General features: G+C 63.4%; 54 protein-coding genes, 3 tRNA genes and 1 other RNA gene (2 of these 58 only partly in view). 35 read left to right on the forward strand and 23 right to left on the reverse strand.

Annotated elements, in window-relative coordinates; translation table 11 throughout:
* The 4 genes from AX756_RS07220 to AX756_RS07235 all read right to left on the reverse strand — a co-directional run.
* Window positions 1-205, reverse strand: the beginning of a protein-coding gene (locus AX756_RS07220) for a glycosyltransferase family 8 protein (RefSeq protein ID WP_163887133.1). The gene continues 767 nt to the left of window position 1, outside the view; 205 of the gene's 972 nt are visible here — the first part of the coding sequence; its start codon is at window positions 203-205; its stop codon lies beyond the left edge, outside the window.
* Between the two features lie 4 nt (window positions 206-209).
* Window positions 210-485 carry a putative quinol monooxygenase gene (locus AX756_RS07225; RefSeq protein ID WP_068309779.1) on the reverse strand — a complete coding sequence of 92 codons (276 nt, stop codon included), beginning with the start codon at window positions 483-485 and terminating at the stop codon, window positions 210-212.
* Complete coding sequence (gene guaA, locus AX756_RS07230) at window positions 476-2,038, reverse strand: glutamine-hydrolyzing GMP synthase (protein WP_068309780.1); 1,563 nt, start codon at window positions 2,036-2,038, stop codon at window positions 476-478. Before guaA ends, AX756_RS07225 begins: the two co-directional genes overlap by 10 nt.
* A gap of 138 nt (window positions 2,039-2,176) precedes the next feature.
* On the reverse strand, window positions 2,177-3,067 hold the full coding sequence (locus AX756_RS07235) for a LysR family transcriptional regulator (protein ID WP_194247540.1): 891 nt from the start codon (window positions 3,065-3,067) through the stop codon (window positions 2,177-2,179).
* Between the two features lie 91 nt (window positions 3,068-3,158).
* Here AX756_RS07235 and AX756_RS07240 point away from each other — a divergent pair, with 91 nt between their 5' ends.
* Together AX756_RS07240 and AX756_RS07245 are read left to right on the forward strand one after the other, a co-directional pair.
* Window positions 3,159-4,130: an NAD(P)-dependent alcohol dehydrogenase gene (locus AX756_RS07240; RefSeq protein WP_231701003.1), complete on the forward strand. Its 972-nt coding sequence runs from the start codon at window positions 3,159-3,161 to the stop codon at window positions 4,128-4,130.
* 105 nt (window positions 4,131-4,235) lie between these two features.
* The gene (locus AX756_RS07245) at window positions 4,236-5,774 is read left to right on the forward strand and encodes a trimethylamine methyltransferase family protein (protein WP_068309783.1); all 1,539 of its coding nucleotides are present in this window, start codon (window positions 4,236-4,238) and stop codon (window positions 5,772-5,774) included.
* 6 nt (window positions 5,775-5,780) lie between these two features.
* Here the strand turns inward: AX756_RS07245 and AX756_RS07250 are convergent, their stop codons facing one another.
* Both AX756_RS07250 and AX756_RS07255 read right to left on the reverse strand, forming a co-directional pair.
* The gene (locus AX756_RS07250; RefSeq protein ID WP_068309784.1) at window positions 5,781-6,572 is read right to left on the reverse strand and encodes a helical backbone metal receptor; all 792 of its coding nucleotides are present in this window, start codon (window positions 6,570-6,572) and stop codon (window positions 5,781-5,783) included.
* Between the two features lie 157 nt (window positions 6,573-6,729).
* The gene (locus tag AX756_RS07255; RefSeq protein ID WP_068309785.1) at window positions 6,730-7,026 is read right to left on the reverse strand and encodes a DUF6477 family protein; all 297 of its coding nucleotides are present in this window, start codon (window positions 7,024-7,026) and stop codon (window positions 6,730-6,732) included.
* Window positions 7,027-7,234: 208 nt separating this feature from the next.
* On the opposite strand from AX756_RS07255, the gene AX756_RS07260 reads away from it, so the two are divergent.
* Entirely contained in the window at window positions 7,235-8,383 is a 1,149-nt protein-coding gene (locus AX756_RS07260) for a DUF6456 domain-containing protein (RefSeq protein ID WP_068309786.1), read from the forward strand.
* Between the two features lie 249 nt (window positions 8,384-8,632).
* A complete protein-coding gene (locus AX756_RS07265; RefSeq protein WP_068309787.1) occupies window positions 8,633-9,136 on the forward strand; it encodes a hypothetical protein in 504 nt (167 codons plus the stop codon).
* 104 nt (window positions 9,137-9,240) lie between these two features.
* Here AX756_RS07265 and AX756_RS07270 read toward each other — a convergent pair whose 3' ends face one another.
* The gene (locus AX756_RS07270) at window positions 9,241-9,786 is read right to left on the reverse strand and encodes a peroxiredoxin (RefSeq protein WP_068309788.1); all 546 of its coding nucleotides are present in this window, start codon (window positions 9,784-9,786) and stop codon (window positions 9,241-9,243) included.
* A gap of 256 nt (window positions 9,787-10,042) precedes the next feature.
* On the opposite strand from AX756_RS07270, the gene lipA reads away from it, so the two are divergent.
* The gene (gene lipA, locus AX756_RS07275; RefSeq protein WP_068309789.1) at window positions 10,043-10,993 is read left to right on the forward strand and encodes a lipoyl synthase; all 951 of its coding nucleotides are present in this window, start codon (window positions 10,043-10,045) and stop codon (window positions 10,991-10,993) included.
* A gap of 60 nt (window positions 10,994-11,053) precedes the next feature.
* Here lipA and AX756_RS07280 read toward each other — a convergent pair whose 3' ends face one another.
* The 3 genes from AX756_RS07280 to hpt form a co-directional block, all read right to left on the reverse strand.
* The gene (locus AX756_RS07280; RefSeq protein WP_068309790.1) at window positions 11,054-11,941 is read right to left on the reverse strand and encodes a c-type cytochrome; all 888 of its coding nucleotides are present in this window, start codon (window positions 11,939-11,941) and stop codon (window positions 11,054-11,056) included.
* 156 nt (window positions 11,942-12,097) lie between these two features.
* Window positions 12,098-12,289 (reverse strand): hypothetical protein, encoded by a 192-nt coding sequence (locus tag AX756_RS07285; RefSeq protein WP_068309791.1) that lies wholly within the window; start codon window positions 12,287-12,289, stop codon window positions 12,098-12,100.
* A 32-nt stretch (window positions 12,290-12,321) separates the two neighbouring features.
* Complete coding sequence (gene hpt / locus AX756_RS07290) at window positions 12,322-12,888, reverse strand: hypoxanthine phosphoribosyltransferase (protein WP_068309792.1); 567 nt, start codon at window positions 12,886-12,888, stop codon at window positions 12,322-12,324.
* 82 nt (window positions 12,889-12,970) lie between these two features.
* On the opposite strand from hpt, the gene AX756_RS07295 reads away from it, so the two are divergent.
* Window positions 12,971-13,414 (forward strand): type II toxin-antitoxin system RatA family toxin, encoded by a 444-nt coding sequence (locus tag AX756_RS07295; protein ID WP_068309793.1) that lies wholly within the window; start codon window positions 12,971-12,973, stop codon window positions 13,412-13,414.
* Between the two features lie 174 nt (window positions 13,415-13,588).
* On the opposite strand, the gene AX756_RS07300 is transcribed toward AX756_RS07295, so the two are convergent.
* From AX756_RS07300 to AX756_RS07320, 5 genes are all read right to left on the reverse strand, one after another.
* Window positions 13,589-14,770 (reverse strand): ammonium transporter, encoded by a 1,182-nt coding sequence (locus AX756_RS07300; protein WP_068309794.1) that lies wholly within the window; start codon window positions 14,768-14,770, stop codon window positions 13,589-13,591.
* A 232-nt stretch (window positions 14,771-15,002) separates the two neighbouring features.
* Entirely contained in the window at window positions 15,003-15,506 is a 504-nt protein-coding gene (locus tag AX756_RS07305; RefSeq protein WP_068309795.1) for a CinA family protein, read from the reverse strand.
* Window positions 15,503-15,997 (reverse strand): phosphatidylglycerophosphatase A, encoded by a 495-nt coding sequence (locus tag AX756_RS07310; RefSeq protein WP_068309796.1) that lies wholly within the window; start codon window positions 15,995-15,997, stop codon window positions 15,503-15,505. Before AX756_RS07310 ends, AX756_RS07305 begins: the two co-directional genes overlap by 4 nt.
* Window positions 15,998-16,001: 4 nt before the next feature.
* A complete protein-coding gene (locus AX756_RS07315; protein WP_068309797.1) occupies window positions 16,002-16,502 on the reverse strand; it encodes a phosphatidylglycerophosphatase A family protein in 501 nt (166 codons plus the stop codon).
* Window positions 16,499-17,680 (reverse strand): bifunctional 2-C-methyl-D-erythritol 4-phosphate cytidylyltransferase/2-C-methyl-D-erythritol 2,4-cyclodiphosphate synthase, encoded by a 1,182-nt coding sequence (locus tag AX756_RS07320; protein ID WP_068309798.1) that lies wholly within the window; start codon window positions 17,678-17,680, stop codon window positions 16,499-16,501. Before AX756_RS07320 ends, AX756_RS07315 begins: the two co-directional genes overlap by 4 nt.
* Window positions 17,681-17,851: 171 nt before the next feature.
* On the opposite strand from AX756_RS07320, the gene dusB reads away from it, so the two are divergent.
* The 9 genes from dusB to hflX all read left to right on the forward strand — a co-directional run bounded on the left by dusB (window position 17,852) and on the right by hflX (window position 29,827).
* The gene (gene dusB, locus AX756_RS07325) at window positions 17,852-18,847 is read left to right on the forward strand and encodes a tRNA dihydrouridine synthase DusB (protein WP_068309799.1); all 996 of its coding nucleotides are present in this window, start codon (window positions 17,852-17,854) and stop codon (window positions 18,845-18,847) included.
* A complete protein-coding gene (locus AX756_RS07330; protein ID WP_068309800.1) occupies window positions 18,847-19,935 on the forward strand; it encodes a two-component system sensor histidine kinase NtrB in 1,089 nt (362 codons plus the stop codon). Before dusB ends, AX756_RS07330 begins: the two co-directional genes overlap by 1 nt.
* 5 nt (window positions 19,936-19,940) lie before the next feature.
* The gene (locus AX756_RS07335) at window positions 19,941-21,314 is read left to right on the forward strand and encodes a response regulator (RefSeq protein WP_068309801.1); all 1,374 of its coding nucleotides are present in this window, start codon (window positions 19,941-19,943) and stop codon (window positions 21,312-21,314) included.
* 160 nt (window positions 21,315-21,474) lie between these two features.
* The gene (locus tag AX756_RS07340; protein ID WP_068309802.1) at window positions 21,475-23,676 is read left to right on the forward strand and encodes a sensor histidine kinase NtrY-like; all 2,202 of its coding nucleotides are present in this window, start codon (window positions 21,475-21,477) and stop codon (window positions 23,674-23,676) included.
* Window positions 23,677-23,699: 23 nt separating this feature from the next.
* On the forward strand, window positions 23,700-25,112 hold the full coding sequence (ntrX, locus tag AX756_RS07345) for a nitrogen assimilation response regulator NtrX (RefSeq protein ID WP_068309803.1): 1,413 nt from the start codon (window positions 23,700-23,702) through the stop codon (window positions 25,110-25,112).
* A 117-nt stretch (window positions 25,113-25,229) separates the two neighbouring features.
* On the forward strand, window positions 25,230-26,606 hold the full coding sequence (trkA, locus tag AX756_RS07350) for a Trk system potassium transporter TrkA (RefSeq protein ID WP_068309804.1): 1,377 nt from the start codon (window positions 25,230-25,232) through the stop codon (window positions 26,604-26,606).
* A gap of 15 nt (window positions 26,607-26,621) precedes the next feature.
* Window positions 26,622-28,142: a TrkH family potassium uptake protein gene (locus tag AX756_RS07355; RefSeq protein ID WP_068309805.1), complete on the forward strand. Its 1,521-nt coding sequence runs from the start codon at window positions 26,622-26,624 to the stop codon at window positions 28,140-28,142.
* A 159-nt stretch (window positions 28,143-28,301) separates the two neighbouring features.
* A complete protein-coding gene (gene hfq / locus AX756_RS07360) occupies window positions 28,302-28,535 on the forward strand; it encodes an RNA chaperone Hfq (protein WP_042461931.1) in 234 nt (77 codons plus the stop codon).
* Window positions 28,536-28,558: 23 nt separating this feature from the next.
* Window positions 28,559-29,827 (forward strand): GTPase HflX, encoded by a 1,269-nt coding sequence (gene hflX, locus AX756_RS07365; protein ID WP_156461414.1) that lies wholly within the window; start codon window positions 28,559-28,561, stop codon window positions 29,825-29,827.
* 263 nt (window positions 29,828-30,090) lie between these two features.
* On the opposite strand, the gene AX756_RS07370 is transcribed toward hflX, so the two are convergent.
* Window positions 30,091-32,550 (reverse strand): penicillin acylase family protein, encoded by a 2,460-nt coding sequence (locus AX756_RS07370; RefSeq protein ID WP_068309806.1) that lies wholly within the window; start codon window positions 32,548-32,550, stop codon window positions 30,091-30,093.
* Between the two features lie 81 nt (window positions 32,551-32,631).
* Between AX756_RS07370 and AX756_RS07375 the strand changes: the two genes are divergently transcribed.
* The 3 genes from AX756_RS07375 to AX756_RS07385 all read left to right on the forward strand — a co-directional run bounded on the left by AX756_RS07375 (window position 32,632) and on the right by AX756_RS07385 (window position 36,421).
* On the forward strand, window positions 32,632-33,504 hold the full coding sequence (locus AX756_RS07375) for an NAD(P)-dependent oxidoreductase (protein WP_068309807.1): 873 nt from the start codon (window positions 32,632-32,634) through the stop codon (window positions 33,502-33,504).
* A 297-nt stretch (window positions 33,505-33,801) separates the two neighbouring features.
* Window positions 33,802-35,040, forward strand: coding sequence for an alpha/beta hydrolase family protein (locus tag AX756_RS07380; RefSeq protein ID WP_068309808.1), 1,239 nt, complete (start codon window positions 33,802-33,804; stop codon window positions 35,038-35,040).
* The gene (locus AX756_RS07385; protein ID WP_068309809.1) at window positions 35,033-36,421 is read left to right on the forward strand and encodes a cytochrome P450; all 1,389 of its coding nucleotides are present in this window, start codon (window positions 35,033-35,035) and stop codon (window positions 36,419-36,421) included. Before AX756_RS07380 ends, AX756_RS07385 begins: the two co-directional genes overlap by 8 nt.
* Here AX756_RS07385 and AX756_RS07390 read toward each other — a convergent pair.
* The 5 genes from AX756_RS07390 to AX756_RS07410 form a co-directional block, all read right to left on the reverse strand.
* A complete protein-coding gene (locus AX756_RS07390; RefSeq protein WP_068309810.1) occupies window positions 36,397-36,624 on the reverse strand; it encodes a ribbon-helix-helix domain-containing protein in 228 nt (75 codons plus the stop codon). The genes AX756_RS07385 and AX756_RS07390 overlap by 25 nt on opposite strands.
* Window positions 36,621-37,313 carry a Hint domain-containing protein gene (locus tag AX756_RS07395; RefSeq protein WP_068309811.1) on the reverse strand — a complete coding sequence of 231 codons (693 nt, stop codon included), beginning with the start codon at window positions 37,311-37,313 and terminating at the stop codon, window positions 36,621-36,623. The genes AX756_RS07390 and AX756_RS07395 overlap by 4 nt, the downstream gene beginning before the upstream one ends.
* A 147-nt stretch (window positions 37,314-37,460) precedes the next feature.
* Window positions 37,461-37,655, reverse strand: a complete 195-nt coding sequence (locus AX756_RS07400) for a DUF4169 family protein (protein WP_068309812.1) — start codon at window positions 37,653-37,655, stop codon at window positions 37,461-37,463.
* Window positions 37,656-37,657: 2 nt separating this feature from the next.
* A complete protein-coding gene (fumC, locus tag AX756_RS07405; protein ID WP_068309813.1) occupies window positions 37,658-39,058 on the reverse strand; it encodes a class II fumarate hydratase in 1,401 nt (466 codons plus the stop codon).
* A gap of 270 nt (window positions 39,059-39,328) precedes the next feature.
* Window positions 39,329-39,826 carry an SspB family protein gene (locus AX756_RS07410; protein WP_068309814.1) on the reverse strand — a complete coding sequence of 166 codons (498 nt, stop codon included), beginning with the start codon at window positions 39,824-39,826 and terminating at the stop codon, window positions 39,329-39,331.
* Between the two features lie 331 nt (window positions 39,827-40,157).
* Here AX756_RS07410 and AX756_RS07415 point away from each other — a divergent pair, with 331 nt between their 5' ends.
* Window positions 40,158-40,313 carry a hypothetical protein gene (locus AX756_RS07415; RefSeq protein WP_156461415.1) on the forward strand — a complete coding sequence of 52 codons (156 nt, stop codon included), beginning with the start codon at window positions 40,158-40,160 and terminating at the stop codon, window positions 40,311-40,313.
* 135 nt (window positions 40,314-40,448) lie between these two features.
* On the opposite strand, the gene AX756_RS07420 is transcribed toward AX756_RS07415, so the two are convergent.
* Window positions 40,449-40,865 carry an ester cyclase gene (locus AX756_RS07420; protein ID WP_068309816.1) on the reverse strand — a complete coding sequence of 139 codons (417 nt, stop codon included), beginning with the start codon at window positions 40,863-40,865 and terminating at the stop codon, window positions 40,449-40,451.
* 89 nt (window positions 40,866-40,954) lie between these two features.
* Window positions 40,955-41,306, reverse strand: a transfer-messenger RNA (tmRNA) gene (ssrA, locus tag AX756_RS07425).
* Window positions 41,307-41,380: 74 nt separating this feature from the next.
* Between ssrA and mbfA the strand changes: the two genes are divergently transcribed.
* The 16 genes from mbfA to AX756_RS07505 form a co-directional block, all read left to right on the forward strand.
* Window positions 41,381-42,358, forward strand: coding sequence for an iron exporter MbfA (gene mbfA, locus AX756_RS07430; protein ID WP_068309817.1), 978 nt, complete (start codon window positions 41,381-41,383; stop codon window positions 42,356-42,358).
* Window positions 42,359-42,441: 83 nt separating this feature from the next.
* Window positions 42,442-42,948 carry a DinB family protein gene (locus AX756_RS07435; protein WP_068309818.1) on the forward strand — a complete coding sequence of 169 codons (507 nt, stop codon included), beginning with the start codon at window positions 42,442-42,444 and terminating at the stop codon, window positions 42,946-42,948.
* A gap of 45 nt (window positions 42,949-42,993) precedes the next feature.
* Window positions 42,994-43,980 carry an acrylyl-CoA reductase (NADPH) gene (gene acuI / locus AX756_RS07440; RefSeq protein WP_068309819.1) on the forward strand — a complete coding sequence of 329 codons (987 nt, stop codon included), beginning with the start codon at window positions 42,994-42,996 and terminating at the stop codon, window positions 43,978-43,980.
* Between the two features lie 293 nt (window positions 43,981-44,273).
* A tRNA-Gly gene (locus tag AX756_RS07445) sits at window positions 44,274-44,348 on the forward strand.
* Between the two features lie 37 nt (window positions 44,349-44,385).
* Window positions 44,386-44,460 (forward strand) — tRNA-Gly (locus AX756_RS07450).
* A gap of 117 nt (window positions 44,461-44,577) precedes the next feature.
* Window positions 44,578-45,165, forward strand: a complete 588-nt coding sequence (gene hisB / locus AX756_RS07455; RefSeq protein WP_068309820.1) for an imidazoleglycerol-phosphate dehydratase HisB — start codon at window positions 44,578-44,580, stop codon at window positions 45,163-45,165.
* A gap of 1 nt (window position 45,166) precedes the next feature.
* Window positions 45,167-45,808, forward strand: coding sequence for an imidazole glycerol phosphate synthase subunit HisH (gene hisH / locus AX756_RS07460; protein WP_068309821.1), 642 nt, complete (start codon window positions 45,167-45,169; stop codon window positions 45,806-45,808).
* Window positions 45,809-45,941: 133 nt separating this feature from the next.
* Window positions 45,942-47,162, forward strand: coding sequence for an aminotransferase class V-fold PLP-dependent enzyme (locus AX756_RS07465; RefSeq protein WP_068309859.1), 1,221 nt, complete (start codon window positions 45,942-45,944; stop codon window positions 47,160-47,162).
* A 48-nt stretch (window positions 47,163-47,210) separates the two neighbouring features.
* Window positions 47,211-48,647, forward strand: a complete 1,437-nt coding sequence (locus AX756_RS07470) for a cryptochrome/photolyase family protein (protein ID WP_068309822.1) — start codon at window positions 47,211-47,213, stop codon at window positions 48,645-48,647.
* A 175-nt stretch (window positions 48,648-48,822) separates the two neighbouring features.
* Window positions 48,823-49,266 carry a TrgA family protein gene (locus tag AX756_RS07475; RefSeq protein WP_068309823.1) on the forward strand — a complete coding sequence of 148 codons (444 nt, stop codon included), beginning with the start codon at window positions 48,823-48,825 and terminating at the stop codon, window positions 49,264-49,266.
* 28 nt (window positions 49,267-49,294) lie between these two features.
* Window positions 49,295-50,428 carry an NUDIX domain-containing protein gene (locus tag AX756_RS07480; RefSeq protein WP_068309824.1) on the forward strand — a complete coding sequence of 378 codons (1,134 nt, stop codon included), beginning with the start codon at window positions 49,295-49,297 and terminating at the stop codon, window positions 50,426-50,428.
* Between the two features lie 63 nt (window positions 50,429-50,491).
* The gene (locus AX756_RS07485) at window positions 50,492-51,529 is read left to right on the forward strand and encodes a cysteine synthase A (RefSeq protein WP_068309825.1); all 1,038 of its coding nucleotides are present in this window, start codon (window positions 50,492-50,494) and stop codon (window positions 51,527-51,529) included.
* Window positions 51,530-51,533: 4 nt separating this feature from the next.
* Window positions 51,534-54,008 (forward strand): DUF3772 domain-containing protein, encoded by a 2,475-nt coding sequence (locus AX756_RS07490; protein WP_068309826.1) that lies wholly within the window; start codon window positions 51,534-51,536, stop codon window positions 54,006-54,008.
* Entirely contained in the window at window positions 54,005-54,724 is a 720-nt protein-coding gene (locus AX756_RS07495; protein WP_068309827.1) for an alanyl-tRNA editing protein, read from the forward strand. The genes AX756_RS07490 and AX756_RS07495 overlap by 4 nt, the downstream gene beginning before the upstream one ends.
* Window positions 54,725-54,863: 139 nt before the next feature.
* Window positions 54,864-54,953 (forward strand) — tRNA-Ser (locus tag AX756_RS07500).
* A gap of 81 nt (window positions 54,954-55,034) precedes the next feature.
* On the forward strand, window positions 55,035-56,245 hold the 5' portion of the coding sequence (locus tag AX756_RS07505) for a site-specific integrase (RefSeq protein WP_068309828.1). The gene runs 589 nt beyond the window's last position; 1,211 of the gene's 1,800 nt are visible here — the first part of the coding sequence; its start codon is at window positions 55,035-55,037; the stop codon falls past the right edge of the window.

Consider the following 56,245-nt stretch of genomic DNA (forward strand, 5'->3'; position numbering starts at 1 on the left):
CCGAGAGCGCGGCCACATCCGGCGCGAGCCACTTGCTCTCGAAGGTCGGATGCAGGGTGAGCCGGACAGGCCCCGGCGTTCTGGCCAGCACGGAATGGATGGAAACCATCGAGCAGGGCGCGAAACCCTCATCGAAGAAATAGACGAAATGCGGGTTGCCGAGCCCAACGCTCTTTTCGGAGGACAACCTGGGATCGGCGGGCACGGGGTCAGTCTTCCACGAACTCGAGGTTGCGCGGCAGGCCTTCGCTGATGCGCGCCCAGTCGGACGCGGCAGCGCGGGCCTTGTGGGCTTCGAGGGCGTCGGAATCCGCGTAGCGCTCACTGACATGGAAGCGACCGGGCACGTCGCTGTCCTGGCGCAGCTCGAACATTTCGCAGCCGGGCTCCAGCAGGCTCAGGCGCATATGCTCTTCAAATGCGGGCGCGACAACGGCGCGGCGGTCTTCCGGCACGTCGATGTAACCTGTGACTGTTATTCCCATTCGATGGTCCCCGGAGGTTTGGAGGTGATGTCATACGTGACGCGGTTGATGCCCGGCACCTCGTTGATGATCCGTGTGGCGGTCTCGCCGAGGAATTCGTGGCTGAACGGATAGTAATCAGCGGTCATGCCGTCGACGCTCGTCACCGCGCGCAACGCACAGGCATAGTCATAGGTGCGCCCGTCGCCCATGACGCCGACGGTGCGGACCGGAAGGATGGCGACAAAGGCCTGCCAGATCTCGTCATAGAGCCCGTGCTTGCGGATCTGGTCGATATAGACGGCATCGGCTTCGCGCAGGATGTCGAGCTTGGGCCGGGTGATCTCGCCGGGGCAGCGGATGGCGAGGCCCGGTCCGGGGAAGGGGTGGCGGCCGATAAAGCTTTGCGGCAGGCCAAGCTCGCGGCCAAGGGCGCGGACCTCGTCCTTGAACAGTTCGCGAAGCGGCTCGACGAGCTTCAGCCCCATCTTCTCGGGCAGGCCGCCGACATTGTGGTGGCTCTTGATGGTAACCGAGGGGCCGCCGGAGAAGCTCACCGACTCGATCACGTCCGGGTAGAGGGTTCCTTGCGCGAGGAACTCCGCGCCCTCGATCGTGTCGGCATGTTTCTGGAACACGTCGATGAAGAGCTTGCCGATGATCTTGCGCTTGGTCTCCGGGTCGGACTGGCCGTCCAGCTCACCGAGGAAGAGCTCGCTCTCGTCGGCGTGGATGAGCTGGATATTATAGTTGTCGCGGAACATGGCCACGACCTCTTCGGACTCGTTCTTGCGCAGCAGGCCGTGATCGACAAAGACGCAGGTGAGCTGGTCGCCGATGGCCTCGTGCAGCAGGATCGCGGTGACGGAGCTGTCCACGCCGCCGGACAGGCCGCAGATGACCTTCTTGTCGCCGACCTGTTCGCGGATGCGCGCGATCGCTTCCTCGCGATAGGCGCCCATGGTCCAGTCGCCCTGGAAACCGGCCAGCTTCACGAAATTCTCGTAGAGTTTCGCGCCGTTGGGGGTGTGGTGGACTTCCGGGTGGAACTGCACGGCATAGAAACGACGCGATGCATCGGCGGTGATGGCGAAGGGGGCGTTGGGCGAGGTGCCATAGACCTCGAAGCCGGGTGCGATCTGGCTTACATGGTCGCCATGGGACATCCAGACCTGCTCGCGCCCTTGCGTGAACCAGCCCTTGAGAATGTCGAGCTTGGCCTCTGTCGGGGTGACATAGGCGCGGCCGAACTCGGCTGTGCCATGGCCGCTTTCCACCTTTCCACCGAGTTGGTGCATCATCACCTGCTGGCCGTAGCAGATGCCGAGGATGGGCAGGCCCATCTCGAAGAGCTCCTGGGGTGCGCGGGGCGAGCCGTCGCGGGTGACGCTGTCCGGTCCGCCGGAGAGGATCACGGCCTTGGGGGCCATCTCGCGGATGAAGACGGCGTCCACCTTCTGGTAGGGGTGGATCTCGCAATAGACGTTCAACTCGCGCAGGCGACGGGCGATGAGCTGCGTTACCTGGCTGCCGAAGTCGATAATCAGGAGGCGGTCATGAATCTGGCTGGTCATGGCGCCTGAGTAGATTTCTCCGCGGCCGGGCGCAAGGGTTGTGAGCGGTCGGGGGGCTGTCTGCCCCCCGCCTGCCAGGGGCAGGCTCCCCCCGAGGATAATTTGGGAAAGATGACGGGGCGTTGGCTGCGCGGAATGTCAGGCGTGGGAGAGGGATTCGGCGAGGAGGTCGAAGACGGTGCGGATGCGGCGCGATGTGGCGAGGTCGCGATGTGAGGCGAGCCAGATCGGGAAGGTTATGGGGGGCATGTCGGGCAGGACGCGTTGTACGCTCGGGTCGGAATCGCCGAGGGCGCTCGGGACGATGCCGATGGCAAGGCCCTGTTTGACGAGTTGCCATTGCACGACATGGTCGGCGGTGATGAGGGGGAAATTCTCCGCCTCGAGGTGAAGTCCGATATGGGCCAGTTGTTCGCGGTAGGTCGGGCCGTGGTCCCAGCCGACGAACTTGGCCTGTTTCAGTGTTTCCTCTGTCAGCGGCGTGGGGAGCGTGGCGAGGTAGCCGGGGGTTGCGTAGAGTCGGGCGGTGTCGTCGCGGAGCTTGCGGGCGATGAGCGCCGGGTCCTCGGGGCGGGTGTTGCGAATGGCAATATCGGCTTCGCGACGGCGCAAATCGGCGAGATCGTTGGTGGCGCGGATTTCGACGCGGATGCCGGGATGGGCGCGGCGGATGCGGGCGATGATGGGCGGCAACAGGTAGGCGGCGTAGATGTCGGAGGCGGTGAGGCAGATATCCCCTTCGATCTGTTGCGACTGGCCGGCGGCGGCGAGGGAGACCCGGGTGGCGGCATCTCCCATCCTGCGGACATGCTCCAGCAGATCCAGCCCGGCCGGGGTGAGCGTGAGGCCGCGCCGGTTGCGTTCGAACAGAGCCAGGCCAAGTTCGTCTTCGAGTGCCGAGACCTGCCGGCCAAGCGTTGGCTGGGCCTGGCCGAGCGCACGGGCGGCCGCCGAGAGTGAGCCCTCCTCGGCGGTGACGAGGAAGGCTCGGGCCCGGTTCCAGTCGAATTTCACAGAACGCCAGTCCATGCAAATATGCATAACAGAGAGGCGGGTTTGGTCAATTCATTGCATGGAATGTTATCGCTAGGGTTCGGGCAACAGGAAACGTGGAGTGAAGATGATGAGAGCGGCGGTGTATCGGCGATATGGCGGGCCAGAGGTGGTCACGGTGGAAGAGATGGCGCGGCCGGAGCCCGGTCCGGGGCAGGTTCTAGTGCAGGTCGAGGCGGCAGCAGTCACGAGCGCGGATTGGCGGTTGCGGGCGGCGGCTTTCCCATCCTTTACCGCATTGCCAGGGCGGCTGATGTTCGGGATCTTCCGGCCACGCAAACCGGTTCTGGGCGGTGGTTTCGCCGGACGGGTCGTTGCACGCGGGAAAGGGAGCGAGCGGTTTGCGATCGGGCAGGCGGTGGTCGGGTTCTCCGTCACCGGGGCCCATGCGGAATATGTCGCCATGTCGGAGGATGGCGCGATCCTTGAGCGTCCGGATGCGCTTTCGCCGGAAGCAGCGGCGAGCCTGCCCTTTGGCGGCCTGTCTGCGCTGGTGTTCCTGCGGGATTTCGCCCGGTTGCAGCCGGGAGAGCGCGTGCTGGTGGTCGGCGCCTCGGGTGCAGTCGGGGTCCATGCGGTGCAAATCGCCCGCGTACTGGGAGCAGAGGTCGATGCCGTCTGCCGTTCCGATCACGCCTCTCTGATGCGGGAACTGGGCGCGGGGCGGGTCTTTGACTATCGCCATGAGGACTTCGCGGAATCCGGGCAGACCTGGGATGTTGTGATCGATTGCGTCGGGGCGAGTTCGCTCAAGGCCAGTCGCCGGGCCTTGTCGGAGCAGGGACGATTCGTGGCGCTCAACATGAACTGGACGGTGCTGTTTGAGGCGTTGACCAACCGGCTGCGGCGCGGACCGAAAATGGTGACGGGCGTGAGCCTGGACAAGCGCGAGGATCTGGACAGCTTGCTGGGCTGGATTGGCGAAGGGAAATTGCGGCCGGTGGTCGAACAGGTCTTTCAACTGGACGAGATCCGCGCGGCCCATACCGCGCTCGACTCGCGGCACCGCGCCGGCACCTTGGTGGTGACCATGGGTTAATGGCTCACAATGTCGCTTTCGCACCCGAGGTGCCGCAAAACGCGTCGGAATGGCGCAGCTCTCCGGGCTAAACCATCAGGACGAAGACCGGACGAGGAGTGTGAGATGACGGAAGCGGCGACACGGAGGCGGGGACGCGGAGGCGGCGGTGCCGCGCGGCGAGCCGAGCGCACGGCAGTCAGGATCGAATGCGCCCGTTTCATCGAACGCAATATTCCCGACCTGGAGATGCTGACCGAAGAAGCGCTTCAGATCATCGAGCACAATGCCGAGACCGTTCTGGAAGAGATCGGCGTCGCCTTCGTCGAGAACCCGGCGGCGCTGGAGCGCTGGAAGGCGGCTGGCGCGGATGTTTCGGGCGAGCGGGTGCGCATTCCGCGCGGGCTGGCACGCAAGCTTTGCGAAACCGCGCCGGGCATGTTCACGCAACACGCCCGCAACCCGGAACGAAACGTGGAAATAGGCGGGCGCAGCCTCGTGCTGGCGCCTGTCTACGGCCCGCCCTTCGTGCGCGATGCCGATGGCGGGCGGCGCTATGCGACCATCGAAGATTTCCGCAATTTTGTGAAGCTCGGCTACATGTCGAAATGGCTGCACCATTCAGGCGGCACGGTTTGCGAGCCGACGGATGTCGCGGTGAACAAGCGCCATCTGGATATGCTGCATGCGCATATGACGCTGTCGGACAAGCCCTTCATGGGGTCGGTGACCGAGCCGAGCCGGGCGCGCGACTCGGTCGAGATGTGCGAGATCCTGTTCGGCGGGCTGGATGACCGCACGGTGATGACCTCGCTTATCAATATCAACTCGCCGCTCACCTTCGACGCCACGATGATGGGGGCGCTCGAAGTCTATGCCGCTGCGAATCAGGCCTGCATCATTTCTCCCTTCATCGTCGGCGGTGCGATGGCGCCGGTTTCGGCGGTGGGCACGCTGACGCAGGTTCTGGCCGAGGTTTTGGCTGGCGTCGCCTATTCTCAGCTCATCCGCCCCGGCGCTCCGGTGATCATGGGCGCCTTCGTCACCTCGATCGACATGAATTCGGGCGCACCCACCTTTGGCACGCCGGAAGCGGCGCAGATCACCTATGGCGCGGGGCAGCTGGCGCGGCGTCTTGGCCTGCCATACCGCTCGGCGGGGTCGTTCAACGGCTCCAAGCTGCCCGATGCGCAAGCCGCCTACGAGACGGCGAACTCGCTCAATACCGGACTTCTGTCGGGTGTGAACTTCATGCTGCATGCCTGTGGCTGGCTGGAGGGCGGGCTTGTTTCCTCCTACGAGAAATTCGTGATGGATGCCGACCAGCTCGGGGTGCTGCACCGGATGGCCGAGGGCGTGAAGATCGACGAGGAGGCGCAGGCGCTCGACGCGATCCGGGAGGTCGGGCCGGGAGGCCACTACCTCGGTTGCGCCCATACCCAGCGGAATTTCAAGGACGCGTTCTGGCGTTCCGACCTGCTCGACTACAAACCGTTCGAGACATGGGAGGAACAGGGCGCGCGGGATACGCAGGCGCTGGCCAGCATTCGGGTCAGGAAATTGCTCGCAGATTACCAGGCGCCGTCCCTGGACCCGGCCATTCGCGAAGCGCTGGACGCGTTCGTGGCCGAGCGGAAGGCCGCTGAGTCCGATTCGTTCCTGTAGCCTGGTCTATCCCCCGGGCGGGATTGCGCGACTCACCCGAACCGGTGGGATCGCTTCGAGCATCCGCAGACTTCGGATGCCGTACCAGGCATAGGCTTCGCCGTCGACAATCGCGCATGGGCCTTTCCGGACCAGATCAGGTGGAATCGTACCCGGTGTTTCGAACGGATAGGGTTCGCTCGGAAACAGGATCAGGTTCGATGGGCCGGCAACCGCGTCGAGATCCACCGTGCTGTAAGGGGACGGCAATTCGGGAATCATGTCTCCGATGCCCAGAGCGCCGAAGATGGCGCCGATGAATGTATGTCGGGAGGCGGCGATCCATGGATCGCGCCAGACCATGTAGAAGATCCGGTCTACCTTGCCGCCTGGTCGTTGGATCCAGTGCCGGATGGCCGGCAGGTCTGATGGATCTGTATGGCGCACCGTTCTGGCCTGGACACACCAGCGTTCGCGCAGCGCGCGCAGCCCGGTGTCGTGACCAAGCCGGGAGCAGAGCCATGCTTCCAGCCGGCGCAGATCGTCGATAAGCGACGGTATGTCCGTGACATGGCTAACGAAGACCGGGCAGGGAGCGCGCTTCAGAACCTCGCGCTGATTTTCTTCCCTGTCGGCAAGGATCAGCTCCGGGTTCAATGCGGCCACGCCCTGCCAATCAACGTCTTTCGTGCCACCGATGACAGGGATTTCGGCCACTTTCGCCGCGGGATGAATGCAATATCGGGTGCGCCCGACCGGCGGCAGACCGGCCGCGATGAGCGTTTCCGTCCAGGATGGGACAAGGGAGACGATGCGCATGGAATCCGCCCTCGGTTGCTGCGGCAAGCGTTAGGCTTTTGCCTGCAGGTTCTCAAGTCGCGCCACGGACAGGAAAAAGGCGCGGCACTCCGGGGGGAGGCCGCGCAGTCGAGGGATACACGAAGGAAGTAGCGCCGCAATCCCGCGGCGCGGGGGGTCAGACGGCCACAGGGCCGCGGTTGAAGAGCGCGCGGGCTTCGGCCATGAGCGCGATCAGGGTTTCCACATGGCGGGAGGCGGAATAGGCGGCATCCCGGCTGCGGCGGCTGTATTCCAGCTCCGCTTCCAGGTCCATCAACCGCTTTACGGCGCGGTCAGGAGCGGGGATCTCCTCGCCTCCGGCGATGCGCTTGAGGTCACGTTTGCGGTCATAGCCTTGTTGACCATAGCGCGCGGCACGGATCAGCAGACCAGGGCGGCGCAGGGAGGCGAGGGCTTGTGTGAAGTCGGTCATGTCAGGTCTCCGTGAATGTGGCAGAAACGTGGCACAACTTTGGCACCCGTTGCGATTCTGTGGATAAGACCGAGCGCGGCCCTTAGAATTGTTTGCGAATTTTAAACAATTCTGGTCGCAGGTTCTGAAATTAACCTGTGAGTAACCAATCCACCGCTAGGTGTTGGGGGCCCGAAAAGCAAAACAGAATGGACGTCAAGGGGGCATTATGACGGGACAGGCACAAGAAAAGCAGAAGGGCCAGGTGCCCGGATGGGTCCCGCAGGCCGCCATGCACTACCTTCGGCATACCGAGCAGGGGCTCTCGATCCGCGAAGTCGCCCGTGCCGAAGGCTGTCGTGCCTCGACGATCCTGCGCCGCATCCGGCGTTTCGAGCAACGGCGGGACGACCCGCTGGTGGACGAGGCGCTGGCGCATCTGGGCAAGGTACATTTCAGAACCTGCGACAACAACAGTTCAGGACCTGAGGAGACCGCCCCCATGACAGCTCATTTCGCTCCTGTGGACATGCCCAGCCGCAGACTTTGTGACGAGGCTACCGTGAATCGAGAGGCGCGCCGTGTATTGCGTCGGCTGGCGGAAAGCGGAGCTGTGCTCGCAGTCGCCACCGATATGGAAAAGGCCGCCGTGCTGCGAGAGATGCCCGATGGCAGCACCAACCGGACCGCCGTGGTAGACCGAAACGTGGCCCATGCCTTCGTGCTGAAGGAATGGATCGTCTGCAAATCTGCAGGCCGCATTGCGAGCTATTCCATCACCGCTGCGGGCCGTTCGGCGCTGAAACGCCTGCTGAGCGAGGATCGCGCCGCCGCGGGCGGTTTTGCCGAAGCACCGATGCCCTTCGGCGACCAGCACCGCGAATGGGGCCACAAGGTGGTGCTCGAAGACACGGACAGCGCAAAGCCCCGCCGGGTGCGCTACAACATGGCCGAAAGCCCGGTCGTCGCCCTCTCGCGCCGTCGTGAAAAAGACGGAACCACCTTTCTCGACCCGGAACTGGTTGTTGCGGCGGAACGGCTTCGCGAAGATTTCGAGCTTGCCCAAATGGGACCGCGCGTCACCCAGAACTGGGAGCGCTTCCTGACCGCTGGCACGCGGGGCGGTTTTCACGCCGGTGATCCGGTTTCCGGCCCTGAAGGGGCGCGGGACCGCGTCGCCAAGGCACTGGAAGAACTCGGCCCGGGGCTCGGAGACATGGTGTTACGCTGCTGCTGCTATCTCGAAGGGCTGGAGGCGACCGAAAGGCGCCTTGGCTGGTCGGCCCGATCAGGCAAGATCGTGCTGCGGATCGCCCTGCAGCGCCTCGCCCGTCACTACGAAGAAGAATACGGGCCTGGCCGCGGCATGATCGGCTGAGCCGTCAAAGGCGATTACCTCGTGTCTCGGGCGCTCCTTGGAGCGCCCGTTTTTTTCAGGAGGTCCATCCGTATGGGCCGTTATTTTCGATCTGCCTGACGTGGGATGCAAAAACTCAGACGAGCGCTTCGTCCACCGACCCGGACAGTCTTTCGAGCGCGCAGCGGGCATTTCTTGACGCAAAACAAGGCGCGCCAGCTTGCATTCGGTCATACTTCGGACGACCCATTCCGGTAGAGGGATTGAGCCATGACCTACAGCATTCCCCTCAACGACCCGCCCGAAATCGAGCAAGAGGCGCACCAATGCTGGTCTGCAGCTTATGAAAGCTGGACGACGGCGTGTTCCCGGATCATTCGCGGCGCGCAGGCGGTCAGCGAAGAGGCAATCGAGGCCGAAATGGCGCGCTATCCCGGCGCGCTCACCGAAGAAGGGTCGGCAACTCTAGGTGGCGTCGGCCTGTTGGAGCATTTCGGGAACGTTCATTTCGAACCCGTATCCGGTGCTGCGCTGAGCACGGATATGCTGGCTGCACGCCTCCGGCAATACGGCTACATTTATATGCTCTTTTGGGCGCGGGGGCGAACCGGAGATGTCTTCAGCCACGCTGTCGTCGTGTCGCATGCCCACGGTGGCAGGATGCGCGTCATGGATCCGGGACGAGGACGGGGCCTGATGATGCGGCCCACGGATTACTATCGCAACGCGCTGGCGATTTTCGTCGGAACCCACGCGCGGGCGCACGAAACCTGATTCCGGAGCTAAACTGCATAAGAAGTGCGGGAACACCGCGCGTCGCAACGAAGAACGCCCGGCCAATTTGGCCGGGCGATGGAAACGTCTCTTGATGCGTGCCGTCAGGCGGCGGCGGACGCCTCCTCGCGCAGCCACGCAAGGACGGTTTCTGGCGAGGATACGCCATACGGGTCCTCGGCATGGTTGTCGCAAATGCCGGGTTCTTCGAACCACGCCTCGACCACACCGTACTTGATCACGGCCGCGTAGCGCCAGGACCGAAGGCCGAAGCCGAGATTGTCCTTGCGCACCAGCATGCCCATCCGTCGGGTGAACTCGCCCGAGCCGTCCGGAATCACCTTGACGTTCTTCAGCTCCTGGCCTTGCGCCCACTTGTTCATAACGAAGCTGTCATTGACCGACATGCAATAGATCTCGTCGATGCCCAGGGCCACGAAATCGGCAAAACCGTTCTCGAATCCGGGCAGCTGGTAGGTCGAGCAGGTCGGTGTGAAAGCGCCGGGCAGGGAGAACAGGACAACCCGCTTGCCGGCGAAGTAATCCGCTGTCGTCATGTCCTGCCAACGGAAAGGATTGGGTCCGCCGATGGAGTCGTCACGGACGCGGGTGTGAAAGGTGAGTTTCGGAAGCTTGTAGCCGACTTGCATTGGGCAATCCCCGTAAATGTTCAGAACGTCTGGGTCGCGCAGGACCGTCGCGTCCGGATACGCCGATGTTTTCAGGGGAACAATGGCGTTTCTGCATCCGCGAAATGGACGTCGCGCAAGCCGGCAGCAAGGTTGCCCGCAGCGCTGTTGGCCAGGCATGCAAATGCGGCAAATCCGCCATGCATTGCGGGACATCCCGAAATCTGATGTTACATTCGACCAGACGGCCCTATCAGACGGGCGGAGAGGTAGCATCATGCGCGATCTGAAGATCCCCGGCGAACGCCATCCCGAAAAGGCCCACCGGCCCGACAATGCCCAGCCCAAGAAACCGAGCTGGATTCGTGTCCGCGCGCCGGGCGGAGAGGGGTACAACAGTACTCACAAGATCCTGCGCGACAACAATCTGCCGACCGTTTGCGAAGAGGCCGGCTGTCCGAATGTGGGCGAATGCTGGTCGCGCGGTCACGCCACGATGATGATCATGGGCGAGATCTGTACCCGCGGCTGCACCTTCTGCAACGTCGCAACCGGGCGGCCCGATGCGCTCGACGTTTTCGAGCCGGGCCGCGTGGCCGATGCGGTCCAGAAACTAGGCCTGAAACATGTCGTCATCACCTCGGTGGACCGCGACGACCTGGCAGATGGCGGGGCGGAACATTTCGCGCAGACCATCCGCGCCATTCGACATCGCTCTCCGGACTCCACGATCGAGATCCTGACTCCAGATTTTCTCAAGTGCGACCCGAAAGTACTTGAAATTGTTGTGGAAGCAAAGCCGGATGTCTTCAACCACAACCTCGAGACGGTGCCGGGTCTCTACCCGACCGTGCGTCCGGGAGCCCGTTACTTCCACTCGCTCCGTTTGCTGCAACGGGTGAAGGAAATCGACCCCACGATGTTTACCAAGTCGGGCATCATGGTGGGCCTCGGCGAGGATCGCCAGGGCGTGCTGCAGGCGATGGATGACATGCGCTCGGCGGATATCGATTTCCTGACCATCGGCCAATACCTTCAGCCGACGCCGAAACATCACGCGGTGGAACGGTTCGTGACACCCGAGGAGTTCAAATCCTACGAGAAGGCCGCCTATGGCAAAGGCTTCCTCATGGTCTCGGCCACGCCCCTGACACGCTCCAGCTATCACGCCGGCGACGATTTCGAGCGCCTGCGCAGTGCGCGCCTGAAAAAGCTCGGTCGCGGCTGAGGAAATCCGGCGCGCGGGGAAATTCTCACGCGCGCCGATTCCGGCCACTCCGGTGTGCGATCACTCGATCGGCGCGAGGCTCGCCAGATAGTAGGCGAGCGCCTCGAGGTCGTCCTTGGGCAACTGTCCCAACCCGGAAATCACCGCTTCCATCTCGTTGCTGGCGATCTCATCCCGAGGGCTGTGTCCGCTTTCGAGGAACCACGCGATTTCGTCTCGGCTCCAGTCCAGCGCGGCCGGTGTCACGTTGGGGGCTTCAGCGCGCCCCGAGAAACCCGGTGCGCCGGCCATCCACCGGCTCTTGTCCAGCCCGCCGAAACGGTCCCGCGGGGTGTGGCATTCGGCGCAATGACCGAGCGCTTCGGCGAGGTAACGTCCGCGTTCCACCCGCTCGCTGGGGGCCGCGCCGACGAAATTTGAATCGAGATAGCGTTTCTTCCAGAGCCCGATCCCGCTGCGCAGCGACCAGGGCAGGGACAGCTCATGTGGTTGCGGCACCTCGTCGGAGGCGGGCAAATCGTCGAGAAACGCCTTGAGATCGGCGATATCCTGCAAGTCCATCCGGGTATAGGTCGTGTAGGGCATGACCGGGTAGAGATGGCGCCCATCCGGTGTGACGCCCCGCTTGAGCACGGAGGCCAGGCCGGCGAGGTTGTAGCTGCCAATACCGTGCACCGGATCGGAGGAGATATTTGGCGTGATGAACTCGCCGAACTCGGTCGAGAGCCGCCGTCCGCCGGACAGGATCGGCGCTTGCTGGGCCTCGGCGCCACGATCCGCATGGCAAGACGCGCAGCCTGCCGCGAGGAAGATCTGCCGGCCGGCAATGGCGTCGCCCTTCAATGGGGGCAGGTCCTCGGCGGTGAAGGGGAGCGGACGTGTCAGCCAGAAAGCCAGCGCCAGCCCCCCGATTGCCAACAGGAAAAACAGGGTAAGGACGCGGCGCATGCCGATTTTCCTTTCGGGACTCGGGCTTCGGGACGGCGGCACCTTAGGGGCTGCTGCCCACTAACGCAAAGGTTGTATCCCGTCCTGATCGGCATGGTTCCGCCAAGGCAGGGTCGCAGGCGCTTTCGGGAGCAGGCGGCGCGGATAACGGCGGTTTCAGAAGCGTGGCAGTCCCGGGCGGCGCCCGATCTGGTCCGCTTGCATCCAGTCCGGCAGCACGCCCAGACGTTCAAGTCCGACAAGAGCCAGACAAAGGGCGATCACGGCGAATACGAGCAGAACCCGCTTGAGCGAGGGCGGATGCTGGACCCAGCGTTTCATCCGCATGAACCAGTGAGCGCTGAGCATATGGCCTCCGGGATCTGTCCTTGGTTCGCGGCTCAGACGGCCTCGGGGGCGTCTTGCGGATCGTCGATGAAACGAACGGTGCCGATATAGGGCAGGTTCCGGTTGCGTTGGGCGAAATCGATTCCATAGCCAACCACGAACTTGTCCGGGATCTCGAATCCGGTCCAACTGGCCTTGTAGGCCACCTCGCGCCGAGCGGGCTTGTCCAGCAGGCAGATCGTGCGCAGCCGCTTGGGATTGCGCGCACCAAGGAAGGCCGCAACGCGGGTCATGGTGTGCCCGGTGTCGATGATGTCCTCGACCACCAGCACGTCGCGCCCTTCAATTTCGCCGCGTAAGTCCTTGAGAATGCGAACTTCCCGGCTTGACTTCATCGCGTTTCCATAGGAGGAGGCCTCGAGGAAATCGACCTCGACCGGCAGGTCCAACTCACGCACGAGATCGGCAATGAAAACGAAAGAACCGCGCAACAGGCCGACGACAACGAGCTTGTCGGTGTCCGTGAATTCAGCCTCGATCTCGCGGGCAAGTTCCTCGATGCGGGCAGCAATGGATTTGGCGGAGATCAGCTGATCGATGACATACGGTCGCGAAGACATTGGCTTCCCTTGAATTTGCCGTCCAACTCTACGACATGTGACGCCGATCCGAAAAAAGAACCCGGGGGCCAAACGCCGCACGATGCATACTTTCTCCGACAAACGCGTCATGCCGTATACGGCGGAGCAGATGTTCGATCTCGTTTCGGATATCGAATCCTACCCGAAATTTCTGCCCTGGACAGCCGCAACGCGGATCCGGGACCGGCGCGAGGACGGCGATGCGGTGGTGGAGATTGCCGACATGATCGTCTCGTTCAAGGTGTTCCGGGAGAAATTCGGCACGAAGGTCACGATGAATCGCCAGGAATGTACGATCGTGTCGGAATATATCGACGGACCGTTCAAATACCTGGTCTCGAAATGGGCTTTCCGGGATGTCCAGGGCGGTTGCGAAGTGGATTACCACATCGATTTCGAGTTCAAGAACAGGATCCTGCAAAAAACTGCCGGCGTGTTCTTCACCGAGGCGCAACGCCAGATCATGGGCGCATTCGAAAAGCGGGCCAACGTACTCTACGCGTGATAAGACGCTGAACGCCTTCATTTGACCACTAACATCTCCGGAGGAAGTAACGGCCCGAAGGGACGTTCCGTTTTGTTCAACGAAAAAGGCGCCACTGCGCGGCGCCTGCTTCCGGCGGGGATATTACCGGTCAGAAGAAGCGGGGGGCGGATCGCTCCGCCCCCATCTGCACATTTACGAGATGATATCGTAGGCACGTTCTCCGTGCACCGACAGGTCGAGACCGTTGGTCTCGGTTTCGGCGTCGACTCGCATCGGGGTGATCGCGCGCACCACGAGCACGAGGACGATCGTCACTACAGCGGTGAAAGCACCGACAATGACGAGCGCGCCAATTTGCGCGGTCCATGAACCGGCGCCGAAGGCTGCGATCATGATCGTGCCGAAGATGCCGCCGACGCCGTGCACGGCGAAGACATCCAGCGTGTCGTCGATCTTGAACACGTTTCGGACCAGGGTGACTGCCTCCTGGCAAAGGATGCCGGCGACAGACCCGATGATCAGTGCTTCGACGGGACCGACGAACCCTGAGGCCGGTGTGATTGAGGCCAGGCCCGCGATGGTGCCGGTGACCATGCCCACGAGCGAGGGCGTGCCGTATTTGATCTTTTCCCAGAGCGCCCAGGTGAGCGAGGCCGCGGCCGCCGAGATATGGGTGACGGTCATGGCCATGGCGGCACCGCCATCGGCGGCAAGCTGCGAGCCACCGTTGAAGCCGAACCAGCCGACCCAAAGCATGGCCGCGCCGATCATCACGAAGCCGGGCGAATGCGGCGGCTTGTTGCGGTCGCGTCTGGGACCCAGGAAGATCGCCACGATCAGCGCCGCGAGGCCGGCGGTTTCATGCACGACGATGCCGCCGGCGAAGTCCTTGGTTCCGACCTCGCCGAAAATGCCACCATCGGCCAGGAAACCGCCGCCCCAGATCCAGTGCACGACCGGTGCGTAGCAGAGCAGCATCCAGAGCGTGGAGAAAAGCAGGACGAAACCGAAGCCGACCCGTTCCACATATGCGCCGACGATCAGCGCAGGCGTGATGATGGCGAAGGTCATCTGGAAGGCGAAGAACAGGATCTCGGGCAGGGTGCCAGAGACGGTCTCGGGGGTGATGTCGAGCAGGAACATCTTGCCCAGCCCGCCCCAGAGCCCGCTGCCCCCCTCGCCGAAGGCAATGGAATAGCCAAAGGCGAACCATGCGATGCTCATGGCACAGGCGATCGCGTAGCATTGCATGAAGACGCTGAGCACGTTGCGCGCGCGCACCAGCCCGCCATAGAACAGCGCCAGCCCCGGCAATGTCATGAACAGGACCAACGCCGTCGCGACGATGATCCAGGCGGTATCGGCTCCCACCATTTCCCTTCCCTCCAAATATTTTTGCCCGTTTGGCGGGCGTTTCGGGGTGTGAAGCGTGAAGGGGCTGCGCAGAAAAGAGGCTTTGCTCGCCATTGGCTGGGTAAAATGTGGGCGCGTCGGTAAAAGATGGATAATTGGGCTAAAACGCTGCCGGGTGATTAATTTGAAGCCGGGATTGAAACTCCGTCGGTCTCGGGCTTCGCGGGGTCAAAACGGGACGGCAATACGGGCTTCAGCGATTCCGAACCGCGACGAGGAGCATCTCGAGCGCGTGGCGCAGCGTGGCCTGGCGGACTTCCGAACGGCCGGGCGCGCCGAACTCGATGGTCTCGACAAGCGTGGCTTTGCCGGTTGCGGCGAGGCCGAAACAGACGCGGCCTTCGGGTTTGAACTCGCTGCCGCCTGGGCCGGCGATGCCGGTAACCGCGACGGCGAGATCAGCGGCCGAGCGTGCCAAGGCACCTTCGGCCATTTCCTGCGCGACCTCCTCTGATACCGCGCCAAATGACTCAAGCGTTTCGGGGGAGACGCCGAGCATCTCCATCTTGGCGGCATTCGAATAGGTGACGAAGCCACGGTCGAACATGTCCGAGGAGCCCGGACTTTCGGTGAGCGCGCCGGCAATCAGCCCGCCGGTGCAGCTCTCGGCGGTGGCCAGCATGAGGCCGAGGCGCCGGCTGTGGGCGAGCAGGGATTCGGCAAGCTCTTTGATGGACAGGGCAGTTTCGTTTGTCATGTCGGTAGGGTCTCGGGAAGGAATCTGAGAAGCGCCAGCATGACCGCCAAAGTGCCGATGGCGGCGAGGGCGCCCGCCACGAGATCGTCGATCAGACGCAGCACGGGCCGTGTGTCGCGGTCGAACAGGTGCCGCGGGACGGAGAGCAGCAGCGTGTAGAGCAGTACGGGCGTTGCGAGGGCGATGATGGCGCCGGCGGAGAAGCTAGAGCCGAGCAGGTCCGCTAGCGGGATCGCGGGCGCTGCGGCCAGCCATATCCCGGCATAGCGGTCGATGACGGTCACCTTCGCATCCGGATCCTCGCGCAGCGCGCGGGGCAGGGCCCAGATCGTCGTGGCAAGCACGAGCGCCCAGATGGCGGCCAGCGGCTGCAGCGACCCGGTGCCACGGTATACGAGGATCGCCGTCACCAACCCGGCCAGCGACGCCAGCAAGGGGCCGACAAAGGGAATGCAGCCGAGATAGCCCACGGTTGCCACGATGCGCAACATTGGCTCAGCCCATCAGGAAGGAATGCGATATGAAGGCGGCGACGGCGACGACAAGGGCCGCCATGACGCCGGCGATCACATCGTCGAGCATCACGCCGAGGGAACTGTGCATCCCATCGGCCCAGGACACCGGCCAGGGTTTCCAGATGTCGAAGATCCGGAACATCACGAAACCGCCGACCCAGCCGGGATAGGGAAAGATATCGCCATCCAGCCCGGCATGCCAAAGCCCGAAGGACAGCGGCCAGAGGGCGATCCACATGCCGACGACCTCGTCGATGACGACCTCGGACGGATCCGTGTTCCCGGCCCCCTCGATATAGAGCGCGGTCGCCCCCCAGCCGGCAATGAACGCGATGAGCGTACCGATGGCGAGCGCCGGGAAGCCGCCATTCAGGTGAAGGAGATAGGCGAACGGGATCGCCGCAGCCGAGCCCCAGGTGCCGGGCGCGGGCTTCAGCAAGCCAACCCCTAAAAAGGTGGCGATCAGTTTCGCGCCCATCATGCCGACACCAGCGTTGCGGTTGCGATGGACGCGATGCCTTCTTCGCGGCCGGTGAAGCCGAGCCGCTCGGAGGTGGTCGCCTTGACCGAGATACGGTCGACCTCCAGCCCCATAATCGCGGCCAGCGCGGCGCGCATGGCCGGTGCGTGCGGGCCGATCTTGGGGCGTTCGCATACGAGCGTGCAGTCGATATTGCCGATCCGGTAGCCACGGGAGGCCGCCAACTCCACCGCGTGGCGCAGGAAGATCTCGCTCGCGGCCCCCTTCCATTGCGGATCGGAAGGCGGGAAATGCTGGCCGATATCGCCCTCGGCGAGCGCGCCATAGATCGCGTCGGTAATCGCGTGCATGCCGACATCGGCATCCGAATGCCCCTGCAGCCCGCGCGGATGCGGCACCGTCACCCCGCAGAGCACCACGTGGTCGCCCGTCCCGAAACGGTGCACGTCATAGCCGTTGCCCAGCCTCACATCCATTTTCTGTCCTTTCCGAAGGATCTGCTCGGCGCGTTCGAAATCGCCGGGCAGGGTCACCTTGATATTGTCCTCATGGCCTTGCGTGATGGCCACGTCCAGCCCGGCGGCCAGCGCCACTTCGACATCGTCGGCCGCAAGGCCGGGATGGGCATCTTGGGCGGCACGGATCGCGGCGAGGTCGAACCCCTGCGGCGTCTGAGCCCGAAACAGGCCGTCGCGCGGGGTCGGGGAGAGAACCAGCCCGTCTTCGCCGCGCCAGAGCGCATCGGTCACGGCAAGCGCGGGGGCGGCCCCGGGGTAGTTTTCGAGCGCGTCGAGAACGTGGTCGATCACGGTGTCGGGCACCAGCGGGCGGGCGCCGTCCTGGATGAGAACATGGCTCACCTGCGGGCCGAGCGCTTTCAGACCTGCTACGACAGAGGCATCCCGGCTGTCGCCGCCCGCAACAAGTGCCACATCTTCGGGCAGGATGCTTTCGACCAGCGCGGCATCGTCGGGATTGATCACCACGACCACCTCGTCCACCCGTGCATGGCGGCGAAAACGATCAACCGTGCGCGCAAGGATTGCACGACCGGCAAGCGGCTGAAATTGCTTCGGAACCGGCCCTCCGGCACGACTGCCCCGGCCGGCGGCGACGATCACGGCCGCGACGTGCTGCACGGCCTGCGGGCGGGCGCTCTTTGTCTCGCTGGTTTTCATGATTCCCGTCTATTCGGTGACGAAAGGCAGGGCAACGGCCAAGCCGAACGTGGGTCTGTATGCTCAATTATTGGGCGTTGTTTGTTTTCCGGTCGCTTTTTGTACCGCTTCACCTTGGAATGGGCGGCGAGTTCAAGATACGACAACGGGGTATGCACAAGGATTGAGCACTTGACGGTTTGCGTTGCAAACTTGCCCCTGAAACCGCCTGTTCTTCTGGCTCCGCTGGCGGGGATCACCGATTTGCCGTTCCGGCAGCTGGTATCCCGTTTCGGAGCGGGACTGGTGGTGTCCGAGATGGTGGCCAGCCAGGAAATGGTTCAGGCCAAACCCGGTGTCCGGGAAAAGGCCGAACTGGGATTCGGGCAGGGCAATACCTCGGTGCAGCTTGCCGGGCGCGAGGCCCACTGGATGGCTGAGGCGGCGCGAGTTGTCGAAGGCAACGGCGCGCGGATCATCGATATCAACATGGGCTGCCCGGCCAAGAAGGTGACCTCCGCCAGCGGCGCGGGCGCCAGCGGCTCGGCGCTGATGCGCGATCTGGACCACGCGCTGAGCCTGATCGAAGCCGTTATCGGCGCCGTGTCGATCCCGGTGACTCTCAAATGCCGGCTGGGATGGGATGACGAGTGCCACAACGCGGCCGAACTCGCGCGCCGGGCCGAGGCGGCGGGCGTGCAGATGGTCACCATCCACGGCCGGACGCGGCAGCAATTCTACAAGGGGCACGCGAACTGGGACGCGATTGCCGAGGTCAAACAGGCCGTCTCGATCCCGGTGATCGCCAATGGCGACATCGTGGACAGCGCCTCGGCCCGCGCGGCGCTTGCGGCATCGGGCGCCGACGGGGTGATGGTCGGGCGTGGCGCGCAGGGGCAACCCTGGCTGCTGGCCCGGATCGCGGCCGATATCTATGGAACGCCGGCGCCGAAGGTGCCCAAAGGGCGGGAACTCGCAGAAATGGTGGCCGGCCATTTCGAGGCCATGCTCGCATTTTACGGGCCGCGCCTGGGCAACAAGATGGCGCGCAAACATCTCGGTTGGTACCTGGACAGGGCCGGCGATCCCGCCGGACTGCGCCGGCGCCTCCAGACAGAAAACAACAATGACGAGGTGCTGCGAATGATCGCGGATGCCTTCGCCACGAGCAGTATGGAGGCCGCGTAATGCCCGGTTCCGGAACGATCTGGGCATCCTTGCCCATCCCTGCATTGGTCCTAGACCCAGAAGACAGGATCACGGCCATCAACCCGGCCGGGGAGCTGTTCTTCAACAAGACGATCAAGGCGCTCGAGGGCAGCCTTGTCTATGACCGGCTGGCCATCGACGCGCCGGTCGAAGAGGCGCTGGCGCGTGTGCGCAAGAACCGCTCGCCGCTTTTCATCAACGACGTGGATGTCGGCACCGGGGAAAAGGCGCCGGTGATCTGCAACGTTCAGGTCGCGCCGATCTCGAACGATACCGAACGGCTGCTGTTCCTCGTCTCTCCGCGCGAGATCGCCGGGCGGTTGGGGCGGTCCATCTCCGCCGACAAGGCCGCGAAATCGGCGATCGGCATGGCCGAGATGCTCGCCCACGAGATCAAGAACCCGCTCGCCGGCATCACCGGCGCGGCCCAGCTACTGAGTATGAGCCTGTCCAAGGAAGACCTTGAGCTGACCGACCTGATCGTGGCCGAGAGCCGGCGCATCGTGAAGCTGCTCGACCAGGTGGAGCAGTTCGGAAACCTGCGCCCGCCGACACTCAAGCCGGTGAATATCCACGACGTTCTGGACCGGGCGCGGAAATCGGCGGTGCTGAGCTTTGCGGCCCATATGAAGATCGTCGAGGATTACGACCCCTCGCTGCCGCCGACCTTTGCCGATTCCGACCAGCTCCTGCAGATATTTCAGAACCTTCTGAAGAACGCCGCGCAGGCGTCGGCCGGCGCGCCGGGAGAGATCCAGCTTCGCACCTTCTACGATGCCTCCCTGCGCGTACGCCGCAAGGGACAGTCAACCTCGCGCGTGCCGCTTCAGATCGAGATCATCGATGATGGCCCCGGCCTGAAACCCGAAATTGCCGACGAGATTTTCGAACCTTTCGTGTCCGGCCGGGAAAACGGCACCGGGCTCGGGCTGGCTTTGGTCAGCAAGATCATCGCCGAACACAAGGGCTGGATTTCGGTCGACTCGGTGCCCGGGCGCACCGTTTTCCGCATCTCACTGCCTGTCGCACCCAAACAAACAGCAGAACAACTCGACGAGGAGACATAGATCTAATGGACGGAACCGTTCTTGTCGCCGATGACGACCGCACCATCCGCACAGTCCTTACCCAGGCGCTGACGCGCGCCGGGTGCAAGGTTCACGCAACCTCCTCGCTGGTGACGCTCATGCGTTGGGTTGAGGAAGGCAAGGGGGATCTCGTGATCTCCGACGTGATCATGCCCGATGGCAACGGTCTGGAAACCCTGCCGAAAATCGCCGAGGAACGGCCTGGCCTGCCGGTGATCGTGATCTCGGCCCAGAACACGATCATGACGGCGATCCAGGCGGCGGAGGCAGATGCCTATGACTACCTGCCCAAGCCGTTCGACCTGCCAGACCTGATGAAACGCGCCTCCAAGGCACTGGAAATGAAGCGGCGCGCGCCGGTGTCGCGGCCGATGAACGAGCTGCCCTCCAGCAGCACCGACGACCTGCCGTTGGTTGGCCGCACGCCGGTCATGCAGGCGCTTTACCGCCTGGTGGCGCGCGTGATGAATACAGATCTCGCGGTGCTGATCACCGGCGAATCCGGCACCGGCAAGTCGCTCATCGCGCGGGCGATCCACGACTTCTCCGACCGCCGCACGCTGCCCTTCATTGTCGCGGGGGCGGAAGAGCTTTCGACGACGGACGGCCCGGCGACCATCCTTGCCAAGGCGCGTGGCGGCTCGGTGCTCTTTGACGAGGTGGCCGATCTCGACATGGAGACCCAGGGCCGTATCGTGCGGATGCTGGATGCGCTGTCTGACAGCGCGCCGCGGGTCATGGCAACCTGCCAGGGCGACCTGATGCAGAAGATGGAGGCGGGCAGCTTCCGTCAGGATCTCTATTACCGTCTTGGCGGCGTGAACCTGAACGTGCCGAGCTTGCGCGAGCGGGTGGACGACATTCCGCTCCTGACAGAGCATTTCCTGGCCCGTGCCGAGCGTGACGGGGCCGGAACGCGCCGCATGTCGCAGGCGGCGATGGACCTTGTGCGCGCCTATTCCTGGCCCGGCAATGTGCGGCAGCTGGAAAATACGGTCCGACGGCTGGTGATCACCTCACCGGAGGAGGAAATCGGGCGCGCGGAGGTGGAGATGGTGCTGGGCAACCAGCCCGAGATCGAACCTCTGGTGGGCGGCGGCGACGGCGAGAAGCTGTCGGCATCGGTCGCCAAGCATCTGCGGCGCTATTTCGACCTGCATGGCGGCGTCCTGCCGCCGCCGGGGCTTTACCAGCGCATCCTCAAGGAGGTGGAAATCCCGTTGATCGAGATCGCGCTGGATGCCACCGGCGGAAACCAGGCGAAATGTGCCGATCTTCTGGGCATCAACCGAAATACGCTCCGCAAGAAGATCACCGATCTCGATATTCGCGTGACACGCCGCCGCAAGTTGATGTAAAACCGCAACATAGCCGTGGCGTCGAGGGCACGCTCCTCGTTCAGACCACGGAATATGGCGGTAAGTTGCCCGGTATCCTCAAGATCTGGGTGGCATAATCATCACGGGGCACAATTTGGCAGGCGCTTCAAGGCGGTTGAATTGGGACGGAATCACCCGCATGCGCAGCGCGCGGCGGGTGCAGACAGCCGCGACCTTTGCCTTGGTCGTGCTGGCGCCCGTGCTTGTGATTTCGACATTCCTGCTGATGGGGCCGCTCGGGCAGGGGGCTGGTTCTCCCGGACTCCGGCTCATCCTGCTGACGGATCTGGTCTATATTCTCGTCGTGGCCGCCATGGTGCTACGCCGCGTGATCGCGATGTTTGCGGCCCGCCGGGCGGATTCGGCCGGTTCAAAGCTGCACTTGCGGCTGACCGCGGCCTTTGCCGTCATCGCGCTGATCCCCGCCGTGTTGGTGGCGATCTTTGCCGGGCTGACGATCAATATCGGGCTGGAGGGGTGGTTTTCCGACCGTGTGCGCAACGTGGTTGGTGCCTCGCTGGCGGCGGCGGAGGCCTATGAGCAGGAACATGTGCGGGATCTGGGAACCGACGCCGGCATCCTGGCAACCTATATCAACGTGGCCCGCTCGACCCGTTTCGCGCTGTCGGATGGCGAGGTGCGGCAGGTTCTGACACAGGGCCAGCAACAGGTGCAGCGCGGTCTGCGCGATGCTTTCGTGATCGATTCCGCGGCCAGGATCCGGGCACGCGGCGAGCGGTCCTACCTGTTCAGCTATGACGCCCCCACCGCGGAGGAGATCGCGCGGGCCGAGGCGGGTGAAACGGTGATCATCCAGGACTGGGATGCCGATGAGTTTCGTGCCCTGGTCAAGCTGAAAGCCTTTGGCGACAGGTACTTGTTCGTCAGTCGTGAAGTGGATGGCGACATCCTCGCTCTTCTGGACGAAACACAGGAATCGGTGCGCCTCTATAACCAGCTTGAGAATGAGCGCGGGCGGATTCTGTTCGAATTTTCGCTTCTCTATCTTGGTTTCGCGGTCATCCTCGTGCTTGCGGCCATTTGGATGGGGCTGTGGTATGCCGAGCGGCTCTCGCGCCCGATCGGGCAGTTGGCCGGGGCGGCGGAAGCGGTCGGCGAGGGCGATTTGTCGGTGCAGGTGCCCGAACAGGAGAGCGATGACGAGATCGCCACGCTGGGCCGCATCTTCAACCAGATGACCCGACAGCTCAGCGCGCAACGCGAGACCTTGCTGGAAACGAATGCCCAGATCGAAGCGCGACGGCGATTGTTCGAAACGGTGCTGACCTCCATCACCGCGGGGGTGATCGGGCTGGACCCGCAGGGGCGTGTGGATTTCATGAACCCGGCGGCGCTGCGGTTGCTCAAGCTGCCGGAGGATGCCGGCGATCAGCATGGGGCGCTGGCCATGGCTGTGCCGGAATTCGCAGGTGTTCTGGAGCGGCTGCGCTCCGATGATCGTTCGGTGACGCAGGAAGAGATCCGCATCACCCGCGACGGGCGGATGGAAAACCTGCTGGTACGGCTGGCGGCACGGCTGGCCGCGGATGGTCAGCTCGAAGGCTATGTTGTGGCCTTTGACGACGTGACGGAGTTGGTCACCGCGCAGCGAATGGCCGCCTGGGGTGATGTCGCCCGGCGGATCGCGCATGAGATCAAGAACCCGCTCACCCCGATTCAGCTTTCGGCGGAACGGGTGAAACGCAAGTTTGGGCGCAAGCTGGAAGCGGAGGACGCGGAATCCTTGAGTTCGATGACCGATGTCATCGTGCGCCAGACCAACGACCTGCGACGCATCGTTGACGAGTTTTCCAAGTTTGCCCGCATGCCGGAGCCGGATCGCCGCGACTCGGACATGACCAAGCTGGTGAAGGATGCCGTGACGCTGCAGCGTCAACAGCTTGGTGCGGCACTGCAGTGGGATCTGCCGAAGGAGCCGACACCGGTCCTCGTGGACGAGACCATGATCGGGCAGGCGCTTACAAATATCATAAAGAATGGCGGAGAGGCTATTGAAAGCCTTGAAGAAAAGGGAGCACCCGAAGGGTTTTCCCCGGAAATCCGGGTAAGGCTCTGGACGGAAGGCACCCACGCCGTTCTTCAGGTGGCCGATAACGGCATCGGTCTGCCAGAAGATCGCGGGCGGCTTTTTGAGCCCTATGTCACGACACGGGCGAAGGGAACGGGGCTCGGCCTTCCCATCGTCAAGAAGATCATCGAGGAACATGGCGGAACGCTGGAACTGCGCGATGCTCCTGTCTTCGAGGGAAATCAACATCATGGGGCGCTGGCCGAGATCCGGCTGCCACTAAGAGCCGCGACAGAGCAGGCGGCGGAATAGTATTAGTGAGGGAGATCAAGGATATGGGCGACATTCTTATCACCGACGACGAAAGAGATATTCGCGAACTTGTTGGCGATATCCTGCGCGATGAGGGCTTCGCTGTGCGGTTGGCTGCCAATTCCGAGGAATGCATGGCCGCCATAGAACAGGAGGCCCCGGCGCTGATGATCCTCGATATCTGGCTGAAGGACAGCAAGATGGACGGGATCGACATTCTCAAGTCGGTCAAGCGCGACAAGCCCGAGATCCCGATCGTGATCATTTCCGGGCATGGCAACATCGAGATCGCCGTCGCCGCGATCAAGCAGGGCGCTTACGACTTTATCGAGAAGCCGTTCAATATCGATCAGCTTCTGGTGGTGATCCGCCGCGCGATGGAGACCTCGCGCCTGCGCCGGGAGAACACGGAGTTGCGCCGCAAGGATGTGACGTCGGCCGAGATGATCGGAACGAGTGCGGCCTTCAAGGCATTGAAATCGCATCTCGACAAGGTCACGAAGTCAAATGGCCGGGTAATGCTGACCGGGCCGGCCGGTGCCGGCAAGGAGATGGCCGCGCGCTATATTCATGCTTCGTCCAACCGGGCGGATGCGCCTTTCGTCAGCGTCAATTCCGCCTCGATCGAGCCCGAGCGGATGGAGGAAGTCCTCTTTGGCCGCGAGAGCAGCGAGCGCGGTGTAGAGCCGGGCCTGCTGGATGAAGCGCATGGGGGCATGATCTATTTCGACGAGATCGCCGATATGCCGCTCGGAACGCAGTCCAAGATCCTGCGGGTGCTGGTCGACCAGCAATTCCAGCGGGTCGGGGGCGGTGACAAGGTACGCGTGGATATCCGCGTTGTTTCGTCGAGCAACCGGGATCTGCCGGCCGAAATCGCCGCCGGGAAGTTCCGGGAGGAGCTGTTCCACCGGCTGAATGTCGTGCCGATCCGGGTGCCCGGTCTGGATGAGCGGCGGGAGGATATTCCCGAACTTGCCAATCATTTCATCGCCGCGTTCAACGAAAGCCAGGGGCTGCCGCTGCGCAAGCTGAGCGAGGATGCGGTGGCCATGCTGCAGACGATGCATCTTCCCGGCAATGTGCGCCAACTCAAGAACGTCATCGAACGTGTTCTTATCCTTGGGGATTCTTCGGGAGATATCGGCGCGAAGGAACTGGAGGGCGCGGAGCCGGCCGAGGCCGAAGAGGGGCGCGTGGTTCTGTCGGGAGCGCTGGCAACGCTGCCGCTGCGCGAGGCGCGGGAGCTGTTCGAACGTGAATACCTGCTGACCCAGATCAACCGTTTCGGGGGCAATATCAGCCGAACGGCGACCTTTGTCGGGATGGAACGTTCCGCTCTGCATCGGAAGCTGAAATCGCTTGGCGTGGTCACGTCTTCCAAGGCCGGCACACGGGTTGCCCATCTGGAAGACAATCCCGAGGCGGCCGATTAACGGCATCAATGGTCAGTGGTCTGGCGGAGCGGGGCGTTGACGCTCCCCGCTGGCTCTGCCATGGCTGTCACAACAAGTTGAAAGCCCGGCGCGTGAACAGTCCGGGATCGGGGCGCGATGAAAGTCATCATCTGTGGGGCAGGCCAGGTCGGCTGGCAGATTGCCCGTCATCTGGCCAGTGAACAAAACGACGTGACGGTTGTGGACAACAACCCCGAGCTCGTGCGTCGGGCAACCGATACGCTCGACGTCCAGGGCATCGCAGGTTTCGCGAGCTATCCCGACGTGCTGGACCGCGCGGGTGCGCGCGATGCCGACATGGTCATCGCCGCGACCCATTCGGACGAGGTCAACATGGTCACCTGCCAGGTGGCCCATTCGGTATTCGGCGTGACCCGGAAGGTGGCGCGTCTGCGCGCGCAGAGCTATCTGGAAGCGATCTACCGCGACCTCTACAAGCGCGATCACATGCCGATCGACGTTGTGATCAGCCCCGAACGCGCGGTGGCCGAGGCCGCCTTGCAACGGATCGCGGCGCCTTCGACCTTCGACACCGAGAGTTTCCTGGATGGCAAGGTACAGCTACTCGGGATCGACCTTGAAGAGGATTGCCCGGTCCTGAACACGCCGTTGCGGCAGTTGACGGACCTGTTTTCCACCTTGCGTGCCGTCGTGATCGGCATTCGCCGGGAAGGGCGGCTTTTTGCACCGGATCCGGGCGACCAGCTTTTCGCGGAGGACCAGGTCTACATCGCCTCCTATGTTGGCGACGTCGAGCGCACGCTGGATATTTTCGGCAAACCCGGCCGCAAGCAGGAGCGGGTGGTCATCATCGGTGCCGGCAACGTCGGCCTGTCGGTGGCCAAGGCGCTGGAGAAAAGCCAGACCCGCATTCGCGCCCGCGTGATCGAACGCAATCGCGAACGCGCGGAGAAGGCGGCGGACGAGTTGGAACGCACGATCGTGCTGCATGGCGACGGCATGGATTCCGATGTTCTGGCCGAGGCCAGCATCGACCGCGCCGATGCCGTGATCTGTGTCACCGATGACGACAAGGTCAACCTGCTGGCAGCCGTGCGCGCCAAGTCGGCAGGCTGCAAGATGACCATCGCGCTGATCAACGACCCGACCATGGCCACGCTGATGGGGCCGCTCAATATCGACGCCTATATCAACCCGCGCGCCACGACGGTGAGCTCGATCCTGCGCCATATCCGGCACGGACGGGTGCGCGGCGTCTACTCCATCGGCGATGCCGAGGCCGAGATCATCGAGGCACAGGTTCTGTCCACCTCGCCGATTTCGGGCAAGGAGATTCGCGAGATCGATTTCCCGGAAGGCGCGTTGCTCGGGGCGATCCTGCGCAGCGGCGAAGTGATCAAACCGGTTGGCACGACCAGGGTTTTGGAGGGGGATATCGTCATGATCTTCGCGATGGCGGATGATGTGCACGAGGTAGAACGCCTTCTGCAGGTCTCCATCGATTTCTTCTGAGCCCGTAGCCCGGTCATGTCGCGCCTTCTGTCCCTGCCACTGATCGTCCTCATGATGGGGATCGGTGCGCTGTCGATGCTGATTCCGGCGTCCTATGCCATCGCCCTGCAGGAATGGCGCATCGCGCATGTCTTCGGCCTGTCGGCGGTTCTGTTCGGCTTCCTGACCTGCATCCTTGGCGTCGCGCTTGCCAATTACAGGGCGCGGAGCCCGTCGCGCAGCCACCTGGCTGCGCTGGTGGCCGCCTATACCGTTCTGCCGCTGATGCTGGCCGTGCCGTTCCAGCAAGGCGTGCAGTCGACAACATTTGCCAATGCCTGGTTCGAAATGGTCTCCTCGATGACCACGACCGGGGCAACACTGTTCGATCCTGCCCGACTTTCGCCGGTGCTGCATCTGTGGCGGGCGATGGTGGGCTGGATGGGCGGTTTCCTGGCCTGGGTGGCGGCATTCGCGCTGCTGGCGCCGATGAACCTTGGCGGGTTCGAAGTGATCTCCTTCGAGGGCGTCGGGGCAGGGGTGCGGCCGGGCCGGCGGCATGGCACGATGACGGTCGGAGATCCGCGCGAGCGCCTGCTGCGGGTGACGCTGCAATTGTTGCCGATCTATGTCAGCCTGACACTGGCGCTGACGTTGCTTCTGGTCATGGTCGATGAAAAGCCGATCATTGCGATCTGCCACGCAATGTCGACGCTCGCGACCAGCGGGATCAGCCCTGTCGGTGGGATGAATGGTGCGCAATCGGGGCTGGCCGGCGAGATGATGATCTTCGTCTTCTTCGCCTTCGCCGTGACCCGGCAGACCTTTGCCGGAACCTTCACGCCGCGTGGCGCAAGCGACCTCGCGAAAGACCCGGAGGCGCGGATCGCGCTGGCCGTTGTGCTGACGGTGCCCAGCCTGCTGTTCCTGCGCCACTGGATCGGCGCCTACGAGGTGAACACGGTGGACGAGCTGCAACGCGCGCTGCATGCGCTCTGGGGCTCCACCTTCAGCGTGCTGTCCTTCCTGACCACGACCGGATTCGTCAGTTCGGAATGGGATGTGGCCAGCACCTGGTCGGGCCTCAAGACGCCCGGCCTGATCCTGCTGGGGCTAGCGCTTGTCGGCGGCGGGGTTGCCACGACCGCGGGCGGGGTGAAGCTCTTGCGGGTCTTCGCGCTCTACCAGCATTCCGCCCGCGAAATGGAGCGGCTGGTCTACCCTTCCTCCGTTGGCGGTTCCGGGCAGGCCGCGCGGCGGATGCGGCGGCAGGGGGCCTATGTGGCCTGGATCTTCTTCATGCTCTTCGCGCTCTCGATGGCCGGGGTCGCAAGCGCGCTGGCCATGACCGGCATTCCCTTCGACGAATCCCTCGTGCTGACCATTGCCACGCTCTCCACCACGGGGCCGGCGGCGCATATCGTGCTGGATCATCCGCTCACCTACATGACTCTGGGAGATCCCGGGAAATTCGTACTGGTCATCGCCATGGCGCTCGGGCGGCTGGAGACGCTGGCCCTGCTTGCGCTGTTCAATCCGCAGTTCTGGAGGCGCTGATGGGCCCGAGGACCGGGCTGCTTTGACGCAACCCCGCGAATCCAGTGACGTTCGGGCTGGAATCTGCCCCAAACACATATCATAGTAGCCTCCAAGGGCGATGCCCGCCCATCACGAGAGACAGCGATCCGCTAACTATAACAAAACAAGGCAAGAATAATGGCTGCAGATAAGCAGAACTTGCAGGATGCATTCCTTAATCACGTTCGCAAGACCAAGGTGCCCGTCACGATCTTTCTGATCAACGGCGTGAAGCTGCAGGGCGTCATCACCTGGTTCGACAATTTTTGTGTATTGCTGCGCCGCGACGGTCAGTCGCAGCTGGTCTACAAACACGCAATTTCAACGATCATGCCCTCGCAGCCGATCAATCTCTACGAGGGCGAAGACTGACCCGCCCCGATCATGAAGGCGATGTGCCCGCCGGTACCTCCGAGCGGGCCTACGTCCTGCACCCCGACATAAACTCCGACCCCGATCGGCGCGACGCGCAGGCGGGCCTTGCGGAGGCCGTGGCGCTCGCCGCCGCGCTGCCCGGTCTGGAGATCGTGGGCAGCGAAGTGGTGAAGCTGCGCACGCCGCAGCCCGGAACGCTGTTCGGTACCGGCAAGCTGGAGGAACTGGCCGGACGGATGAAGGCGCAGGAGGTGTCGCTGGTGCTGGTCGACGGGCCGGTGACGCCCGTGCAGCAGCGCAATCTGGAAAAGGAATGGGGCGTGAAGCTCCTCGACCGCACGGGGCTGATCCTGGAGATCTTCGCTGACCGTGCGGCGACGCGCGAGGGCGTGTTGCAGGTCGAACTGGCCGCGCTCAGCTATCAACGCACCCGGCTGGTGCGCGCCTGGACCCACCTTGAACGGCAACGCGGCGGGCTTGGCTTCGTCGGCGGCCCGGGCGAGACCCAGATCGAGGCGGACCGCCGGGCCATCGACGACGCGATCAACCGCATTCGCCAGCAGCTGAAAAAGGTGGAGAAGACCCGCGCCCTGCACCGGGCATCCCGTGCAAAGGTGCCATTCCCGGTGGTCGCGCTGGTGGGCTACACCAATGCCGGCAAGTCGACGCTGTTCAATCGGATGACCGGGGCAAAGGTGCTGGCCAAGGACATGCTCTTTGCCACGCTCGATCCGACCATGCGCGCGGTGACCTTGCCGACGGGGCAGAAGGTGATCCTGTCTGACACGGTGGGCTTCATTTCGGACCTGCCTCACCAGCTCGTCGCGGCCTTCCGCGCAACGCTTGAGGAAGTGCTCTCGGCGGATCTGATCCTGCATGTGCGCGACATCTCCCATGCCGAAACCGAAGGGCAGGCCGAGGATGTCGAGGCAATCCTGCACGAGCTGGGTGTCGCCGATGAAACGCCGCGCCTGGAAATCTGGAACAAGATCGACTTGTTGCCGGAGGCGGCCCGGGCACCGCTGGAAACGCTTGCCGCGCGGCGCGAGGACGTACTGACGCTCTCGGCATGGACCGGAGAAGGGATGGACCACCTCGTCGAGGCGGTCACGGAAGCGCTGGATGGCGCGCGCAGTTCCGAGACCCTGTCGCTGGATTTCTCCCAGGGCAAGCAGCATGCCTGGCTGCACGAGCAGCGCGTGGTGACAGACGAGCAGCAGAGCGAGACGGGCTGGGTCGTGGAGGTTTTCTGGACCCAGACACAAGCACGGTACTACCGGGACTTGTGAACTTGGCTTCTGTCTGCCGGGGCGAACCCCTCAGGCCGGGCGCGCGCCTCGCGCGCGGGAACGACGCTTCGGATCGTGTCTCCGGCGGAGGTGTTCTGGGAAAGACAAAAACCCAAAGGGGGGCTCCTTTGCGCTTTCCCCAAATATCTCGGGAAGGGCTCGTCAGAGTGCGGGGGCAACGCCCCGCATTTTCCTGCGCTCTGAGTCCCGGTGGAGCCTGACGGGCGGTTCGGATCCCATCGACTGGCGCGGGTAGCCGCGTTTCAGCGTGGTTCCAGCCGCGTGATGCCAACAGCACCCGCCCGGGCCAGATCCGGGTCCAGCGTCATCGGGATATACTCCCCGCGACGCCACAGCTCTCCCAGATCGTCGTAGTGGCGGCTGAGCGGATGGCCGGACTGTCCGGTGGCGGTAATGAAGACCGAGGCATCCGGGTCGGCAAAGTCATAGACGCCACGATAGCCCGCAGCTTGAACATTGCTGAATGGCGCGTCTCCGTCGCCGGCGGTGAGCGCCCGGTTCAACGTGTTGTCGCCTCCCGACGTGGATTGACGGATATTGACGAACCATTTCAGAACCGGCGTTTCCCCCAGCACCAGGTGATCGTGATGCGCTTCGTGTGCGTCTCCCCAGCGAAGGCTCTCCAGCGCGCTGCCGTAATTGTCCGCGATCCACAAGAGCGCCTCGTCCAGCGCAATGCGTGCGGTGTCGGAGCAGTTTTCGAGGATCGTCGATTGCTGAATGTCGCACCAGGCCGAGGCGCCGTCGATATCTCGGAACACCCGCTCGATGAACAGCGGCTCGGGGTGGATGAAGGCGTCGGCCAGCGGGCCGAGATCGTCCACGATCAGCTTGTGCTGCAGCTGGCGCAACCAGGCGGCATAGATCAGCGGTTCGGGCAGGTGCTCGTTCATCTCTCCATTCCAGTTGGCCAGAAGCTCCAGCGCGCGTTGGCGCTGGCGCTCCGGTGTTCCTTCCGGCGCGGCCTCGCCGGCATACCAAAGATCGCGTGCGATCAGCGGCAACAGGGTGCGCGCCGTGATGGAGACGGTGTCGAGCTGGGCCGCGATGAAGCTCTCGCGGGTATGGACCTCGCGTTCCGCCATCAGCTTTTGCCAGCGCTGGATGCGTTGCGTGTCGCCCCACAGGTAACTGACATGATTGGGAAAAGCGCGGTCTGTCGTCTTGTTGTTGGTATTGCCGACAATCCCGCCGGCGGGGTCCACGATGCGCGGGTTCTCGTCGTAGGGCAGAAACCCGTGCCAGCGGTTGCGATCCTGCCATCCGAGCGAGGGCAGGCGCCCCTTGCTGACATGTTGCGGGTCGCGTGCGGGCAGCCGGCCCATGAGTTGCAACGCAACGCCCTCCCGGTCGGCCAGGATCATGTTGACGGCGGGGGCGACGTGATGGGCGCCGGCGGCGATCGCCGCCTCGATCGTATCGGCCTTCATCAGTTTCAGCGCTGCCTGGTACGAGCTGTCTTCGCTTGAAAGTGCCGTCCAGGCGAGGGCCGCGACATGGCCGGAGGGCGTAATGCCGTCGAGGCCGAAATGGCTCCGTGGCAGGACGGGGCCGTTCTCCGTCCAGCGCAGGGTGATCGTGACGGGATCGGAGTCCTTCACCTCGATAATGGAGCGCTCGGTGCGGAACGCTTTCCAACCATCCGGCGTGCGATAGCTCTGGGTGTCGGCCGGGTTCAGCTCCTCCATGTAGAGGTCCTGATCATCGGCATAAGCGGCGGTCAGCGCCCAGCCGAGCTTTTCGGACCGTCCCGCCATGATGGAGGGAAGCCCCGGGATGGTTGCGCCGATGACGCCGCCCGATTTCAGTTCGAGCCGGGCCAGGTACCAGATCGTCGGCGCGGACAGGCCGAGATGGGGATCGTTGGCAACAAGCGCCGCACCGGCGGCGGAACGGGATGCCGCGGCGGCCCAGGCATTGGACGCACCGGAAAGGCGCGGCGCGTTGACGGGGTTCAACGGATCGTTTGGCCAGACCGGCGCCCGAGCGAATTTTGGCAGATCGGGGAAGAGGGCGCCGTAATCGGGGGCCCCCATCTTTTTGTCGCCGGGCACGTCGGGCAGGATATCCATCAACCGCTCGTTGGGTAGAATGAGCGACGCGCTCGCGCGCAGGATCTCGTTCTGCATCTGCGTGGCCAGATCCAGCGCCATGATCTTGCCGATGGCAATGGAATCGGCGGGCTGCCAGGGCGCGATCTGTGGCTGGAACAGGAAGAACTCCGGCGCGCCGCGGCCGAGCGCCTCGGTGTTGATGGTCTCGATCCAGGCATTGACCCCGGCGGAATAGGCCTTGAGTGCGGCCAGGCTGGTTGCGTCCAGCGCATCGACCGACTCCGTGGCCGCGCGGTAGAGGTCCAGCCGGCGCAGGAACTCGTCGGTCTTGACGGTCCGGGCGCCGAACAGTTCCGACAGGCGTCCCTGTGCGGTGCGGCGCAGCAGCATCATTTGCCAGAGCCGGTCCTGTGCATGGGCAACGCCAAGGCCGAAGAACACGTCTTCGTCCTTCTGCCCGAAGATATGCGGGATATTGGCATTGTCGCGGACGATCTCGACCGGGGCGTTGAGGCCGTCGAGCTGCCATGTGGCGTCGTAATCGGGCAGCGAGCGGCTGGCAAAGAAGTAAACCAGCATCGCGGCACCCGCCATCAATGTCAGCAAAACCGTCAAAAGCCGCAATGTCCAGCGGAAGACCCGTTCCATACTGCCCCTTTCCGTTGACCTTGGCGCATAGCCCGTTAGGTCTGGACGCAACCTAGAGCAAGCACAAACAGGGGGAAAGATATGGCGCGCGTTGCATTTCTTGGATTGGGAGTCATGGGCTCCCCGATGGCGGGACACCTGGCGAAGGCCGGTCACGAGGTGACGGTTTATAACCGGACCACCGCCAAGGCGCAGGCCTGGGTTGAGCAACATGGTGGAAAGCTGGGGAAAACTCCCGCCGAAGCGGCGGCGGGCGCGGATTTCGTCATGGCCTGCGTTGGCAATGACGACGACCTGAAACAGGTCTGCACCGGCGAGGGCGGCGCTTTCGAGGCGATGGCGGCAGGCACGGTTTTCGTCGACCACACGACGCTTTCGGCACGGATGACGCGGGAGATGTATGCAGCGGCCGATGAGCGGCAGGTCTGTTTCGTCGATGCGCCGGTCTCCGGCGGACAGGCGGGAGCGGAAAATGGCCAGCTTTCGGTGATGTGCGGCGGTGACGAGGGAGCGTTCCTGCGCGCTGAGCCGATCATCGGCGCCTATGCAAAAACTTGCCGCCGGCTGGGCGGGAGCGGTGCCGGGCAATTGACCAAGATGTGCAACCAGATCGCCATTGCCGGGATCGTGCAGGGTCTCTCCGAAGCGCTGCATTTTGCCGAGAAGGCCGGGCTCGACGCGCATGGCGTGGTCGAGGCGATCAGCCAGGGCTCGGCGGCGTCCTGGCAGATGGACAACCGGGCAAGGACGATGCTGGAGGACCATTACGATTATGGGTTTGCGGTCGACCTGATGCGCAAGGACCTGAAAATCTGCCTCGGTGCCGCCGACGAGATCGGGGCCACCGTGCCGGTAACGGCGATTGTAGATCAATTCTACAAGGATGTTCAGAACATGGGCGGCGGGCGTTGGGATTCCTCGGCGTTGTTCAAGCGCATGCGTTCGCTGGGCTGAGAACGCAAGGACGCAGATTTTCCACGCCGCGCAGCGGCGCCACCCCCGCTCGGGCTCTGCCCGGCGGGGAGCCACCTGTCACTGTCCCGACAGCCTGTGCTGCGTGCGGCAGGCGGCGTGGCCTTGGTCGTCGGGGACGACGGCTCCGCCGGGATATTGGGGGTCGGAAGACGTCTGAAACCAGCGAGGTTTCCCGGTTCGTTACAATTTCGCTATTGTGTCAGCTGTTTCCGCCGGATTGTCGCTTGGGGGTAAATGCCGCTTCAAATCCGGGGACTTGTGGGCATAGATGGGGTCATGGATGAGAGCCAGCCCGTCGATGCGCCGGAAGCGGGGCCCGTGAGGCGCCGCCGGGTGATCTACGTGCCCGGCTACGACCCGTTCCATGCCCGGAAGTACCGAGAACTATACCGCAGCGAGTCCCGCGCACAGGCGGCGATCTCGGGCTATTCGGTCACCGTATCCGGGCGCGAAAAGGCGGAGTATTTCGGCTGGCAGGTCGCGGCGGAAATCGAAGGCACTGAGGTCGAGACCGAGGTGGTCCTGTTGGCCTGGTCCGATATCGTCAAGGAGTCGATGGAGCGCGGGTTGTGGCAGACCTATCTGCAAATGCTGCGAACGATCTGGACCTATTCGAACTCCGGGGCGCTTCGCGGTGTGTTGCGGCTCAACAAGGGGCCGGTCATCGGGGCGTTCTACCCGGTCGTCTTCTTGGTGCTGCAACTGCTCTTTGCGCTGGCCGTTGCCTCTGGGATCGGCTGGGCGATTGCGCAAGTCGCGCCGTTGTGGATGGGCCTGGCCGGGCTGGTAGTGGTGGCGCCGACCCTGCGTTGGTTCGCACGGCATGACAACCTGGTCCTTGCCCGCTACCTGCTTCATACCTTTGCCTTTTCCTGCGTAAGCGGTGGCGCTTATCCGCAGGCATTGGAGGCGCGGATGGCCGCGTTCGAGCGGGTCATTGCCGAGGCGCTGGAGGCGGATGTGGACGAAGTTCTGGTCGTGGGCCATTCGCTGGGTGCGCATGTCGCGATTTCCATGCTGTCCGACCTGATCCGCGCTGGTAAGCATCGCCCGGACGGGCCAGTCCTGTCTCTGCTGACCCTTGGGCATGTGATCCCGATGGTCTCGCTGCTGCCGGGGGCGGCCCGGCTGCGGGCGGATCTGAATTTCCTGTCCGCCAGCGAGGCATTGTGCTGGGTCGACGTGACCGCACCGGGGGATGGCTGCACCTTTGCCCTGACCGATCCGGCGTCTGTCTCGGGCGTGGCGCCCGAGAACCAGCGCTGGCCGCTGATCCTGTCGGCCGCCTTCAGCCAGACGCTTAGCCCGGAGCGCTGGAAAGCGCTGCGCTGGCGTTTCTACCGGCTGCATTTTCAGTATCTCTGCGCCTTCGACCGTCCGAATGACTATGACTATTTCCGCATTACGGCGGGGCCCAAGACGCTCTGTCAGCGTCTTGGGCATCGCAAACCTTCGCCCGGGGTGAAACGCCAATGCGTCTCGAAACAGACCAGCATGGAGTTGCGAGATGTCTGACCTGCCACCGAAACCGCCCGCGCGCCCCGAGCGGGTTTCGCTGCTACGCTATGTGCGGCTCTTTCGGCAGGACATCCTTTCGGCGCAGCCGGCGAAGCTCTACCGCGCCTGGATGGCCGAGTTCCGCACGCCGTTCTTCCATTCCTACATGATCAATCAGCCGGAGCTGGTGAAGACGGTGCTGGTGGAACGGCCCGACGATTTCCCGAAATCGGACCGGGTGCGGGAGGGGCTGGAGCCTCTTCTGGGCAACAGCGTCTTCGTGACCAATGGCGAGGTCTGGAAGCGCCAGCGGCGGATCATCGATCCGGCTTTCGAGGGGGGGCGGTTGCGCGAAGTGTTCCCGGCGATGTGGGACGCGACCCAGGCGGCGATTGCGCGTCTCTCGGCACGGGCAGGGCACGCGCCCATCGAAATCGAGGCCGAGACGAGCCATGCGGCGGCGGATGTGATCTTTCGCACGCTGTTTTCCATTCCCATCGAGCACGAGGTAGCGGCGGCGGTGTTCGACGAGTTCCGCGCCTATCAGCGTACGCAACCGCTGGTGAACCTTGCCGCCTTCCTGCCGCTCCCGCGCTGGCTGCCGCGCCCGCACCGCCGGTCCACGCGGGCCAGCGCAGAGGTGATCCGCGGGTTGATCGCGCGCCTGACCGAAGACCGCCAAGCCGAGATTGCCGCCGGGACCGCACCCGATGACCTTGCCACCAAGATCATGACCACGACCGATCCCCTGACAGGCGAGCGGTTCGAGGCCGCCGAGATGGTGGATCAGGTGGCGATTTTCTTCCTCGCGGGGCACGAGACCTCCGCATCGGCGCTGGCTTGGGCGCTCTACTTGTTGGCGCGCTATCCGGAGGCGCAGGAGCGGGTGGCAACGGAGGCTGTGACGGCGATCGATCTGGAAAGGGAAGACTTTTCAGCTATTTCCAAGCTGTCCTTCACGCGCGATGTGTTCCGCGAGGCACTGCGCCTTTATCCACCGGTGCCTATGATGGTGCGGCAGGCGACGCAGGAGGAATGCTTCCGGGATCGCGTAGTGCGCAAGGCCAGCCAAATCGTGATCTCGCCTTGGCACCTGCACCGGCAACCGCGGCTTTGGGACAATCCCGACGGGTTCGACCCGGACCGCTGGAAAACCGCGAATGGCAAGCAGTGCCAGCGCGAAGCGTTCATTCCGTTTTCCGCCGGTGCGCGCGTTTGCACCGGCGCAGGCTTCGCGATGATCGAAGGTGTCCTGTTACTGGCGATGCTTGTCCGGACATTCCGAATCTCGCCCGTCGAGGGGCGCGAACCGGTCCCTGTGGCGCATTTGACGGTCCGGGCGAAGGATGGGATCTGGTTGCGGCTGGAGCCGCGTCAGCCACCGGACAGTTTGCGCTGATAGTCCCGGAGCACGAAGAGGCGAATGGCCGAGGCAAGGCCCATTTCCAGCCCGCGCTCGCGGTCGATCTCGGCGGCGAGCGCGTTGATCGGCTGGCCGCGCTCGGCGGCGATCTCGCGGAAGGCTTTCCAGAACTCGTCTTCGAGCGACACGCTGGTGCGGTGGCCCGAGAGGGTCAGGGAATGTTTGACCGGTCTGTTCACCGCCGACGCTCGGCGCGGGGGCGGATTTCCGGGCCGTAGAGATCCAGCCCATGTTCGAGATCCGGGAACTGGGCCAGCACCTCGGCGCGTTGGCGGCTGTTGCCGGGCAGGGGGCGCAGGGCATTGGCATGCAGCGTCTCGACGGCCAACCCGTCCACTGCGATGAGCGCGTGTTCCTCGGTCATGAGCTGGACATAGGTCACGGCGCGGGCGGGCGCGGGCTTGATGCCGAGCAGGCCGATCATCTCGCGCGCTTCGATCAACACGCCTGACTTGGGGCCGCCCGGCAGTGTCAGCAGCAGACCGGCCAGCGGCGACAAGCGGATATCCATCCGCGGGCTTCCGCCGGCAAGGGCGTTGCGCGGCACGGTGACCGGGCCGATCTCGGGCATCTCGGCCATCTGGGTGGGGCTCAGGGCGCGTTTTCCGATCCAGCGCAGAGGCAGGGCGCCCTTGTCGACGGTCAGGATCAGGTCGCCGGTTTGAAGCTGTCCGGCCGGTTTCGGACCCTGCGGCGTCATCACCCGCGCCTCGGCGGCGATGGCGGATTGCAGCCACGCCCCGGGCAGGAGCGGCATATCGGGAATGTCGATGCGTGCCTCGGCGGTCAGCACGAAGGGGCGCGGCGCTGTGCGCGCGGCGTTCACGGGGCGTGCCCGTGCAAAGGCCTTTCCGGAGATGTTCTCCATGCCCTGGCTCTCTCGCTTTCCTGCCTCGACCCGCCCCTTGGGCGGCAACGTCTTGTGCGCCGTTTGTTATTGCGCAAATCATCGCGCTCACGCTGCGTTTCAGCAAGCGCGGAGAGGGGAAATGCCGGGTCTTGTGACGATTTTACCCTAGTCGTTCGCGGTGTCGTCCGGGTCCAGACGGCCTTGCGCGTGCAGCTTGCTCTCTCGCAGGGCGTCGTCGCGGGCACGTTTCTTCTCGGCCTTGGGCAGGCCGTGCAGCACCGCGTTTCGGTCCGCCTCTTCGCGGGCCTGCTTCCGGGCCCGCTGCTTGCGGACCCGGTTGAGATTTATCGGCTTGGCCAAGATCAGGCCTTCGGCTTCGGGCCGACCATGTTCTCGGGGCGCACGACGGCATCAAACGTTGCCTCGTCCACGAAACCGAGGTTGATCGCCTCTTCCTTCAGCGTGGTGCGGTTCTTGTGCGCGGTCTTGGCGACCTTGGTGGCGTTGTCATAGCCGATGGTCGGTGCCAGCGCGGTGACCAGCATCAGGCTTTCATCGCGCAGTTTCTCAATGCGCTCGCGGTCGGCGCGAAGGCCCACGACGAGGTTGTCGGTGAAGGCCGAGCAGACATCGCCCAGAAGTTGCATGGATTGCAGTACGTTATAGGCGATCATCGGCTTGTAGACGTTCAACTCGAAGTGACCTTGCGAGCCGGCCATGCCGACGGCCATGTCGTTGCCCATCACGTGGCAGCAGACCTGGGTCATGGCTTCGCACTGGGTCGGGTTGACCTTGCCGGGCATGATCGAGGAGCCGGGCTCGTTCTCCGGCAGGATCAGTTCCCCGAGGCCGCAGCGCGGGCCGGAGCCAAGCAGGCGGATGTCGGAGGCGATCTTGAAGAGCGAGGCGGCGACCGTCTTGAGCGTGCCGGAGATCTCGACCATGGCGTCATGGGCGGCCAGCGCTTCGAACTTGTTGGGCGCGGTGACGAAGGGCAGGCCGGTGATCGCGGCCATGTTGTCGGCGACCTGGACGTCCCAGCCCTCGACAGTGTTCAAGCCGGTGCCGACGGCAGTGCCGCCCAGGGCCAGCTCGTTGATGTCATCGAGCGCGATCTCGATGCGCTCCATCGACTTGGCAACCTGGTGCACGTAGCCCGAGAACTCCTGGCTGAGCTTGATCGGGGTGGCATCCTGGGTGTGGGTCCGGCCGATCTTGATGATACCGTCGAACTCCTCGACTTTCGCCTCCAGCGCGGCATGGAGCTTCTTCAGACCCGGCAACAGCACCGCCTCGGCCTGCATCGCGGTGGCGATATGCATGGCGGTCGGGAAGACGTCGTTGGAGGACTGACCCATGTTGCAATGGTCGTTCGGGTGGATCGGATCCTTGGAGCCGATCACGCCGCCCAGCATCTCGATGGCGCGGTTGGCGATGACCTCGTTGGAATTCATGTTGGACTGAGTGCCCGAACCGGTCTGCCAGACGACGAGCGGGAAGTTGTCATCGAACTTGCCGTCGATCACTTCCTGGGCGGCGTCCATGATGGCTTTGCCGAGCTTTTCGTCCAGCTTGCCATTCTCGACATTGGCCATTGCGCAGGCCTTCTTGATCACGCCGAGCGCACGGACGATCGGGATGGGCTGCTTTTCCCAGCCGATCGGAAAGTTCAGGATCGAGCGCTGCGTCTGCGCGCCCCAATACTTGTCGGCGGGAACTTCGAGGGGGCCGAAGCTGTCGGTTTCGGTGCGGGTCTGGGACATGCATATTCCTCCGGGTGAACGTTGCACGCCGTTTAGCCTCCGACGCGCGCGGGGGCAATTGAACGGTGCGCCGCAGGGGGCGGTTTGCTGAGAAAGAACGCCGCGAGGCGCCGCCAAAGCCGCTTGTCCGGGGCTGATGCTTCCGGGCCCGGATGATTATCAAGCCCCTCGGCCTTTGGATGTGCGGCCGGGGCTCTGTTGCTCTCTGTGTTGCGTGCCGGGATGATTTCGACTGCGAATCCAACTCACGCCGAAAACCGCCCCTCGCGGTTACTTCCGGAAGCTGTCGAGGCTCACGATTTCCGCATCGCGCTTCTCGTCTTCGTCGGGTTCGACATCTTCGGCAAGCGGGGCCTCGGGAATGTTGTCTTCATCCTCGACCTCGGAAAGATAGTCGCCCTCCTCGTCGTCGTCAGAGGAATTCTCGAACCGCAAACCGAACTCCACCGAGGGATCGACGAAGGTGTAGATCGCGTCATAGGGAATATAGAGCGGCTCGGGACTGTCGCCGAAATTGAGCGTGACCGAGAAGCCTTCGTCCGTGACTTCGAGATTATCGAACCAGTGCTGAATGACGACCGTCATTTCCTCGGGATAGCGGTCATGCAACCAGTCCGCGATGGCAACATCGGGATGAGTGGTGTCGAAGGTGATGAAGAAGTGGTGCTGCCCGGGCAGGCCGGACTTGGCGACTTCTCCCAACACATCCTGGATCAGGCTGCGCATGGCCCTGTGCATGAGCTTTCCGTAGTCGATGCCTTGCGACATGGGCCTCTGTTTCCTTCTTGTCGTACCACGCGTGATGTTGCGGCCAGCATAATAGATTCGAAGGGGAATGGTAGTCCTCCCCGTTCTGGCGCGTCGATGTCGAATCTGACGGGTTTCGGCGTGGAAGGAAACCCGGCGCGCGCGGCTTGCCGCAGCATTTTGCATTTTGTCGGATGGACGAAATTTTTCATGCGCATCCTGAGAAAGTCACAGAAAAAGAGCTGCTACATAGTGAAACTCTGGATTTTCTTGCTGAAAGGTAATGTGGCGCGCATCAATCGAAGGTGCCTCGGACGCGCCTGGGTGCCGGGGCAAACGGCAGGGAGTGTTCATGAAACTCACCCCTCTCGAAATCGACAGTGTCGTTCTTGCACTTGTTGCCTGTTCTTTTGAACCAGAGCCCATCTATGTCCCGCCGACATACGGCGAGGCGGGTGCGGTCTGTTGCATGACTGTGCGCAAGTTGGCTGTGCTCGAAGTTTCCTGATCGAGCAGCTGCAGACCGATCCAGCAAGCCAATTCCAGCGGCCTCTCGTTTGGAGGCCACCAGTCATTCTTGCAGCCCCGCAAGAGCCGCTCTTTGCTCCGGCCGAGGAAACGGAGCCGATACCGCGCTGTTCGCTCAGGAAAGCCGCTGGCCGGTCATGCACAGGGCCAGCGCGTTTTCCGGAACCAAGCCCAATTTCTCGAAAAGGCCCAGAAAATCGAGGCAGTTGAACGCTTCGACAATCCGTCCCTCCACGATGCGGGCTACCATCATGCCACTTCCGGAGATGGTCTGGCCGGTCATCAGAACTGTCGCGTCAAACGTGGCCATGACCGAGATCCACTCGTCCTGTTCGACGGTTTTCTCCAGCGTAACCCGCGTCACCTTGAGCTGTTCCAGCAAGGCGGCGACGAATTCGTGGAATTCCGCCCCGCCAACCGCGAGATCGGGCATCAGCCCGCTGGCTTCTGCAGTAGAATCGAAAAAGGCTTCGGCTTCCTCCAAGGCTCCAGCGACCCAGACACGGTCGTAAAAAGCCTGAATCAGTTCCATTTTTCCTGACATTGCGCACCTCTGTTTTGCACAATGCTAGGCCAAGGGCCTGAAAAAACCCTAAACGGATATTCGCCTATAGGTGGAAAGGTGCAGGTTTCTGTTGCCAGGTACCTGCGAACCCCGCCAGACCTTGCTAGAGGCATGGGCTTAGATTTCGGTATTGGTCACTGCATTACGCAGCGACGGCCACCGGAGCACGATTGTCATTGGCAATTATGCTTAACGGACCGATAACGGTGGTACCTCACCGAGCAAAAGCTAACCCCTTTAGACGTCCGTCGATCCTATTTCGGCCCCATGATCCCCCAATGCGGGATTTTTGGTGGAGCCGCCGGGTACCGCCCCCGGGTCCGAGCCGTTTATTACGAGCGCGTTTATCGCCATATTCCCCGAGGGGACGTACCAAAAGTAAGCGCTTCGGGGCTCCGGTTCAAGCGGCAACTCAGCATCTTTGCATCCCGGGCACCGAAGGTGTACGCGAAGAGGACCGCAGGCTCTTTCGGAGGACGCCGATGTCCAATGTTTTTTCGTCCAAGAAGCGTTTTCGCGATTTGAGCGAGGCCGAGATCCTCGCCCTGGCAATTTCCTCGGAGGAAGATGATGGCCGGATCTATCGTAATCTCGCCAGTACGTTGCAGGCCGACTTTCCCTCGACCGCTGCCATGTTCATCGACATGGCCGAGGAGGAGGACAATCACCGCCAGCGCCTGATCGACATGTTTCAGGCCCGCTTCGGTGACAATATCCCGCTCATTCGCCGCAGCCATGTGGCGGGCTTCTATGACCGAAAGCCGGAATGGCTCACCAAGCAGCTTCCGCTGGCGCGGATGCGCGAGATCGTGGCCGAGATGGAGTTCGAATCGCGCAGCTTCTACGAGAAGGCCGCGGCCCGGGTGAGCGATGCCGAAACCCGGCGCCTTCTGGGGGATCTGGCAGCGGCGGAGGCCGGCCACGAACACATGGCCGGCGAGCTGGCCGAGACGCATCTGACGGGGGAGGCCATCGACGAGGAAGACCTTCAGGCGCATCGGCAATTCATCCTGACTTGGGTGCAACCGGGACTGGCCGGGTTGATGGACGGTTCGGTCTCGACCTTGGCGCCGATCTTTGCCGCCGCCTTCGCCACTGGCGATACCTGGAACACCTTCCTGGTCGGGCTCGCCGCTTCGGTCGGCGCGGGCATTTCGATGGGATTCACCGAGGCCGCCTCCGATGACGGCGCGATTTCCGGCCGCGGCAGCCCGCTCAAGCGCGGCATCGCCTCGGGCGTCATGACCACGCTGGGTGGGCTCGGCCACGCGCTGCCGTACCTGATACCAGATTTCTGGACCGCCACCACGATTGCCGTGTTCGTTGTCTTCATCGAGCTGTGGTCGATCGCCTGGATCCAGAATAGGTTCATGGAAACGCCGTTCTGGCGAGCCGCGATGCAGGTCGTCCTGGGCGGCGGTCTCGTTCTGGCCGCTGGTATCCTGATCGGCAGCGGGTAACGCCGCGCCGCAGCAGAAACGCTTGACAGCATCGCGCTCTGGCGCATCCTTTTTCCGAGAATGGGGAACCGGAGGCAGAGCCGATGATAACGGTCGAGTATGTGCGCCTCATGGCGCGTTATAACATGTGGCAGAACAATGCCTTGATCGCCGCGGCCGAGACACTGGATCCGGCGGCACTCAACGCGGATCGCGGCGCCTACTTCGGCTCCATCCTGGCGACCTGCAACCACCTGCTCTGGGCCGATCAGATCTGGATGTCGCGGCTCAGCGACTGGCAACCGCCAAAGGGCAGTATCCTCGACAGCGTCTCGCTCTGGCCAACCTTGGCTGCGTGGAAGGCCGATCGCATGCGCGCCGATGGCCGGATCCGCCTCTGGGCGCAACGACTCAGGCCGATAGATCTGCGCGGAAATCTACACTGGTATTCCGGATCGCAGGGTCGGGACATCTCGCGGCCCGTTGCAACCTGTGTCATGCACATGTTCAATCATCAGACCCATCACCGTGGTCAGGTCCATGCAATGCTGACGGCGGCGGGCGCGACGACGACGGACACCGACCTGGTGTTCATGCCCGAATACATTTGAAACGAGGCGCCGCGAGTTCGGCCCTCTTGCAAGGAGAGTGCCGAGATGCGCGCATTGATCGTGGAAAAGAACGAAGACGGGAAAACCTCGGCCGGGGTACAGGAGATCGACGAGAGCCGACTGCCGGAGGGGAACGTGACGGTCTCGGTCGAATATTCCACCGTGAATTACAAGGACGGGCTCTGCATCGGGCCGGGCGGCGGGCTGGTGCGGGAATACCCGCATGTGCCGGGGATCGATTTCGCAGGCACGGTCGAGGCGAGCGATGATGCACGCTACAAGCCCGGCGACAAGGTTGTGCTGACCGGCTGGCGCGTGGGCGAGGTGCATTGGGGCGGCTATGCCGAAAAGGCCCGGGTGAACGCCGACTGGCTGGTTCCGCTGCCCGAAGGGCTCAGCACCAAGCAGGCCATGGCGGTGGGAACCGCGGGTTTCACCTCGATGCTTGCGGTGATGGCGCTGGAAGCCCACGGGCTGAAGCCGGAAAATGGCGAAGTGCTGGTTACCGGTGCCTCGGGCGGTGTCGGCTCCGTGGCGACGGCGATCCTGGCCAATCTGGGCTATGATGTCGCCGCCGTGACGGGCCGTCCGGAACAGTCGCAATATCTTGCCAATCTGGGCGCGTCCAAGCTAGTGACACGGGACGAGTTGGCCGAAACGGTCAAGCGACCGCTGGAGCGCGAGACCTGGGCCGGTTGCGTCGATGCCGTTGGCGGATCGATGTTGGCGCGGGTACTTGGCCAGATGAAATATGGCGCTTCTGTCGCCGCCGTTGGCCTCGCCGGCGGGGCGCAGCTTCCCACGACCGTCGTTCCCTTCCTGCTTCGGGGCGTGAACCTGCTCGGCATCGACTCGGTCATGCAGCCCTACGAGAACCGGCTCGTGGCCTGGGAACGGATCGCCTCCGACCTTCCGATGGAGAAACTGGAGGGGATGATCGTCGAAGCGACGCTGGCCGATCTGCCGAAACTGGGCGCCGATATCCTCAAGGGGCAGGTGCGCGGACGTGTCGTTGTCGACGTGAACGCCTGAGGGGGGGGCGGCAATCACCTCCCGGGTTCTTTCGCCTCAAGGCGGCCGCGACGAAGGAGTTGCGGCCGTCGGAGGGGGCTCTGCTCCCGCGGCGTATTTGACCCGGAATGAAACCCGGCTTCTTCCCGGAGGGAATGCGCTTGCCGCAGGTGGGATCACAAGGCTTGCTCCCGCACGCAGAAGATGCGCCTCGCTTGCAGCTTTCCGGGGCGACAGGAAGAATTCAGCCCAAGAGGTGATTTTTCGCTTGAAGCCTTGGGCGAGGGCCGGTAAATCCCCGCTCACTCTCGGATGCGGGCGTAGCTCAGGGGTAGAGCATAACCTTGCCAAGGTTAGGGTCGTGAGTTCGAATCTCATCGCCCGCTCCAAGAGAGACTGGGAAACCAGTCACATAGCCAGTGAAGCGCGGGCGTAGCTCAGGGGTAGAGCATAACCTTGCCAAGGTTAGGGTCGTGAGTTCGAATCTCATCGCCCGCTCCACTGGAAATCCTTTCAAGATCGACGCATCGGCCACAACGAACAGCCCCTCTGTTCGTAAGCCCTTGGAACGGTTTGCGCGCCCCTGTATGGAAGCGCGGTCAAGGATTGGAGTAGGCCATGCGCAAGGCGAAAATCGAACGGGCAACCACCGAGACGAAGATTTCGGTCGAGATCGATCTCGACGGAACGGGTCGGTATGACTGCAAGACCGGTGTCGGTTTCTTCGATCACATGCTGGAACAACTGGCCCGCCATTCGCTGATCGACATGACGATCCGCGCCGATGGCGACCTGCATATCGACGATCACCACACGGTCGAGGATACCGGCATTGCCATTGGGCAGGCGCTGGTCAAGGCACTTGGCGACAAGCGGGGCATCCGCCGCTACGGCTCCTGCCTGCTGGCGATGGACGACTCGCTGGTGCGCACGGCGCTGGACCTTTCGGCGCGGCCCTATCTCGTGATGAACATGGATTTCCCGACCGCCAAGATCGGCAGTTTCGACACCGAACTTGTGCGCGAGTTCTTCCAGGCGCTCTCGACCCATGGCGGCATCACCCTGCATATCGACGCGCTGCACGGGATCAACAGCCACCACATCGCAGAGGCCGGATTCAAGTCTGTCGCCCGCGCGCTGCGGGAGGCGGTGGAGCCAGACCCGCGCAAATCCGATGAAATTCCGTCCACCAAGGGGATGCTCTGAAATGTCGCTGACCGTTGTTGTCGATTACGAGAGCGGGAACCTGCACTCGGCCGAGAAGGCGTTTCAACGCATGGCGGCCGAGACCGGTGCGGGCGAGGTCATCATCACCGGTCGCCCCGAGGACGTGGCGCGCGCCGATCGGATCGTATTGCCTGGTGACGGCGCCTATCCGGCCTGCAAGGCGGCGCTGGAGGGGCATTCGGGTCTTGAAGAGGCGATTCAGGAGGCCGTGATCGGCAAGGGCCGCCCCTTCATGGGGATCTGCATCGGCATGCAGATGATGGCGAGTGTCGGCCGGGAATACCGGGACACGCCCGGTTTCGACTGGATCGCGGGTGAGGTTGTCGCCATCGAGCCTTCGGACCCGAGCCTGAAAGTGCCGCATATGGGCTGGAACGATCTGGTCGTGTCCGGAACCCACCCGGTTCTCGACGGCATCGTGACCGGCGATCACGCCTATTTCGTCCATTCCTACCAGGTGCGCGTCGAGAACCCGATCCACCGCCTGGCGCATGTCGATTACGGCGGCGAGGTCACCGCGATCATCGGGCGGGACAACATGATCGGTACCCAGTTCCACCCCGAAAAGAGCCAGCGCGCGGGGCTGCGGATGATCTCCAATTTCCTGACCTGGGCACCCTGACGGAACGACGCGACGGCAGGCAACGGTTTTTCGCGGCATGAGCCGGGCGCATCTGCTTGCGGCTGGCCGCACAAAGAGACAGATTGCGGGCCGCGGCAACCACCTGCCGCGGTCCGTTTCGTCTGGAGGCACCATGCTTGACATCGATTTCGTGCGGCGGCAATTTCCCGCCTTTTCCGAGCCTTCGCTGCAAGGGCAGGCCTTTTTCGAGAATGCGGGCGGCTCCTATACCTGCGCGCCGGTGATCGACCGGCTGACGCGCTTTTACCACCAGCGCAAGGTGCAACCCTATGCGCCCTATGCCGCCGCCGAGGCAGCCGGAGCCGAGATGGACGAGGCGCGCGAACGCCTCGCCGCGATCCTCGGTGTGGAGTTCGACGAGTTGAGCTTTGGTCCGTCGACCACGCAGAACACCTTCGTTCTGGCCAACGCGGTGCGGTGCTGGCTGACGCCGGGCGAGGCGATAGTGGTGACCAACCAGGATCACGAGGCCAATTCCGGGCCGTGGCGTCGGCTGGCCGACGAGGGGATCGAAGTGCGCGAGTGGCGCATCGATGCCGAGACAGGCGCGCTCGACCCGACCGATCTCGACGTGCTGCTGGAGGATGGCAATGTGCGGCTCGTCTGTTTCCCGCATTGCTCCAACGTGGTGGGCGAGATCAATGACGTGACCGCGATCACCGCGCTGGCCCATGCGGCGGGCGCCTTTGTCGTGGTCGATGGCGTCTCCTACGCCCCGCACGGGCTTCCGGACGTCGGCAACCTTGGTCCGGATGTCTACCTGTTTTCCAGCTACAAGACCTATGGCCCGCATCAAGGTGTGATGGTGATCCGCCGGCAGTTCGGGTTCGAACTGCCCAACCAGGCGCATTTCTTCAACGGAGACACGCTCTACAAGCGGTTCACGCCTGCCGGGCCGGACCATGCACAGGTGGCGGCCTCGGCCGGGATGGCCGACTATATCGACGCGCTCGCGGCGCATCACGGAATTGGCGGTAGCGCGGTGGAACGCGGGGCTGGCGTGCATGACCTGATGCGGGCGCATGAGGTCGAACTGATGCAGCCTCTGCTGGACCATCTCGCCGCCCGGAACGATCTGCGCCTGCTCGGCCCGCGCGACGCCGAACGCCGCGCTCCCACGATTGCCGTCGATCTTGGCCGGAGCGCCGAGGACGCCGCCCGTGAACTGGCCAGGCATGGGATCATGGCCGGTGGCGGCGATTTTTATGCGGTGCGCCCGCTGGAAGCGCTCGGGGTCAATCCCGATCAGGGCGTCCTGCGGCTCAGCTTCGTGCATTACACCAGCAAGGCGGAAGTGGATCAGCTCATCGGCGCGCTGGACGCGACCCTTTGAGCGACAAAGGCGCTTGACCTTTCGCGGCTGAGGGCCAGTTCTCGAAGCATGGTTAAAGAAGCTTCCATTCTGGTCTGGTTCCGGCGCGGCGATCTGCGCCTTTCGGACAATCCCGCCCTCCGCGCCGCCTCCGAGACGGGGCTGCCGGTTCTGCCGGTTTTCCTGCGCGACGAGGTGGTCGAGCGGGTCGGCGCGGCCGCGCTGTGGCGGATGGGCCTGTCGCTGGAGAGCCTTCGCGACGATCTGGAGCGCTTCGGTTCCCGGCTGATCCTGCGAACCGGGGCGGCTGAAGTGGCTGTCAGCAAGCTGATCGAAGAGACCGGTGCGACTGCGGTCTTTTGGAACCGCGCACATGATCCGGCCTCACGCCAACGCGACACGAACCTGAAAGCGAAGCTGAAGGGGAAGGGCATCGAGGCGCGCAGCTTCGAGGGCAACCTGCTTTTCGAGCCGTGGCGGACCAAGAACAAATCCGGCCAGCCCTACAAGGTTTTCACACCGATGTGGCGCGCGCAGGCGCAACAGCCTGTCATGGAGCCGGCTTCCGTGCCGCAACGCCTCCTTCGTCCTCCGGTATGGCCCAAATCGGAATCGCTGTCCGATTGGTCCCTGGTCGAGGCGATGGGACGCGGCGCCGCGATCCTGTCGAAGCGGGTGAAAGCAGGTGAGGGCGCAGCGCGGGACCGGCTCGAGGAATTTCTCGATCAGGGGCTGGCGCAATATGAAGAGGGGCGCGATGCCCTGTCGCGTGATGGCTGCTCAGGGCTGTCTCCTTTTCTTGCCAATGGCGAGATCGGAATCCGGCAATGCTGGCAAGCCGCGATGATGCGGCACGAGGCGGGAGCGTCCGGCGCGCAGCCTTTCCTGCGCCAGCTCATGTGGCGCGAGTTTTCCTGGCATCTCCTGTTTCACTGGCCGGAGCTGGAAACCCGCTGCTGGAAGGCGGAATGGGAGCAGTTCCCGTGGAATGCCGAGGAAAACCGCTCCGAGATCCGTGCATGGAAACGTGGGCGCACGGGTGTCGAGATGGTAGATGCCGGCATGCGCGAGATGATGGTGACGGGGCTCATGCATAACCGCGCGCGCATGGTTGTTGGCAGTTACCTGAGCAAGCACCTGATGGCGGACTGGCGGATCGGACGGGCCTGGTTCGAGCAGCACCTGATCGACTGGGACGCGGCCAATAACGCGGTCGGCTGGCAATGGGTGGCTGGATGCGGGCCCGATGCCTCGCCCTATTTCCGCATCTTCAACCCGGACCTTCAGGCCAGCCGCTACGACAAGAAGGGCAGCTATAGTCGTCGCTGGATCGCCGAGGGGCAGGCGCGCCCGCCCGAGACGGCGCTGGATTTCTTCGAAGCCTGTCCGGCGGCATGGAAGTTGTCGCCCCGCGATGCCTATCCCGCACCGGTGGTGGCGCTGGAGGAGGGCCGGCGCGCGGCGCTCGCGGGTTTGGAGCGGTTCAAGGATCAAGCGCCGGCCTGACGGCGCGACCGGCTTGAAAGCAATTGTGGCCGACTGTCGATCCACTCCTCACACCGGCATGCAATTCCGAAAACTGGTGCGAACCGCGCCACAATTTCGTCCGTTTGCTGTGATGTAACGCCACAGGTAGCCCGAATACGCCACTGGTCCGTTCGCAGAAGGGAGAGATTGACCCATGCCCACAGCCGCCAAGCTGTTTGCCGCCTTCGGCTTTGCCCTGGTGGCCTTCTTTGCCTCCGAAGTCTACAAGCCGCTGCTTCCCGAAGGCACCCAATTCGCCATGCTGACCCCGATCAACACGTTTATCGGGGCCGTATGTGGCTGGATGAACATGGGGCAGCTTGCCGGCAAGGGCAGTTATGCCGCGATTGGCTCCGCGATCCGGACGGTCGGCGTGATGCTTTTCTACGTGCTCGTCCTTTGGGCGGGCGTGGAAATGCTGGAGCGTTCGGTGAGCCTTTACTACGACGGTCCGACCGAGGCGCTGATTGCCATGATGGACCTTGTTGCGGAGTATTTCCTGCTGATGCTAAGCGGCCCCGAGGTTCCGATCGTCCTGATCTGTGGCGGGGTGCTGGCAGCGCTCCTGTCGGAGTGGGCCTCGGAACGCTGGGCCTGAGGCTTCAAAATGGGGGCAGTCGCAATCAATGGAACCGATCTTTCTTTATGGCACGCTGTGCCATGAGCCATTGCGGCAGCTGGTCGTCGGCGCGCATACCGCCCCGACCCCTGCGCGCCTTCCCGATCACGCCGTCTACTGGGCCCGGGGCGAAAGCTACCCGCTGATTGTCACCGAATCCGGCAGCACGGCCGAAGGGCTTCTGCTGTGCGATGCAAGCGATCAGGCCATTGCCCGAATGGATTACTACGAAGGCGCTTTCGGCTATCGGCTGCAGCCGGTTGATGTGTTGACGGAGGCAGGGCCCGTGCGTGCCTGTATCTATGTCCCGCCGCCGACCGGCACGGAAGTCGGGGCGCCATGGGATCTCGCTGCCTGGGCGGAACGCTGGGGGCCGCTGAGCTGCATGACCGCCGAAGAAGTCATGGAGGATATGGACCACCGCACCCCCAAGGAGGTCGCCCGACGCTTCGGCCCGCTGCGGGCGCGGGCGCAGGCGCGTCTGAACGCGCAGAACGAGAACACGCCCACGACGTTGCGCCACAAGGCCGGTGCGGATGACATCGCCCTGAAACGGCGCCGTCTGGCCTATGCCAATTTCTTCTCGGTCGAGGAATATGACCTCACGCATCGCCGCTTCCGTGGCGATCACGGCGCGGTCTTGAACCGCACGGCCTTTGTCTCGGGCGATGCGGTCACCATCCTTCCCTATGACCCGGTGCGCGACAGGGTGCTGCTGGTCGAGCAATTTCGTGCCGGGCCATATGCGCGTGGCGACAAGCAGCCCTGGCTGCTGGAAGCCATCGCGGGCCGTATCGATGGCGGCGAGACACCGGAACAGGCCGCGCTGCGCGAGGCGGAGGAGGAAGCGGGGCTGACGGTGCGGGACCTGAGGCTTGTCAGCCAGTATTACCCGACGCCGGGGGCCAAGACGGAGTATCTGTTCGGCTATCTCGCCACGGCGGATCTGCCGGACGAGGCGGCGGGCCTTGGCGGGCTGGAAGGCGAGGGCGAGGACATCCGTACCCACGTGATCGGCTTCGATCACGCCATGGACCTGCTGCAGAGCGGCGAGATCAATGTCGGTCCGCTGATCCTTCTGCTGCTCTACCTCGCGCGTTCTCGCGCAGAGTTGCGCGCAGCGGCCGGCCTTGGCGGCTGAGGCTGGTTGACACCCGCCATCTCTGGGCTAGCAAGGGAGAAGCAAGTCCAGGGAGCGTTTTTCATGACCATCAAGACAGATCTCGCAGCGGCCGTCGGAAACACGCCGCTGATCCGGCTGCGCGCGGCGAGCGAGTCGACAGGGTGCGAGATCCTCGGAAAGGCCGAATTCCTCAACCCCGGGCAATCGGTCAAGGACCGCGCGGCGCTCTATATCATCCGCGACGCCATCGCCCGCGGGCAGCTGCGCCCCGGTGGAACGATCGTGGAAGGTACGGCGGGCAACACGGGCATCGGTCTTGCGCTGGTGGGCGCTTCCATGGGGTTCCGGACGGTGATCGTCATCCCCGAAACGCAGAGCCAGGAAAAGAAGGACATGCTGCGCCTTGCGGGGGCGCAACTGGTCGAAGTGCCGGCCGCGCCCTATCGCAAGCCCAACAATTTTGTTCGGTATTCCGGGCGCTTGGCGGAGGAACTTAACAAGGTAGAGCCCAATGGCGCGATCTGGGCCAACCAGTTCGACAACATCGCCAACCGGCAAGCCCATATCGAGGGCACCGGCCCGGAGATCTGGGAACAGACCGGCGGCGAGGTGGACGGCTTCATCTGTGCGGTTGGTTCCGGCGGTACGCTCGCGGGCGTGGCGATGGCGCTGCAGCCCAAGGGCGTCAAGATCGGGCTTGCCGATCCTGATGGTGCGGCGCTGCATTCCTTCTATACGAATGGCGAGCTGAAGGCAGAAGGCTCCTCGATCTCCGAAGGGATCGGGCAAGGGCGCATCACGGCGAACCTCGAAGGGTTCACGCCCGATATGTCCTTCAATATCCCCGATTCCGAGGCCCTGCCGATCGTCTTCGACCTGCTGGAGCACGAGGGCCTGTGCCTCGGCGGTTCGTCGGGCGTGAACATCGCCGGGGCAATCCGCATGGCCAAGGAGATGGGGCCGGGGCACCGGATCGTGACGATCCTGTGTGATTTCGGCACCCGCTACCAGTCGCGCCTGTTCAATCCGGATTTCCTGCGCGGCAAGGGGCTGCCGGTGCCACATTGGCTGGACGGGGCCGAACGCCCGCTGCCGGATGTTTTCGAGGCAGAGGAGTAACAGCATGCGCTCCCGGCTCGCGCTGATCTGTGCGGCGCTCTTGTCGTTCACCCTGTGGATGGAAACGGGTGCCGCCCCGGGAATGAGCGGCTGGTCCGTGGTCGCCCCGGCATCCGCGCAGGAAGCGGAGAGGCCCCGGATATCGGCCGAGGACTATGCGGAATGGGAAAAGATCGCCGCGCGTGCGGAAGAAGCACTGGGCAGTCAACAGGCCTCCGACGCGGCCTTCGAGTCGCTCCGCAGCGATCTGGTGACATGGCGCAGCCGGTTTCAGGTCGAAGAGTCTCGTGACGCGGACCGGATCGCCACCCTTCGCAGCCAGATCCAGGCCCTGGGGCCGGTTCCCGAAGAGGGGATGAGTGAAAGCGAGGAAATCGCCGCAAGGCGGCAGCTGCTTCAGGAAGAATTGAACAGCGTGAACGCACCCGTTCTGACCGCCGAGGAGGCGTATACGCGGGCCAACGGTCTGATTTCGAGGATCGATTCCCTGATCCGCTCCCGTCAGAAGGCAAAGCTGCTTCTGCGCGGCCCGTCCCCGATCCTGCCATCGCACGTCCTGACTGCCGCGGAGGATATTCAGAAGGTATCGCGGATACTGTCAGCGGAAGTGAGCACGTCCGCCCATCTCCGTTCCGACGTTGCCGAGTTCCGCAAGAATTTGCCGGAGATCGCGGTTCTCCTGGGCCTGTCATTGCTGTTGTTGATCCGTGGCCGCCTCTGGTTCCGGCGATTGGTCGACTGGATGATGCTGCATGGCGGCGGAGAGAAGGTACTCGTCGGTGCGATGCTGCTCTCGCTGGGGCAAGTTATCCTGCCGGTGCTGGGGGTAATCCTGTTCGTGGCGGCCTTGCGGGCCACGGGCATGTTCGGGCCCAGCGGCGAAGGTATGCTGGGCGCGGTTCCCAAGATGGGCATGGCCTTTGTCATGGCGCGTTGGCTTGGCCAGCAGATATTTCCACGGATGGAGAAATGGCCGACGCCATTGGAATTGACGCGGCACCAGAGGGTCCGCGGGCGCTTCTATTCCTCCGCCCTCGGTGTCCTTTTCGCGGTCGCCATCTTTGTACAGACAATGATGTCCCTCTTTCCGTTGGAGACGGAAACCGGGGTCGTCTTTGCCTTTCCGGTGATCGTGCTCGCAGCGATTTGCCTGGCCGGGTTGGCCAAACTGCTGATCGCCCATGGCATGCAACGGCAGGGAACCGGGGCGCCCGAAGACGTGGTCGACGTGGACGCGGAGGAGAGTGGCTTCTTCAGCCGCGTGATGCTTCTGACCGGGCGGGCCTGCATGGTCTTCGCTGTCGCCGCTCCGCTCGCAGCGATGGCCGGCTACACTCGAGCGGGGATTTTCCTGTCTCTCTCGCCCTCGCTGACGCTCGCCATCCTGGCGACGGTGAGTTTTCTGCAGAAGCTCTCCATGGGCTTGTTCGACTGGCTGACCGGGCGTCAGAAGGCGTCCGCAGAAGGCCTGCTTCCGGTTGTGGTGAACTTCGCGCTCATCGTGATCGCACTGCCTTTCATCGCGCTTGTCTGGGGCGTGCGTAAGGCGGACCTCGAGGAAGCCTGGGTGCATCTTCAAGAAGGTTTCACGATCGGCGACACCCGTGTCTCCTTGTCGGTGTTGTTCGTTTTCGCCATCGCCTTTTTTGGCGGTATGCTGGCCACCAGACTGGTGCAATCGGCCATGCGCGCGTCGGTTCTTCCGCGCACGCGGATCGACCCCGGCGGTCAAAAGGCCGTCATTTCCGGGCTGGGCTACCTTGGCATCTTCCTATCGGCGATGATCGCGGTCTCGGTTGCGGGGCTCGATCTGAGCAACCTTGCCATCGTTGCCGGTGCGCTATCGGTTGGTGTCGGTTTCGGCCTGCAGAATATCGTTTCGAATTTCGTCTCCGGCCTGATTCTGCTGATCGAACGGCCGGTGACGGAGGGCGACTGGATCGAGGTTGGCGGCGTGATGGGCACTGTGCGCAAGATCTCGGTGCGTGCGACGACGGTCGAGACCTTCGACCGCAATAACGTCATCGTGCCCAATTCCGATTTCGTCTCCGGACAGGTGACGAACTGGACCCGTGGCAACCTCTCGGGGCGGCTGATCCTGCCGGTTGGCGTGGCCTATGGGACCGACACCCGCAAGGTCTCACAAATTCTGCAGGAAATCGCCGAGGCCCATCCGCTGGTCATCGTCAATCCGCCCCCGATGATCGTCTTCCAGGGGTTTGGCGCGGATTCGCTCGATTTCGAGATGCGGGTTGTCCTGAGGGACATCAATTTCGGGCTCGGAACGCGCAGCGAAATCAACCACCAGATCGCCGAGCGTTTCGCGCAGGAGGGGATCGAGATTCCCTTTGCACAGCGTGATATCTGGTTGCGCAACCCGGAGGCGCTTCATCGGCCGCCGCCGGCAGGCACGCCCATGCCGATGGGGCCGCCTCGGCCCGATCCCGATCCTGAATTTCCGACGGAGGACGATACATGACCGACATGCTGTTTCGCGAGGACGCCTACGCGCGCGAGGCGACGGGCAAGGTAGTGGCCCATACGGCAGAAGGCGGGATCGTGCTCGACGCCACGATCTTCTATGCGCAGGGTGGCGGCCAGCCGGGCGACAGCGGTGCTCTGCACTGGGACGGCAACATGCTGGAGATCGCCACCACGGTGAAGGGCGAGGAGGGGCAGATCGTGCTCGTGCCAGCCGAACCCGCACCGATGCCCCCCATTGGCTGCGAGCTGCGCCAGTCGCTGGACTGGGAACGCCGGTACCGGCACATGCGGGTCCATACGGCACTGCACCTTCTCTCGGTTGTCATCCCGCTACCGGTTTCGGGCGGCTCGATCGGGGCCGAAAAGGGCCGGCTGGACTTCGACATGCCCGAGGCGCTGGAGGACAAGGAAGCGATCACGGTTGCGCTTCAGGAGCTGATAGACCGCGACCTGCCCGTGAGCGAAAGCTGGATCACCGATGAGGAGCTCGCGGCCAATCCCGGTCTGGTCAAGACGATGTCCGTGATGCCGCCGACGGGGCAGGGCAGGGTGCGGCTGGTCCGGATAGGGACCGATTCCGATCAGGTGGACCTGCAGCCCTGTGGCGGCACCCATGTCGCTTCCACCGGCGAGATCGGAAAGATCCGGCTCGGCAAGGTGGAGAAAAAAGGCGCCCGAAACCGGCGTGTGAATCTGCATCTGGAAGCATAAGAACGCGGCTTGGACGGTTTTCGGGACGGTCTGGCAAAGGCCGGTTCAGGCCGTTTTTTCGGGCAGCAACAAATGGGTTGAAAACATGCGATTCGGGCCTTGCATCTTCCCTCCGGTTGCGGATAAACCCACCCGCACCGGAGAGGTGGCCGAGTGGTCGAAGGCGCACGCCTGGAAAGTGTGTAGGCGGGGAACCGTCTCCAGGGTTCGAATCCCTGTCTCTCCGCCACCCTGTTTTTCAAGAACACTTGTGTTCCCAGCGCCTTAGCGGGATGATCCTGTAACGAGATCTTCCGGTATTGGTGTAACCATGTCTGCATCCAAACTCATCCAGCTACGGCCCGGTTCCGCGAACTATCAGGTTCGCTACAATATCCCGGTCGATAAACAGGATGCGATGGGAGGAAGCACCTACATTCGAAGATCCTTGGGGACGCCGGACCGCAAAGAGGCTGCGAAACGAGCGCCGGGCAAGCTTGATGAGATTATTGCCGAGGTCGAGGCAAAGGTAGCAGAAGCCCAGCGCCGCGCAGCACCGCCGGCGCCAGTGGAAGAACCGACATGGGAACAAATTGAGCGGGCAGCTCGTATCTATTACCGGACACTGATCGATTCAGATAAGAAGGATCGAAGGGCTGAGCGTCATCTTCGCACGTTCACCCACGAGGAAGCTGCTGAGGAATGGCGAGAATATGAGCGAGAAGTGCGGCTAGCGTGCGCTGGGGGTGACTATCGCCATGTACCGGACGATGTGTTTTATGATTGGTGCGAGTCGTGTGGCCTCCAGTTCAACCCGGGGTCGGACAAGGAAGACGACCTGCACGCGCTGATGGTGGAGGCCGAGGCAGAAGCCGCAGGGCGCATCGCTGAGCAATGGGGCGGGCTTCCAATAGGTCGGGCCGCCAATCCGATGTTCGACGCTCCTGTGGACCTGACAGAGCCTTTGCGGGCCGCTCCGGTCGAGAAAGCACAAGTCCCCCCCGGTGCGACTCTCATGGAAGAATTTGAGACCTACGCGAGAGCGAAAGGCCCCGGCATGGAGAGTAAAACACTCGACCTATACCGCATGTGTGCCCAGCGCCTGTCCGAGCATGTCGGTCCAGACAAGCCGGTCGCGGAGATCTCTTATCAAGATGCTCGAAACTGGCGTGATGGGCTGCTGCATTGGCCGATTAAGGCCGATAGGAAAGCGCTCGCTGGAATGACGTTCCCGGAGATCGTGAATATGAACAAGGCCGAGGAGCGCTTCCCGGTCGTGAGCGCGAGCACGATCAACAAGTACCTGCGCGCCGTGTCAGCGGTCTTCTCGTGGCTCGAAGGCGAAGGAGCTTTGCCGTTCAACGTCTGGAGCAAGATCCGCGTGGGCGGCAAGGCATCGGAGGTGCGCCCGTTCTTTAGCGACGAACTGGCTAGGTTCTTTGGCTCGCCGCTCTTCGTTGGCTGCGTCGGGGAAGACGATCTGGCATCACCCGGCAATGTTCAGATCCGCGACTGGCGTTTCTGGCTTCCCTTGATCGGTCT

It is taken from the genome of Aliiruegeria sabulilitoris, assembly GCF_001558155.1.
In the GTDB taxonomy this organism is placed as follows: domain Bacteria; phylum Pseudomonadota; class Alphaproteobacteria; order Rhodobacterales; family Rhodobacteraceae; genus Tropicimonas; species Tropicimonas sabulilitoris.

Coding starts and splice junctions, on each gene's coding strand:
- AX756_RS07370 (WP_068309806.1), bottom strand. CDS start 32,550: ATGGAACGGGTCTTCCGCTGGACATTGCGGCTTTTGACGGTTTTGCTG.
- AX756_RS07495 (WP_068309827.1), top strand. CDS start 54,005: ATGACCGACATGCTGTTTCGCGAGGACGCCTACGCGCGCGAGGCGACG.
- AX756_RS07485 (WP_068309825.1), top strand. CDS start 50,492: ATGACCATCAAGACAGATCTCGCAGCGGCCGTCGGAAACACGCCGCTG.
- AX756_RS07270 (WP_068309788.1), bottom strand. CDS start 9,786: ATGCAAGTCGGCTACAAGCTTCCGAAACTCACCTTTCACACCCGCGTC.
- AX756_RS07470 (WP_068309822.1), top strand. CDS start 47,211: ATGGTTAAAGAAGCTTCCATTCTGGTCTGGTTCCGGCGCGGCGATCTG.
- AX756_RS07235 (WP_194247540.1), bottom strand. CDS start 3,067: ATGGACTGGCGTTCTGTGAAATTCGACTGGAACCGGGCCCGAGCCTTC.
- hisB (WP_068309820.1), top strand. CDS start 44,578: ATGCGCAAGGCGAAAATCGAACGGGCAACCACCGAGACGAAGATTTCG.
- AX756_RS07385 (WP_068309809.1), top strand. CDS start 35,033: ATGTCTGACCTGCCACCGAAACCGCCCGCGCGCCCCGAGCGGGTTTCG.
- acuI (WP_068309819.1), top strand. CDS start 42,994: ATGCGCGCATTGATCGTGGAAAAGAACGAAGACGGGAAAACCTCGGCC.
- ntrX (WP_068309803.1), top strand. CDS start 23,700: ATGGGCGACATTCTTATCACCGACGACGAAAGAGATATTCGCGAACTT.
- AX756_RS07355 (WP_068309805.1), top strand. CDS start 26,622: ATGTCGCGCCTTCTGTCCCTGCCACTGATCGTCCTCATGATGGGGATC.
- AX756_RS07415 (WP_156461415.1), top strand. CDS start 40,158: ATGAAACTCACCCCTCTCGAAATCGACAGTGTCGTTCTTGCACTTGTT.
- hpt (WP_068309792.1), bottom strand. CDS start 12,888: ATGTCTTCGCGACCGTATGTCATCGATCAGCTGATCTCCGCCAAATCC.
- AX756_RS07490 (WP_068309826.1), top strand. CDS start 51,534: ATGCGCTCCCGGCTCGCGCTGATCTGTGCGGCGCTCTTGTCGTTCACC.
- AX756_RS07435 (WP_068309818.1), top strand. CDS start 42,442: ATGATAACGGTCGAGTATGTGCGCCTCATGGCGCGTTATAACATGTGG.
- AX756_RS07265 (WP_068309787.1), top strand. CDS start 8,633: ATGACCTACAGCATTCCCCTCAACGACCCGCCCGAAATCGAGCAAGAG.
- trkA (WP_068309804.1), top strand. CDS start 25,230: ATGAAAGTCATCATCTGTGGGGCAGGCCAGGTCGGCTGGCAGATTGCC.
- AX756_RS07300 (WP_068309794.1), bottom strand. CDS start 14,770: ATGGTGGGAGCCGATACCGCCTGGATCATCGTCGCGACGGCGTTGGTC.
- AX756_RS07315 (WP_068309797.1), bottom strand. CDS start 16,502: ATGATGGGCGCGAAACTGATCGCCACCTTTTTAGGGGTTGGCTTGCTG.
- fumC (WP_068309813.1), bottom strand. CDS start 39,058: ATGTCCCAGACCCGCACCGAAACCGACAGCTTCGGCCCCCTCGAAGTT.
- AX756_RS07225 (WP_068309779.1), bottom strand. CDS start 485: ATGGGAATAACAGTCACAGGTTACATCGACGTGCCGGAAGACCGCCGC.
- AX756_RS07410 (WP_068309814.1), bottom strand. CDS start 39,826: ATGTCGCAAGGCATCGACTACGGAAAGCTCATGCACAGGGCCATGCGC.
- AX756_RS07375 (WP_068309807.1), top strand. CDS start 32,632: ATGGCGCGCGTTGCATTTCTTGGATTGGGAGTCATGGGCTCCCCGATG.
- AX756_RS07465 (WP_068309859.1), top strand. CDS start 45,942: ATGCTTGACATCGATTTCGTGCGGCGGCAATTTCCCGCCTTTTCCGAG.
- AX756_RS07335 (WP_068309801.1), top strand. CDS start 19,941: ATGGACGGAACCGTTCTTGTCGCCGATGACGACCGCACCATCCGCACA.
- AX756_RS07250 (WP_068309784.1), bottom strand. CDS start 6,572: ATGCGCATCGTCTCCCTTGTCCCATCCTGGACGGAAACGCTCATCGCG.
- AX756_RS07310 (WP_068309796.1), bottom strand. CDS start 15,997: ATGTTGCGCATCGTGGCAACCGTGGGCTATCTCGGCTGCATTCCCTTT.
- AX756_RS07245 (WP_068309783.1), top strand. CDS start 4,236: ATGACGGAAGCGGCGACACGGAGGCGGGGACGCGGAGGCGGCGGTGCC.
- AX756_RS07305 (WP_068309795.1), bottom strand. CDS start 15,506: ATGACAAACGAAACTGCCCTGTCCATCAAAGAGCTTGCCGAATCCCTG.
- lipA (WP_068309789.1), top strand. CDS start 10,043: ATGCGCGATCTGAAGATCCCCGGCGAACGCCATCCCGAAAAGGCCCAC.
- AX756_RS07240 (WP_231701003.1), top strand. CDS start 3,159: ATGATGAGAGCGGCGGTGTATCGGCGATATGGCGGGCCAGAGGTGGTC.
- AX756_RS07320 (WP_068309798.1), bottom strand. CDS start 17,680: ATGAAAACCAGCGAGACAAAGAGCGCCCGCCCGCAGGCCGTGCAGCAC.
- mbfA (WP_068309817.1), top strand. CDS start 41,381: ATGTCCAATGTTTTTTCGTCCAAGAAGCGTTTTCGCGATTTGAGCGAG.
- AX756_RS07285 (WP_068309791.1), bottom strand. CDS start 12,289: ATGCTCAGCGCTCACTGGTTCATGCGGATGAAACGCTGGGTCCAGCAT.
- hisH (WP_068309821.1), top strand. CDS start 45,167: ATGTCGCTGACCGTTGTTGTCGATTACGAGAGCGGGAACCTGCACTCG.
- AX756_RS07475 (WP_068309823.1), top strand. CDS start 48,823: ATGCCCACAGCCGCCAAGCTGTTTGCCGCCTTCGGCTTTGCCCTGGTG.
- AX756_RS07340 (WP_068309802.1), top strand. CDS start 21,475: ATGCGCAGCGCGCGGCGGGTGCAGACAGCCGCGACCTTTGCCTTGGTC.
- guaA (WP_068309780.1), bottom strand. CDS start 2,038: ATGACCAGCCAGATTCATGACCGCCTCCTGATTATCGACTTCGGCAGC.
- AX756_RS07330 (WP_068309800.1), top strand. CDS start 18,847: ATGCCCGGTTCCGGAACGATCTGGGCATCCTTGCCCATCCCTGCATTG.
- AX756_RS07395 (WP_068309811.1), bottom strand. CDS start 37,313: ATGGAGAACATCTCCGGAAAGGCCTTTGCACGGGCACGCCCCGTGAAC.
- AX756_RS07295 (WP_068309793.1), top strand. CDS start 12,971: ATGCATACTTTCTCCGACAAACGCGTCATGCCGTATACGGCGGAGCAG.
- AX756_RS07255 (WP_068309785.1), bottom strand. CDS start 7,026: ATGACCGACTTCACACAAGCCCTCGCCTCCCTGCGCCGCCCTGGTCTG.
- AX756_RS07280 (WP_068309790.1), bottom strand. CDS start 11,941: ATGCGCCGCGTCCTTACCCTGTTTTTCCTGTTGGCAATCGGGGGGCTG.
- AX756_RS07480 (WP_068309824.1), top strand. CDS start 49,295: ATGGAACCGATCTTTCTTTATGGCACGCTGTGCCATGAGCCATTGCGG.
- hfq (WP_042461931.1), top strand. CDS start 28,302: ATGGCTGCAGATAAGCAGAACTTGCAGGATGCATTCCTTAATCACGTT.
- AX756_RS07380 (WP_068309808.1), top strand. CDS start 33,802: ATGGATGAGAGCCAGCCCGTCGATGCGCCGGAAGCGGGGCCCGTGAGG.
- AX756_RS07260 (WP_068309786.1), top strand. CDS start 7,235: ATGACGGGACAGGCACAAGAAAAGCAGAAGGGCCAGGTGCCCGGATGG.
- AX756_RS07420 (WP_068309816.1), bottom strand. CDS start 40,865: ATGGAACTGATTCAGGCTTTTTACGACCGTGTCTGGGTCGCTGGAGCC.